General features: G+C 64.0%; 46 protein-coding genes (2 of these 46 running past the window's edge). 21 read left to right on the top strand and 25 right to left on the bottom strand.

What is annotated here, in order from left to right; all coding sequences use genetic code 11:
• Positions 1 to 431, top strand: partial view of a methionine ABC transporter permease gene (locus tag NKI17_RS04835; protein WP_352782501.1) — the 3' portion only. The gene continues 226 nt to the left of window position 1, outside the view; the window shows 431 of its 657 coding nt (coding positions 227-657); its start codon lies beyond the left edge, outside the window; its stop codon occupies positions 429 to 431.
• A gap of 45 nt (positions 432 to 476) precedes the next feature.
• On the opposite strand, the gene NKI17_RS04830 is transcribed toward NKI17_RS04835, so the two are convergent.
• The 3 genes from NKI17_RS04830 to NKI17_RS04820 are packed head-to-tail and all read right to left on the bottom strand — an operon-like array spanning position 477 to position 4,619.
• Complete coding sequence (locus tag NKI17_RS04830; protein WP_352617851.1) at positions 477 to 851, bottom strand: hypothetical protein; 375 nt, start codon at positions 849 to 851, stop codon at positions 477 to 479.
• Positions 848 to 2,533 carry a hydantoinase B/oxoprolinase family protein gene (locus tag NKI17_RS04825; RefSeq protein ID WP_352905467.1) on the bottom strand — a complete coding sequence of 562 codons (1,686 nt, stop codon included), beginning with the start codon at positions 2,531 to 2,533 and terminating at the stop codon, positions 848 to 850. Before NKI17_RS04825 ends, NKI17_RS04830 begins: the two co-directional genes overlap by 4 nt.
• A 1-nt stretch (position 2,534) precedes the next feature.
• Positions 2,535 to 4,619 carry a hydantoinase/oxoprolinase family protein gene (locus NKI17_RS04820; protein WP_352905465.1) on the bottom strand — a complete coding sequence of 695 codons (2,085 nt, stop codon included), beginning with the start codon at positions 4,617 to 4,619 and terminating at the stop codon, positions 2,535 to 2,537.
• Positions 4,620 to 4,837: 218 nt separating this feature from the next.
• On the opposite strand from NKI17_RS04820, the gene NKI17_RS04815 reads away from it, so the two are divergent.
• From NKI17_RS04815 to NKI17_RS04795, 5 genes are all read left to right on the top strand, one after another.
• On the top strand, positions 4,838 to 5,665 hold the full coding sequence (locus tag NKI17_RS04815) for a ferredoxin--NADP reductase (RefSeq protein WP_352905464.1): 828 nt from the start codon (positions 4,838 to 4,840) through the stop codon (positions 5,663 to 5,665).
• A gap of 162 nt (positions 5,666 to 5,827) precedes the next feature.
• Complete coding sequence (gene deoC, locus NKI17_RS04810) at positions 5,828 to 6,877, top strand: deoxyribose-phosphate aldolase (RefSeq protein WP_352905463.1); 1,050 nt, start codon at positions 5,828 to 5,830, stop codon at positions 6,875 to 6,877.
• Between the two features lie 13 nt (positions 6,878 to 6,890).
• On the top strand, positions 6,891 to 9,263 hold the full coding sequence (locus tag NKI17_RS04805; protein WP_352905462.1) for an aldehyde dehydrogenase family protein: 2,373 nt from the start codon (positions 6,891 to 6,893) through the stop codon (positions 9,261 to 9,263).
• A 176-nt stretch (positions 9,264 to 9,439) separates the two neighbouring features.
• Positions 9,440 to 10,171 (top strand): SDR family oxidoreductase, encoded by a 732-nt coding sequence (locus NKI17_RS04800; RefSeq protein WP_254815741.1) that lies wholly within the window; start codon positions 9,440 to 9,442, stop codon positions 10,169 to 10,171.
• Between the two features lie 165 nt (positions 10,172 to 10,336).
• The gene (locus NKI17_RS04795) at positions 10,337 to 11,182 is read left to right on the top strand and encodes a fumarylacetoacetate hydrolase family protein (RefSeq protein ID WP_352905461.1); all 846 of its coding nucleotides are present in this window, start codon (positions 10,337 to 10,339) and stop codon (positions 11,180 to 11,182) included.
• 207 nt (positions 11,183 to 11,389) lie between these two features.
• Here the strand turns inward: NKI17_RS04795 and NKI17_RS04790 are convergent, their stop codons facing one another.
• The 6 genes from NKI17_RS04790 to NKI17_RS04765 all read right to left on the bottom strand — a co-directional run bounded on the left by NKI17_RS04790 (position 11,390) and on the right by NKI17_RS04765 (position 17,695).
• On the bottom strand, positions 11,390 to 12,388 hold the full coding sequence (locus tag NKI17_RS04790; RefSeq protein ID WP_352846757.1) for an ABC transporter ATP-binding protein: 999 nt from the start codon (positions 12,386 to 12,388) through the stop codon (positions 11,390 to 11,392).
• Between the two features lie 15 nt (positions 12,389 to 12,403).
• Positions 12,404 to 13,465 (bottom strand): Gfo/Idh/MocA family protein, encoded by a 1,062-nt coding sequence (locus tag NKI17_RS04785; protein ID WP_352571530.1) that lies wholly within the window; start codon positions 13,463 to 13,465, stop codon positions 12,404 to 12,406.
• On the bottom strand, positions 13,462 to 14,301 hold the full coding sequence (locus NKI17_RS04780; RefSeq protein WP_023679838.1) for a carbohydrate ABC transporter permease: 840 nt from the start codon (positions 14,299 to 14,301) through the stop codon (positions 13,462 to 13,464). Before NKI17_RS04780 ends, NKI17_RS04785 begins: the two co-directional genes overlap by 4 nt.
• A gap of 8 nt (positions 14,302 to 14,309) precedes the next feature.
• Entirely contained in the window at positions 14,310 to 15,233 is a 924-nt protein-coding gene (locus tag NKI17_RS04775) for a carbohydrate ABC transporter permease (RefSeq protein ID WP_352575248.1), read from the bottom strand.
• A 240-nt stretch (positions 15,234 to 15,473) separates the two neighbouring features.
• Positions 15,474 to 16,733 carry an ABC transporter substrate-binding protein gene (locus tag NKI17_RS04770; RefSeq protein WP_352571532.1) on the bottom strand — a complete coding sequence of 420 codons (1,260 nt, stop codon included), beginning with the start codon at positions 16,731 to 16,733 and terminating at the stop codon, positions 15,474 to 15,476.
• A gap of 2 nt (positions 16,734 to 16,735) precedes the next feature.
• Positions 16,736 to 17,695, bottom strand: coding sequence for an N-acetylmuramic acid 6-phosphate etherase (locus NKI17_RS04765; RefSeq protein ID WP_352828363.1), 960 nt, complete (start codon positions 17,693 to 17,695; stop codon positions 16,736 to 16,738).
• Positions 17,696 to 17,894: 199 nt separating this feature from the next.
• Here NKI17_RS04765 and NKI17_RS04760 point away from each other — a divergent pair, with 199 nt between their 5' ends.
• Genes NKI17_RS04760 through nagA form a run of 4 tightly spaced genes read left to right on the top strand, consistent with a single transcriptional unit; the run spans position 17,895 to position 21,749 of the window.
• Complete coding sequence (locus tag NKI17_RS04760; RefSeq protein ID WP_352571534.1) at positions 17,895 to 18,776, top strand: glucosamine kinase nucleotide-binding domain-containing protein; 882 nt, start codon at positions 17,895 to 17,897, stop codon at positions 18,774 to 18,776.
• Entirely contained in the window at positions 18,773 to 19,555 is a 783-nt protein-coding gene (locus tag NKI17_RS04755) for a GntR family transcriptional regulator (protein ID WP_023679844.1), read from the top strand. The genes NKI17_RS04760 and NKI17_RS04755 overlap by 4 nt, the downstream gene beginning before the upstream one ends.
• Positions 19,552 to 20,583, top strand: coding sequence for an SIS domain-containing protein (locus tag NKI17_RS04750; RefSeq protein ID WP_036239401.1), 1,032 nt, complete (start codon positions 19,552 to 19,554; stop codon positions 20,581 to 20,583). Before NKI17_RS04755 ends, NKI17_RS04750 begins: the two co-directional genes overlap by 4 nt.
• Positions 20,580 to 21,749 (top strand): N-acetylglucosamine-6-phosphate deacetylase, encoded by a 1,170-nt coding sequence (nagA, locus tag NKI17_RS04745; RefSeq protein WP_352571535.1) that lies wholly within the window; start codon positions 20,580 to 20,582, stop codon positions 21,747 to 21,749. The genes NKI17_RS04750 and nagA overlap by 4 nt, the downstream gene beginning before the upstream one ends.
• Positions 21,750 to 21,751: 2 nt before the next feature.
• On the opposite strand, the gene NKI17_RS04740 is transcribed toward nagA, so the two are convergent.
• The 5 genes from NKI17_RS04740 to NKI17_RS04720 form a co-directional block, all read right to left on the bottom strand.
• Entirely contained in the window at positions 21,752 to 23,275 is a 1,524-nt protein-coding gene (locus NKI17_RS04740; RefSeq protein WP_352571536.1) for a malonate--CoA ligase, read from the bottom strand.
• Between the two features lie 40 nt (positions 23,276 to 23,315).
• A complete protein-coding gene (rpe, locus tag NKI17_RS04735) occupies positions 23,316 to 23,993 on the bottom strand; it encodes a ribulose-phosphate 3-epimerase (RefSeq protein ID WP_352636276.1) in 678 nt (225 codons plus the stop codon).
• 189 nt (positions 23,994 to 24,182) lie between these two features.
• Entirely contained in the window at positions 24,183 to 26,138 is a 1,956-nt protein-coding gene (locus tag NKI17_RS04730) for a hypothetical protein (RefSeq protein WP_352846767.1), read from the bottom strand.
• 170 nt (positions 26,139 to 26,308) lie between these two features.
• Positions 26,309 to 30,097, bottom strand: a complete 3,789-nt coding sequence (locus tag NKI17_RS04725; RefSeq protein WP_352905460.1) for a DUF7929 domain-containing protein — start codon at positions 30,095 to 30,097, stop codon at positions 26,309 to 26,311.
• A gap of 10 nt (positions 30,098 to 30,107) precedes the next feature.
• Positions 30,108 to 32,069, bottom strand: a complete 1,962-nt coding sequence (locus tag NKI17_RS04720; protein WP_023679850.1) for a hypothetical protein — start codon at positions 32,067 to 32,069, stop codon at positions 30,108 to 30,110.
• Between the two features lie 571 nt (positions 32,070 to 32,640).
• On the opposite strand from NKI17_RS04720, the gene dnaK reads away from it, so the two are divergent.
• The 6 genes from dnaK (at position 32,641) to NKI17_RS04690 (ending at position 38,308) form a co-directional block, all read left to right on the top strand.
• Positions 32,641 to 34,557: a molecular chaperone DnaK gene (gene dnaK / locus NKI17_RS04715; RefSeq protein ID WP_023679851.1), complete on the top strand. Its 1,917-nt coding sequence runs from the start codon at positions 32,641 to 32,643 to the stop codon at positions 34,555 to 34,557.
• Positions 34,558 to 34,770: 213 nt separating this feature from the next.
• Positions 34,771 to 35,901 (top strand): molecular chaperone DnaJ, encoded by a 1,131-nt coding sequence (dnaJ, locus tag NKI17_RS04710; RefSeq protein ID WP_023679852.1) that lies wholly within the window; start codon positions 34,771 to 34,773, stop codon positions 35,899 to 35,901.
• Between the two features lie 117 nt (positions 35,902 to 36,018).
• Complete coding sequence (gene pmtA, locus NKI17_RS04705) at positions 36,019 to 36,624, top strand: phospholipid N-methyltransferase PmtA (RefSeq protein ID WP_023679853.1); 606 nt, start codon at positions 36,019 to 36,021, stop codon at positions 36,622 to 36,624.
• A gap of 60 nt (positions 36,625 to 36,684) precedes the next feature.
• Positions 36,685 to 37,281: an NADPH-dependent FMN reductase gene (locus NKI17_RS04700; RefSeq protein WP_352571544.1), complete on the top strand. Its 597-nt coding sequence runs from the start codon at positions 36,685 to 36,687 to the stop codon at positions 37,279 to 37,281.
• Positions 37,278 to 37,991: an orotidine-5'-phosphate decarboxylase gene (pyrF, locus tag NKI17_RS04695; RefSeq protein ID WP_023679855.1), complete on the top strand. Its 714-nt coding sequence runs from the start codon at positions 37,278 to 37,280 to the stop codon at positions 37,989 to 37,991. Before NKI17_RS04700 ends, pyrF begins: the two co-directional genes overlap by 4 nt.
• A 29-nt stretch (positions 37,992 to 38,020) precedes the next feature.
• Entirely contained in the window at positions 38,021 to 38,308 is a 288-nt protein-coding gene (locus NKI17_RS04690; protein WP_023679856.1) for a DUF1330 domain-containing protein, read from the top strand.
• Here NKI17_RS04690 and NKI17_RS04685 read toward each other — a convergent pair.
• The 6 genes from NKI17_RS04685 to NKI17_RS04660 all read right to left on the bottom strand — a co-directional run bounded on the left by NKI17_RS04685 (position 38,305) and on the right by NKI17_RS04660 (position 44,799).
• Positions 38,305 to 39,363 carry a D-alanine--D-alanine ligase family protein gene (locus tag NKI17_RS04685; protein ID WP_352620806.1) on the bottom strand — a complete coding sequence of 353 codons (1,059 nt, stop codon included), beginning with the start codon at positions 39,361 to 39,363 and terminating at the stop codon, positions 38,305 to 38,307. The two genes, NKI17_RS04690 and NKI17_RS04685, sit on opposite strands and share 4 nt — an antisense overlap.
• 267 nt (positions 39,364 to 39,630) lie before the next feature.
• Positions 39,631 to 40,512 (bottom strand): SMP-30/gluconolactonase/LRE family protein, encoded by an 882-nt coding sequence (locus NKI17_RS04680; RefSeq protein ID WP_352620807.1) that lies wholly within the window; start codon positions 40,510 to 40,512, stop codon positions 39,631 to 39,633.
• Entirely contained in the window at positions 40,512 to 41,150 is a 639-nt protein-coding gene (locus tag NKI17_RS04675; RefSeq protein WP_023679860.1) for a 2-dehydro-3-deoxy-6-phosphogalactonate aldolase, read from the bottom strand. Before NKI17_RS04675 ends, NKI17_RS04680 begins: the two co-directional genes overlap by 1 nt.
• Complete coding sequence (locus NKI17_RS04670) at positions 41,147 to 42,097, bottom strand: 2-dehydro-3-deoxygalactonokinase (RefSeq protein ID WP_031212749.1); 951 nt, start codon at positions 42,095 to 42,097, stop codon at positions 41,147 to 41,149. The genes NKI17_RS04675 and NKI17_RS04670 overlap by 4 nt, the downstream gene beginning before the upstream one ends.
• Complete coding sequence (locus NKI17_RS04665) at positions 42,097 to 42,864, bottom strand: SDR family NAD(P)-dependent oxidoreductase (RefSeq protein WP_023679862.1); 768 nt, start codon at positions 42,862 to 42,864, stop codon at positions 42,097 to 42,099. Before NKI17_RS04665 ends, NKI17_RS04670 begins: the two co-directional genes overlap by 1 nt.
• 132 nt (positions 42,865 to 42,996) lie before the next feature.
• Complete coding sequence (locus NKI17_RS04660; RefSeq protein ID WP_352905459.1) at positions 42,997 to 44,799, bottom strand: GtrA family protein; 1,803 nt, start codon at positions 44,797 to 44,799, stop codon at positions 42,997 to 42,999.
• 130 nt (positions 44,800 to 44,929) lie between these two features.
• On the opposite strand from NKI17_RS04660, the gene NKI17_RS04655 reads away from it, so the two are divergent.
• The 4 genes from NKI17_RS04655 to NKI17_RS04640 all read left to right on the top strand — a co-directional run bounded on the left by NKI17_RS04655 (position 44,930) and on the right by NKI17_RS04640 (position 49,177).
• Entirely contained in the window at positions 44,930 to 45,937 is a 1,008-nt protein-coding gene (locus NKI17_RS04655; RefSeq protein WP_031212751.1) for a glycosyltransferase, read from the top strand.
• Between the two features lie 7 nt (positions 45,938 to 45,944).
• Positions 45,945 to 46,319, top strand: a complete 375-nt coding sequence (locus NKI17_RS04650) for a GtrA family protein (RefSeq protein ID WP_023679865.1) — start codon at positions 45,945 to 45,947, stop codon at positions 46,317 to 46,319.
• A 218-nt stretch (positions 46,320 to 46,537) separates the two neighbouring features.
• Positions 46,538 to 47,479, top strand: a complete 942-nt coding sequence (gene gshB, locus NKI17_RS04645; protein ID WP_023679866.1) for a glutathione synthase — start codon at positions 46,538 to 46,540, stop codon at positions 47,477 to 47,479.
• 168 nt (positions 47,480 to 47,647) lie between these two features.
• Positions 47,648 to 49,177 (top strand): YifB family Mg chelatase-like AAA ATPase, encoded by a 1,530-nt coding sequence (locus NKI17_RS04640; protein ID WP_352571552.1) that lies wholly within the window; start codon positions 47,648 to 47,650, stop codon positions 49,175 to 49,177.
• 243 nt (positions 49,178 to 49,420) lie between these two features.
• Here NKI17_RS04640 and NKI17_RS04635 read toward each other — a convergent pair whose 3' ends face one another.
• The 5 genes from NKI17_RS04635 to NKI17_RS04615 form a co-directional block, all read right to left on the bottom strand.
• Entirely contained in the window at positions 49,421 to 51,592 is a 2,172-nt protein-coding gene (locus tag NKI17_RS04635) for a malate synthase G (RefSeq protein ID WP_352905457.1), read from the bottom strand.
• Between the two features lie 322 nt (positions 51,593 to 51,914).
• Positions 51,915 to 53,942, bottom strand: a complete 2,028-nt coding sequence (locus NKI17_RS04630) for a hydantoinase/oxoprolinase N-terminal domain-containing protein (protein WP_352905455.1) — start codon at positions 53,940 to 53,942, stop codon at positions 51,915 to 51,917.
• Positions 53,943 to 54,184: 242 nt separating this feature from the next.
• Positions 54,185 to 54,808 carry a CDGSH iron-sulfur domain-containing protein gene (locus tag NKI17_RS04625; protein ID WP_352905453.1) on the bottom strand — a complete coding sequence of 208 codons (624 nt, stop codon included), beginning with the start codon at positions 54,806 to 54,808 and terminating at the stop codon, positions 54,185 to 54,187.
• Between the two features lie 431 nt (positions 54,809 to 55,239).
• The gene (locus NKI17_RS04620) at positions 55,240 to 55,614 is read right to left on the bottom strand and encodes a hypothetical protein (protein WP_352905451.1); all 375 of its coding nucleotides are present in this window, start codon (positions 55,612 to 55,614) and stop codon (positions 55,240 to 55,242) included.
• A gap of 279 nt (positions 55,615 to 55,893) precedes the next feature.
• Positions 55,894 to 56,406, bottom strand: a complete 513-nt coding sequence (locus NKI17_RS04615) for a hypothetical protein (protein WP_352905449.1) — start codon at positions 56,404 to 56,406, stop codon at positions 55,894 to 55,896.
• Positions 56,407 to 56,663: 257 nt separating this feature from the next.
• Here NKI17_RS04615 and NKI17_RS04610 point away from each other — a divergent pair, with 257 nt between their 5' ends.
• A protein-coding gene (locus NKI17_RS04610) for an ATP-binding protein (RefSeq protein ID WP_352905447.1) crosses the window boundary here: on the top strand, positions 56,664 to 57,671 show its 5' portion. Its footprint extends 885 nt past the window's final position; the window shows 1,008 of its 1,893 coding nt (coding positions 1-1,008); its start codon is at positions 56,664 to 56,666; the stop codon falls past the right edge of the window.

The raw sequence follows: 57,671 nt of genomic DNA, 5'->3' as shown, positions 1-57,671 counted from the left end.
TCCCGGTGACGCGGCTGATCGTCGGCACCTCGATCGGCACCTGGGCAGCGATTGTGCCGCTGTCGATCGCGGCGACGCCCTACTATGCCCGGATCGCCGAAGTGTCGCTGCGCGAGGTCGACCACGGGCTGATCGAGGCAGCACGCGCCATGGGCGGCAACCGCTGGACGATCATTCGAGAGGTGCTGGTGCCGGAAGCGTTGCCCGGCATCGTCGCCGGCTTCACGGTGACGCTGGTGACGCTGATCGGCGCCTCGGCGATGGCCGGCGCCATCGGCGCCGGCGGGCTCGGCGACCTCGCCATCCGCTACGGCTACCAGCGCTTCGAGACGTCCGTTATGATCGCCGTTGTCATTGTGCTGATCATCCTGGTCTGCGGCATCCAGTGGGCCGGCGACCGGCTGGTCGCGAGGCTGGACCACAGGGCATAGCGGTGCGCAGCGGTCTGGGCGATATGCCAGCACCCGGTAAAACCCTCACAGCCGGTCCGGCTTCTCCACCGCGCTCAGCGCCGCCAAGCCTTGTAGCGGCGGCTCTCCGGCCTGCAGATATCGTTGGATCAGTTGCTCATCCTCTGCGCCTTTATAGGCTAACGGAATACCTCTGATTTGAGCGGGCATGTCCCAATCAAGCGGCCGATCCTCCGGCGCGAACCACTTGCATCGCCGAACCTCCACCCAATGCCGGCGAATTGACAAACAATTGCCGAGGCCGTCGTCTTCGTAGCCGAACTCCACTCCACAGCACGAACATATGATGTAGCTGGGTTCTTTGCCGTTCTCGCCCCATGGCAGATCGGGAGATTGATCGAGGCCGCAGACACGGCATTTGAATTTCTCTTGTGGATTCATTTGATCCCGAACAGGTCCCTGGCTTGCTCGGCGGTATAGTACCCTAGCCTGACGTCCCGATCGACCAATTCCGGATCCCGCTGCAACGGATCGCCGTAGCCGCCGCCGCCCGGCGTGCTAACGCGCACGCGGTCGCCTGCCTTCAGCGCGATGTCCTGTTCCTTGGAGAGGTGCGGCGGCACATGTTCCTTGCCGTCGCGGAACACGGTGACCGTGTTGACCGCGCCGTCCTTGCCGCCGAGCGCGCCTTGCGGGCCGAAGCGGCCGTGATCCATGACGAAAGAGGCGCGGGCGTCGCCGCGCAGGATCTCGACCTCATAGGCGAGGCCAAAACCGCCGCGATGCTTGCCGGCGCCGCCCGAGCCTTCGCGCAGGGCGTAGTGGCGGTAGAGCACCGGGAAGGCCTGCTCCATGATTTCGACCGGTGGCGACTTGGAAATGCCGATGGTCGAGCAGCCATTGGTCAGGCCGTCGTGACCGGCATTGCCGCCATAGCCGCCGCCGGAGATCTGGTACATGACATAATCGCGGCCGCGGGCCGGATCGTTGCCGCCGAGCGCGAAATTGCCGCTGGAGCCGGCCGGAGCCGCCGTCACCTTGTCCGGCAGCGCCTGCACCATCGCAGCGAACACCGCCTCGGCAATGCGCTGCGAAACCTCGGCCGCGCAGCCCGATACCGGGCGCGGATATTTGGCGTCGAGGAAGGTGCCTTCCGGCCGCTTGACGATCAGCGGCTCGAAGGCGCCGGCGCTGATCGGCACGTCGGGGAAAATGTGCCGCATGGCGAGATAGACCGAGGACAAGGTCGTCGCCAGCACGCTGTTCATCGGCCCGGCGCAGGGCTTTGATGAGCCCGAGAAGTCGAAGCTGAGCGTGTCGCCCTGTTTTTCGACCGCCAGCGCGATAGTCAGCGGCTCGTTGACCACGCCGTCGGAATCAACAAAAGCCTGCGACCGGTAAATGCCGTCGGGAATGGCTGATATGTTCGCGCGCATCTGTTCAGCGGCGCGGCGGCGCAGTTCGGCGATCGCATCGACGACCGTTTCATCTCCGTAACGATCCAGGATTCCGTTCAGTCGGTCCTGACCGATCAGCAGTGCCGCCGCTTGCGCCCGAATGTCCCCAATGCGCTGGTCGGCGACACGGATGTTGGAGCAGATGATGGCGTAGATCTCAGGGTCGAGCACGCCCTTCTTGAACAATTTCACCGGCGGCAGTCGCAAGCCTTCCTGCTCCACCGCCGTTGCCGAGGCGGAGAAGCCGCCCGGCACCGAACCGCCAATGTCGGGCCAATGGCCGGTGTTCGAAAGCCAGCAGAATATCCTGCCGTCGCGGTAGACCGGCATGGCGAAGCGCACATCCATCAGGTGGGTGCCGCCGAGATAGGGATCATTGACGATGTAGATATCGCCCGGCTCGGGCGGCAGGCAGTGTCCGTCGGCGATCATCTCGATCACGGTTTTGGTCGAATACTGCATGACGCCGACGAACACCGGCAGGCCCTGGCTGCCTTGCGCGATCAGCGAACCATCGAGCGCCGAATAGATGCCATCCGAACGGTCGTTGGCCTCGGCGATGACAGGCGAGAACGCGGCGCGCGAAAACGTCAGGTCCATTTCGTCGCAGACTTGCTGTAGCGCCGCCTGGATGACCGAAAGGGTGATGGCGTCGAGTTTTTCCATCTCAGGCCTCACCGATATCGATGATGATGTTGCCGTCGGCATCCGATCGCGCCCGGTCGCCGGGCTCCAGCACGGTGGTGGCGTCCATCTGTTCGAGGATCGCCGGACCTTCGATTGTTGCGTCGAGCGGCAACTTCTCTCTGCTGTAGACCGGCGTGTCGTACCAGCGCCCGCCATACCAGACAGGCCGGATTTCGCGCCGCGCCTCTTCTAGCGTTTTGGCGCGCCCAGCCGGGTCGATCAGCCGGGACAGATCGATTGCCGGCCGCACGCCGGTGACCGAGGTGTTGAGGTTGACCAGATTGGCGCGGATTTCCGGCAACTGGACCTTGAAGCGGGCGAAATAGGCCTTCTCGAACAGTTGCTGCAGTCCCTCGCGTGTCACCGCAGACGACGGCAGCGGCACGTTGATGATATGCGTCTGGCCGACGAACTGCATGTCGGCGGAATGCGTGACGCGGATCATTTCCGGCTTCACCGCCTCCTTGCCGATCAGCTCCTCGCCTTCGTTTCGGTGCCGTTCCAATGTCTCATGGAGTTGGGTTTCGTCGAGACTGGGCACCGACTGGTTGACCGTGTTGACGAAATCATGGCGCAGATCGGCGACGACGCAGCCGAGAGCATTGGTGATGCCCGGCCGCGCCGGCACCAGCACTTTCGGCAGGCCTAGTTCGCGCGCCAATGCCGTCGCATGCAGCGGCCCGGCGCCGCCGAAGGCGAACAGCGCGAAATCGCGCGGGTCGTGGCCGCGCGACACCGAGACCATGCGGATGGCGCCGGCCATCTTCACGTTGCCGAGCCGCAGCACTGCACCCGCCGCCTCGACGCCGGACAAGCCTGTGGCGCGGCCGATCCTGTCCTCGAATATGCCGGTGACCCGTTCGACGGTGACCGGGTTTTCCACCGCGAGCAGCTTCTTCGGCGCCAGCCTGCCGAGCACCAGATTGGCGTCGGTGATGGTCGGCTCCAAGCCGCCGCGTCCGTAGCATATCGGGCCGGGATTGGCGCCGGCGCTTTCCGGGCCGATCTGGATCAGGCCTGCCGCATCGACGTGGGCGATTGAGCCGCCGCCGGCGCCGACCGTATGCACCGCCACCATCGGCACGTGGATCGGCATCGCATACTCGATCTCGATCTCGTTCGACACCGCCGGCTCGGCGTTGCGGATCAGCGCCACGTCGGTCGAGGTGCCGCCCATGTCATAGGTGACCAGGTTTTCGAAGCCGGCGCGTTTTCCCGTATAGGCGGCAGCAATGACGCCGGAAGCGGGGCCGGACATGACAGTTTTGGCCGACTCACGTGTGACAAAGCGGGCCGAGATCATGCCGCCATTGCCGTTCATGATCAGGAAGTCGCGGGCGTAGCCTTTTGACGCCAGCTCCTTGCGCAGCCGCTCGACATAGCGTTCGAGGATCGGTTGCACCGAAGCGTTGACCGAAGCGGTCACGCCGCGCTCGAATTCGCGCGCCTCCGAAAGCAGCGCATGGCCTGTCGTGATGTAGCCGTTCGGCCAAAGCTCGGCCGCGATCTCGGCGGCACGCCGCTCATGCGCCGGGTTGGCGTAGGAATGCAGGAAATGAATGACGAGGGATTCGCAGCCGGCTTCGATCAGTTGTGAAATCGCTGCCCGCATCTCGGCCTCGTCGAGCGGTATGCGCACCGCGCCCGAGGCCTCGACCCGCTCCGACACTTCGAGCCGCAGATTGCGCGGAATGATCGGGACGAAGGTGCCTGTCATGCCATAGGCCTGCGGCCGTGTCCGCCGGCCAAGCTCGATGACGTCGCGAAAGCCGCGCGTGGTGATCATGCCGGTCTTGGCCAGCCGGCGCTCCAGGACCGCGTTGGTGGTGGTCGTCGTGCCGTGCACGATGAGGTCGATGCCGTCGACCGGAAATCCGGTGGCGCCAAGTGCCGAAACGACGCCGAACGCCTGGTTGTCGACCGTCGTCGGGGTCTTGGCGATGTGCACCCGGCCACCGTCACGGCCGTCGATCAGAAGCAGGTCGGTAAAGGTGCCGCCGACATCGATGCCGGCGACGACGCCGCTAGTCGAATCCAGCGCTTGCGCCGAAAAATTCTGTCCCATTGTCGAAACCCGAAATGCCCGAACTGCCTACATGCCTCAGTTTGGAAAGCTGTTTTACGGCGGCGTCTTGACGCAAATATCGTTTGTATACTAATAAATTCCGGACACAAGAGCTTACCGCTTCGGAGTGTGCAAACGGCACGCTGGAACCTGACCGGTTCGGGCGCGCAGGTGAAGATTTGGCGCGGGCGCTGAGCTGGCCCGGAAGGTTAGGTTTGATGAACACCACATCCGCGTTCAACACTGCCGGAGCCCGGCCGTTGCAGTTCCCGATACCGGCCAATGTCTATGCCGAAACCGTCGTCTCGGTGAAGCATTATACCGACCGGCTGTTTTCGTTCCGCATCACCCGGCCGCAATCGCTGCGCTTCCGTTCCGGCGAGTTCGTCATGATCGGCCTGCCCAATGCCGAGAAGCCGGTGTTCCGCGCCTATTCGATGGCCAGCCCTGCCTGGGACGACGAACTCGAATTCTTCTCGATCAAAGTGCCGGACGGCCCGCTCACTTCGGAGCTGCAGAAGATCCAGATCGGCGACACCGTCATCATGCGGCAGAAGTCGACCGGCACGCTGGTGGTCGACGCGCTGACGCCGGCCAAGCGCCTGTTCATGATCTCGACAGGTACCGGCATCGCGCCCTTCGCCAGCCTGCTGCGCGATCCCGACACTTATGAGAAGTTCGAGCAGGTGGTCCTGACCCATACCTGCCGCGACAATGCCGAACTCACCTACGGCCAGGAGCTGGTGGCAGCACTTGAGAACGACCCGCTGATCGGCGAACTGACCGGTGGCCGCGTCACGCTCTACAATTCAACGACGCGTGAGACCTCCGAGCGCATGGGCCGCATCACCGCGCTGATCGGCTCGGGCAAATTCTACAGCGATCTCGGCATCGACAAGCTCAATCCCGAGACCGACCGCATCATGATCTGCGGCTCGATGCATATGCTCAAGGACGTCAAGGAACTGGCCGAAAGCCTCGGCTTCCAGGAAGGCTCGCTGCACCATCCGGCAAGCTTCGTCGTCGAGCGCGCCTTCGTCGGCTGAGACGCGCAGTTCAGCGTCCACTGGTTCGAGACCCTGATTTTGATCAGGCGGTCAAAAATCGGCTGCCTTGACTGTCTTTTTCCGCTATGACCGCTTGAAGGACTCGTGAAGCGCTGCTTCACGGTCTATCTTCGGCATAAGTCGCTGAACAAGGGGCAGGAGATGAGCAGCACAATCCGCGAAACCGACGTCGGCACATCGAAGGTCACGCCGCTGCCGGCGCGCGCCGCCGCCAATGCGCCGATGCCGCAAGCCCATGGTATTGCTCGCAATCCCGGCATGAGGCTCGATCTCGGCTTCATGGAATCGATGCGCGGCGTCAACCGCTCGGCGCTGGAACGCCGCGTCGCCAGCCTGACCAAAAGACGCTCGATCAAGGCCGATAACCAGGCCGCCTGGCTGCTGCGCGCCGTCGCCTGCATGGACCTGACGACGCTGAACTCGAACGACACGGAAGAGCGCGTGCGCCGGCTTTGTGCCAAGGCGGTCAACCCGTTCCGTCGCGACATTGCCGAGGGGCTCGGCATTACTGGTGAAAAGATCCGCCCGGCGGCGGTCTGCGTCTATCAGCCCTTCGTCGCCACCGCCGTCGAAGCGCTGCGCGGCAGCGGCGTCCATGTCGCCGCCGTTTCCACGGCTTTCCCGCATGGCCTTGCACCGCTTTCGACACGTCTGCAGGAGATCGAAGCATCGGTAAGGGACGGCGCCGACGAGATCGACGTCGTCATCCCGCGCGGCCTGGTATTCGGGGCGAAATGGCAGGAGCTCTATAACGAGATTGTCTCGATGCGCGCCGCTTGCGGCGAGGCGCATCTGAAGGTGATCCTCGGTACCGGCGACCTCGCCACGCTGCGCAACGTCATGCTCGCCTCGATGGTGGCGATGATGGCGGGTGCAGATTTCATCAAGACCTCGACCGGCAAGGAAAGCGTCAACGCGACGCTGCCGGTCGGCCTTGCCATGGTGCGCGCTATCCGCGCCTATTTCGAGGAAACCGGCTATCTCATCGGCTTCAAGCCGGCCGGTGGCATCTCCACGGCAAAAGCCTCGCTCGATTGGCTGGTGCTGATGAAAGAAGAACTGGGCCGGCCGTGGCTGGAGCCGGAGCTGTTCCGCTTCGGAGCATCGAGTCTTTTGACCGATATAGAGCGCCAGCTCGAGCATCATCTGACCGGCCACTACTCGGCCAATCATCGCCACGCGATGGCGTGATTCGGAGCGCTTCATGAACATTCTCGAACGCTATCACGCCATGGAATACGGCCCGGCGCCGGAGGCGCGCAACGAGGCCGATGCGTGGCTTGCCGCGCGGGATTTCGGTAAAGCGCTGTTTATCGGAGGCGACTGGAAGGCAGCCAGCGGAGGCAAAACCTTCGACACCAGCGATCCGTCCTCGAGAAAGCTGCTGGCCAAGGTGTCGGATGCCGGTGCCGCCGATATCGACGCGGCGGTTTCGGCCGCCACAAAAGCGCTGCCGAAATGGAGCGCCAGCACCGGTTATCAACGCGCCAAAGTGCTCTACGCCATCGGCCGCGCCATGCAGCGCCACCAACGGCTGTTCGCGGTATTGGAATCGATCGACAACGGCAAGCCGATCCGCGAAAGCCGCGACATCGACGTGCCGCTGGCCATCCGCCATTTCATCCATCATGCCGGCTGGGCGCAGGCGCTGGACAGGGATTTTCCAGGCCATAAGGGGGTCGGCGTCGTCGGCCAGATCATCCCGTGGAACTTCCCGCTCTTGATGCTGGCCTGGAAGATCGCGCCGGCGCTCGCCGCGGGCTGCACCGTGGTGCTGAAGCCAGCGGAATTCACGCCGCTCACCGCGATCCTGTTTGCCGAGATCTGCGGACGCGCCGGCGTGCCGAAGGGCGTCGTCAACATCGTCCAGGGCGGGCCGGAGGCGGGTGGGGCAATCGTCAATCATCCCGGGATCCAGAAGATTGCCTTCACCGGTTCGTCCGAGGTCGGCAAGATCATCCGCAAGGCCACTGCCGGCTCGGGCAAGAAACTGTCGCTGGAGCTTGGCGGCAAATCGGCATTCGTCGTTTTCGAGGATGCCGACCTCGACAGCGCCGTCGAGGGTCTGGTCGACGGCATCTGGTTCAACCAGGGCCAGGTGTGCTGTGCCGGCTCGCGCCTTCTGGTGCAGGAAGGCATCGCCGACGCCTTCATCGCCAAGGTCAAGACGCGGATGAGCCGGCTGCGCGTCGGCAGCCCGCTCGACAAGAACACCGATATCGGCCCGCTGGTCGATTTGACCCAGCTCGATCGCGTCAAGGGCCTGATCGCCGAGGGCGCCAAGCAGGGCGCAATCTGCTGGCAGCCGGACTCGGCGCTGCCCTCCTCGGGCTATTACCATCTGCCAACGCTGGCGACCGGTGTTTCGCCGGCTAACATCTTGGCACAGGAAGAGGTGTTCGGGCCGGTGCTCGCCACTATGACCTTCCGCAACACCGAGGAAGCGATCGAGCTCGCCAACAACACACGCTATGGCCTGGCCGCTTCGGTGTGGAGCGAGAACATCAATCTTGCCCTGCACGTCGCGCCGCAATTGAAGGCCGGCGTCGTCTGGGTCAACGGCACCAATATGTTCGACGCCTCCTGCGGCTTCGGCGGCTACCGCGAGAGCGGCTTTGGCCGCGAAGGCGGGCGCGAAGGCATGTTCGAATATCTCTCGGCAAAACTGCCGCTCGGCCCGATCATCAAACCGGCAACGTCTTCGGCCCAACCTGTCGAGCAGGCGGAAGGTGGCGCCATCGACCGCACGGCAAAGCTGTTCATCGGCGGCAAGCAGGTCCGGCCGGACGGCAATTATTCCTTCGCCATCGCCACCGCCAAGGGCAAGCTTGCCGGTGAGGTCGGTCTCGGCAACCGCAAGGATATCCGTGACGCCGTCGCGGCCGCGCGCGCCTGCAAGGCCTGGCCGGAAGCGACCGCCTACAACCGCAGCCAGGTGCTCTATTACCTGGCCGAAAACCTTTCCGGCCGCGCCGACGAGTTTGCTGTGCGCCTCACCCAACTTGCCGGCGCGACCGCCAAGGCGGCGCGTGACGAGGTCGAACTGTCGATCGAGCGCCTGTTCCTCTATGCCGGGCTTGCAGACAAGTTCGAGGGCCGCATCCACCAGCCGCCGGCCCGCGCCGTCACGCTGGCGCTGCACGAACCGGTCGGCGTCGTCGGTATCGTCGCGTCGGACAACGCACCTCTGCTCGGCCTGATCTCGCTGGCTGCGCCGGCGCTCGCCATGGGCAACACCGTGGTCGCCGTGCCGTCCGAAAAATACCCGCTGCTTGCCACCGACCTCTACCAGGTCATCGAATATTCCGACGTTCCGGCAGGCGCCATCAATATCGTCACCGGCCGTAGCGCCGAGCTTGCCGGCGTATTGGCCAAGCATGACGATGTCGACGGGCTCTGGGTGTTCGCCGATGCCGAGACTTGCGCCAAGGCCGAGGCCGAGTCCATCGGCAATCTCAAACGCGTCTGGACCGGCAACGGCCACAGCCTCGACTGGGCGTCGAACGAAGCAGCCGGCGATGCCTTGCTGCGCCGTGCGATCGAGGTCAAGAACGTCTGGGTGCCCTACGGCGACTGAGTGTCCCGGAGGGACGTCCGGGCTTGACGGGTCAACAAATGTTCTTTACCGAGAAAAAACATTTGGCTGGCAGGCGAATATCGAAACAGGCGGGATGGTAGTGCCCGGCTGGCACATTGCGCCCCGGCCTTGCGCCGGTAAAAGCCGAACGACCACAGACGGGCGAGGAGAAAAGCATGGCGGATCTGACAGGCAAAATCGTTGTCGTCACGGCGGCGGCGCAAGGCATCGGCCGGGCGAGCGCGCTGGCGTTCGCCAAGGCCGGCGCCGTCGTCCATGCCACCGACATTAACGAGGTGGTGCTCGCCGACCTCGGCAAGACGCCCGGTATCAAGACCCGCAAGCTCGACGTGCTGAACGACGAGGCGGTGAACGCCGCTTTTGCCGAGATCGGCGCCGTCGACGTGCTGTTCAATTGCGCCGGCTTCGTCCATTCCGGCTCGATCCTCGAGATGAAGGACGGCGATCTCGACTTTGCCTATGATCTCAATGTCCGCTCGATGATCCGCACCATCCGCGCCGTGCTGCCCGGCATGCTGGAGCGCGGCGACGGCTCGATCATCAACATGGCGTCGCTGGCCAGTTCGACCAAGGGCGTGCCGAACCGCTTCGTTTACGGGCTGACCAAGGCAGCCGTCATCGGCCTGACCAAATCGGTCGCCGCCGACTATGTCGGCAAGGGCATACGCTGCAATGCGATCTGTCCGGGCACGGTCGAAAGCCCGTCGCTGCAGGACCGCATGCATGCGCAGGGCGACTACGAAGCAGCTCGCGCCGCCTTCATCGCCCGCCAGCCGATGGGCCGGCTCGGCACGCCCGAGGAAATCGCCGATCTCGCCGTCTATCTGGCCGGCGCCACCTATACGTCGGGGCAGGCTTATAATATCGACGGTGGCTGGTCGATCTAAGAGGCCATTTGAAAACCCTACTCCGCCGGGCGCCTGACGCGGCTTTCTGCGCTTCCGGTGCTCACGTACTTTAAGTACGCTCCGCTCCGGTTCTCGAAACCCACGCCATTCGCCGCAGCGGAGCGAGTTTGCAAACGGCCTCTGGTCGCAACTGGGAGAAACTGCATGAAACTGCTGCGCTATGGCGAGGCGGGGAGCGAACGCCCCGGCCTGCTCGATGCCGATGGAACGATCCGCGACCTCTCCGCCCGTGTCACCGACATTGCCGGCAAGGCACTTGACCCGGCATCGCTCGAGACATTGTCGAAGCTCGACCCGAAGACGCTGCCGGCGGTTTCCGGCAAGCCGCGGATCGGCGCCTGCGTCGCCGGCACCGGCAAATTCATCTGCATCGGTCTCAACTATTCCGACCACGCCGCCGAAACCGGTGCTACCGTGCCGCCGGAGCCGATCATCTTCATGAAGGCAAGCTCGGCTATTGTCGGGCCGAATGACGACGTGCTGATCCCGCGCGGCTCGGTGAAGACCGACTGGGAGGTCGAGCTCGGCGTGGTGATCGGCAAGACTGCAAAGTATGTCACCGAGGCCGAGGCGCTGGATTATGTCGCCGGCTATTGCGTCGCGCACGACGTCTCCGAGCGCGCCTTCCAGGCCGAGCGCCAGGGCCAGTGGACCAAGGGCAAGAGCTGCGACACGTTCGGGCCGATCGGCCCGTGGCTGGTGACCAAGGACGAGGTCAAGGACCCGCAGAACATCCCGATGTGGCTGACGGTCAACGGCAAGACGATGCAGAACGGCTCGACTAAGACCATGGTCTTCGGCGTCGCTTATCTCGTCTCCTATCTCAGCCAGTTCATGTCGCTGCACCCGGGCGACATCATCTCGACCGGCACGCCGCCCGGCGTCGGCCTCGGCATGAAGCCGCCGGTCTTCCTGAAGCCCGGCGACGTGGTCGAGCTCGGTATCGAAGGGCTGGGCATCCAGAAGCAGACGTTCAGGGCGGATGCGTAGGCGCTCTTCCTTCTCCCCTTGTGGGAGAAGGTGGATCGGCGCGCAGCGCCGAGACGCATGAGGGGTGCTGGAAGAAACGCGACGAGAAAACATCGAAGGATTTCCGTCGCTTACGCCTTCAGCGTAGCGATCCGTCCAACACCCCTCATCCGACCGAGCTTCGCTCGGCCACCTTCTCCCACAAGGGAGAAGGGGAGTCGGCACCAGCTATTTCAGCACCTTCCCGTCGGCTCCAAACCGGTATGTCTTCGCCGGATCCGGCGTCGCGTAGAGCGTGGCACCAGGTTCGGCGTTATAGACGCCAAAAATGCGCACTGTGATCAAGCCGGCCTTCTCGCAGTCGAGATAGAGGTTGGTGTCGGCGCCAAGGTGCTCGGCATGGACGACCGTGCCTTTCCAGGCGCCGGATTTGGGATCGACGGTCAGATGTTCGGGACGGACGCCGATGGTCTTTGCCGTTTCGCCAAGCCTGGCGCCGTCGACGAAGTTCATCTTCGGTGAGCCGATGAAGCCGGCGACGAATTCATTTGCCGGCGAATTGTAAAGCTCCATCGGTCCGCCGATCTGCTCGATCCTGCCCGCATTAAGGACCACGATCTTGTCGGCCAGCGTCATCGCCTCGACCTGGTCGTGGGTGACATAGATCATCGTGGCCTTCAGCCGGCGATGCAATTGCGCGATCTCCAGCCTGGTGTTGACGCGCAGTGCGGCGTCGAGGTTCGACAGCGGCTCGTCGAACAGAAACAGCTTGGGCTCACGCACCACGGCGCGGCCGATGGCGACGCGCTGGCGCTGGCCGCCGGAGAGCTCGGCCGGCCGCCTCGAGAGGTAGGGCTCCAGCGACAGCATCGAGGAGGCGATGCCGATGCGGCGGTCGATCTCGGCCGCCGGTGTGCCCGCCTGCTTGAGGCCGAGGGCCATATTGTTCTTCACCGTCAGATGTGGATAGAGCGCATAGGTCTGGAACACCATGGCGATGCCGCGCTTGGCCGGCGGGGTGGCGGAGACGTCCGCCCCGTCGATGACCACGCGGCCCGAGGTCGAGTCCTCCAGCCCGGCGATGACCCTCAGCAGCGTCGACTTTCCGCAGCCGGATGGACCGACGAAGACGACGAACTCGCCATCGGTCACCTCGAGGTTGATGCCCTTCAGCACCTCGACCGGCCCGAAGGCCTTTTTTACGTTCTCGATGTTCAGCGAGCCCACGGCTTCGTCCCTGTTCTAGAGTTTGACGGCGAGGCCGCTGCGCACGCTCTCGTCTGCGGCAAGGCAGACCGCGAGCGACTTCACCGCGTCGTCCATGTGACGGGTCAAGTCCAGATCCTCGCGGACCGCCTTCAGCACAAACGCCTGTTCCAGGTCGCAGAGGTCCTGATGGCCGGGCTCACCTTGCATCGACAGCATCTCGTCCGGTTTGGCGAATTTGCCGTCGGCTCCGGTCGCCGCACTGTGCAGGCGGATGGTCGAGGTCTTGGTGTGGGTGTCGATGTCGTCGGACCTGACACCCTCCTTCATGACGATCGACACGCAGCCATTGGGCGAGATCACGTCTTTCACGAAGAAAGCCGTCTCCGAAATCATCGGCCCCCAGCCGGCCTCGTACCAGCCGACCGAACCGTCGTCGAACAGCACCTGCAGATGACCGTAATTGTACATCGACGGCGCGATCTCGTCGCTCAGCCGTAGCCCCATGCCGCGCACCTCGACTGGTCTGGCGTCGGTGATCTGCAGCATCACGTCGAGATAATGCACGCCGCAATCGACGATCGGCGACGTCGTCTGCATCAGCTGCTTGTGCGTCTCCCAGGTATGTCCGGAGGATTGCTGGTTGAGATTCATGCGGAACACGTAAGGGCCGCCGAGCTTGCGCGCCTCGGCGATCAGCCTGATCCAGGACGGGTGGTGGCGCAGGATATAGCCGATCACCAGTTTCTTGCCGTTGGCCTTGGCTGCTGCGACGACGCGTTCTGCATCGGCGACCGTCGTTGCCAGCGGCTTTTCGACGAAGACGTGGCAGCCGGCCTCGAATGCCTTGACCGCATAATCGGCATGGCTGTCGGAATAGGTGGCGATGCAGGCGACATCGGGCTTTTCTTCGCGTAGCGCCTCGTCGAAGGAACGCCGGATGGCGTAGGTCGAAAGCCCTTCCGGCAGCGGCACATCGGAGCGGTTGACCAGCGCGGCGATCTGGAATCCCGGATTGGTGTGATAGGCCAGCGCATGGCTGCGGCCCATATTGCCGAGGCCGGCGACGACGACGCGAAGAGGTTGTTGCGAACTCACTTGACCGCCCCCGAAGTGATGCCGCGGATCAGCTGCCGCGAGAAGATGACGTAGAGGATCAGTACCGGCATGATTGCCAGCGACAGCGCCGCCAGGATGGCGTTCCAGTTGGTGACGAACTGGCCGAGAAACAGCTGGGCGCCGAGCGTCACCGTCTTGGTCTCCTCCGACGGCGCCAGGATCAGCGGGAACCATAGATCGTTCCAGATCGGGATCATGGTGAAGACCGCGACCGTCGCCATCGATGGTCGCACCAGCGGCAGCACCAGGCGAAAGAAGATGGTGTATTCCGAGAGACCGTCGATGCGCCCGGCGTTCTTCAGATCGTCGGAGACCTGCTTCATGAATTCCGAGAGGATGAAGACGGCAAGCGGCAGGCCTTGCGCCGTATAGACCAGGATCAGCGCCGTCAGCGTGTTGACTAGCCCGCTCGCCACCATCAATTGCAGGATGGCGACGGTGGCAAGGCGGATCGGGATCATGATGCCGAGCGCCAGATAGAGCCCCATCAGCGAATTGCCGCGGAAGCGGTATTCCGACAGCGAGAAAGCCGCCATGGCGCCGAACAAAAGCACGAAGAACAGCGAGGCGACGGTGACGACAAGGCTGTTCTGGAAATAGTGGATGAAATCGCCCTGGCCGATCACCGTCGTGTAGCCGATTAGATCGAAGGTTTTCGGCGTCGGCGGCGCCAGCGGCGCACCGAAGATGGCGGCGCGCGACTTGAATGAGTTGACGATGACGATGATTACCGGAAACAGCGCGATCGCCGTGTAGGTCAGAAGGATCGCATGCGCGCCAATGGTGCGGGGCAGCGAGCGGGTTGCCGTGCTCATGTGGCGCCTCAGAACTGGTAGCGACGCAGGCGCGTCTGCACGAGGAACAGGTAGACGCAGACGCCGCCCAGGATGATCAGGAACATCATCGTGGCGATTGCCGCGCCCATGTTGGGATCACCGATCTGCAACTGGAAGCCGAAGAAGGCACGGTAGAGGAAGGTGCCGAGGATATCGGTTGAATAGTTCGGCCCGGCCAGCGCCCCTTGCGCGGTGTAGATCAGGTCGAACGCGTTGAAATTACCGACGAAGGTCAGGATCGAGATGATGCCTATCGACGGCAGGATCAGCGGCAGCTTGATCTTCCAGAACTGCGACATGCCGGTGATGCCGTCGCATTCAGCCGCCTCGATCACCTCTTCGGGGATGGATAAGAGCGCCGCATAGATCAGCATCATCGGGATGCCGACGAACTGCCAGACCGAGATCAGGCTGAGTGTGGTCAGCGCGTACTGCTCCTTGCCCAACCAGGGCGTGAACAGGCTCTTGAGGCCGACCAGATCGAGCAGATGCGGCGCCACGCCCCACAGCGGCGACAGGATCAGCTTCCAGGCGAAGCCGACAATGACGAAGGACAGGATTGTCGGCACGAAGATCGCCGTTCGGTAGAAGGCGGAGAATCTCAGCCGCGGGCTCGACAGCAGCGCCGCCAAAAGGACGCCGATCGGATTCTGCACCAGCATGTGGATGATGAAGAACCAGACATTGTTCCGGAGAGCATTCCAGAAGCCCACCGACCAGTTAGGATCGCCGAACAGCGTGCGGAAGTTTGCCAGTCCCACGAAGACTTGGGATTGGTCTATGTTGCGGAACAAGGAGAGCTGCAGCGTGCCGGCCAGCGGCAGGATCATGATCGCCGTATAGACCAGCACTGCCGGCGCCAGAAAGACGCCGATGTGCCAGCGGAACGGTCTTTTCGGTGTTGCGGCCATGAGTTCGGTCCCGCCGATCAGGTTCTTGCAATTGCCGTCAAAGGGCGCGGCGCCTCCCTCCCCTCGAGGGGAGGGTGCCTCGCAAAGCGAGGCGGGTGGAGTCGGCAGAGGCAGCGCGCTATCGTCGTTCGACCGTGCTTTCCAGCAGCGATCAAGCCGCAGCCTGCCTCGACCGACCCCCTCTGTCGCCTTCGGCGACATCTCCCCCCTCGAGGGGGGAGACAACGCTTCGCCGCACTCTTACTTCGCCGGCTTGTACCAGCTGTCGAGGCCGTCCTGCAGCTTCTTGGCGGCAGCTTCCGGCGTGTCGGTGCCGTTGATGACGTTGGCCGATTCAACCCATGTCTCGTTTTCGAGGTTCGGCGTACCGCGGCCCAGGATCTGGTAAGTCGAGCGGATCGTCGACTTGCACTTGTCGCGCCAGGAGACGAATTCCTGCGCCAGCGGGTCTTCCATCTTCACCGGCGTGTTGTTCAGGCTGAAGAAGCCCGGCAGCGCGTTGGCATAGATGGTGGCAAAATCAGGCGAGGCGACCCAGGACAGGAAGGTCTTGGCCGCATCCGCGTTCTTCGAGGCCGCATTGAGGCCCATGCCGATGTCGGTGTGGTCGGAGATGTAGCAGGTGTCGCCGGCCTTCTGCACCGGCGGCGGGAAGGCGCCCATCTTGAACTGCGCCTGCGTGTTGAACAGGCCGATCTCCCACGAGCCGGCCGGGTAGATGGCGGCGCGGCCGAGCGTGAACAGGTTCTGGCTGTCCGGATAGGTCTGCGCCTCGAAGCCGTCGCCGAGATAGTCCTTCCACTTGGCCAGTTCCTTGAAGGGCTCGACCCACTGAGGGTCGGTCAGCTTCTGCTCGCCCTTGATCAGTGCGGCGCGGCCTTCCTCGCCCTTCCAGTAGTTCGGGCCGATGTTCTGGTAGCCCATGGTGGCGGCTTCCCAGAGGTCCTTGGTGCCCATCGCCATCGGAATGTAGGTGCCGTCGGCCTTGATCTTGTCGAGCGCGGCGTAGAATTCCTCATTCGTGGTCGGCACCTTGATGCCGAGCTTGTCGAAGGCGTCCTTGTTGTAGATGAAGCCATGGATGACCGAGGCCATCGGCACGCAGAATGTCGCCTTGCCGTCGTCGGTCTGCCAGGCCGACTTGGCCACCGGGGAGAAGTTCTCCATGCCCGGCAGCGCCGACAGATCGGCGAGGTTGCCCTTCTTGAAGAGTTCCAGCGACTTGTCGAACGGGCGGCAGGTGATCAGGTCGCCGGCCGAGCCGGCGGCGAGCTTGGCGCCGAGGGCGGCGTCATATTCGGTTGGCGCCGACGGCGCGAACACCACCTTGATGCCCGGGTTCTTGGCTTCGAAGGCCGGGATCAGCTTGTCCTTCCAGATGGCAAGGTCGTCGCCGCGCCAGCTTTCGATGTTGAGCGTTACGTCGTCGGCATAAGCCACCCCGGCGGAGCCGAGAACGCTGGTGCCGAGAAGAAGTGCCGTCAGTAGCTTCGTTGTCATGCTCAGTCTCCCTGTTGACCTTTTTCAGGTTCGGTTTTGATGAGAACAGAGGCATTGCGCCCCTTGCTCCCCTCGATCGCGGAAAGCGCCGGCCGCAGTTTGTGGCCGGTCCCTTCCAATATCTTCTCGGCTGCATCGGCGCTGGCGGCGCCGGCGGCGAGCAGAATAGCGGTCTTGACGACGCCGCCGCTCCTTTCGAGCAGGCGGGCCGCCTCGTCCTTGTCGCGCCCGCTGACGGCGGCAACGATGCGTGCGGCGCGGTCGCGCAGCTTGATGTTGTCGGCCATGAGGTTGACCATGTAGCCGTCATGGACATGGCCGAGATGAATGGCGGCGAGCGTCGACAGCATGTTGAGCGCGATCTTCTGGGCGGTGCCTGCGCCCATGCGCGTTGAGCCGGCAATCAGCTCCGGCGGCGTTTCGAGCAGGATGGCGATGTCGGCCAGCCGCAGCAGCGGCGCATCCCTGTTGTTGGCGATGGCAATGGTCGCCGCACCGCGGCGCCTGGCGTCCTCGATCGCCCCGACTGCATAAGGTGTCGAGCCGCTGGCCGAGACGGCGATCAGGCAGTCGCCCTTGCCGATGCGGGCGGCAGCAACTGCTGCCGAAGCTTCCTCGGTGTCGTCCTCCGGCCCGCCGGCCAGTGTCTTGAAGGCCTCGTCGCCGCCGGCGATCAGGATGGCGATGCGGTCGCGTTGGATGCCGAAAGTGCCCGGCAGCTCAAGCGCATCGGCCAGTGCCATCAGGCCCGAACTGCCGGCAGCCGCATAGGCGAGCTTGCCGCCGCTTTTCAGTCTGCTTGCGATGATTTCGGCTGCCGCGGCAATGGCAGGAATGGCGCCGTGCACAGCCTTGGCGGCCTCGATCTGTGCGTTGGCCAACGAGGAAAGGACGGCTTCCGGGGCCTGGATATCCAGTTCCTCGGCATTCTGGTGAAGCGCTTCGGTGCGCGTTTCGGCCATCCGCTTTCCTCCAATCGAGAAAACCATACCAAAAAAATACCACTTGTCCACACGCATTAATGAAATCCTTGCGGCGGTGCAGGCTTGCGAACGCAATTGGCTGATTTTCCAACAAACTACGCCTTAACTTTTTTGAAACGGAAATTAATCCTTGGCTATTGGTATTTTATTGGTATTATCCACCCGGAGGAGAAATCGCGTGAAATTCGTGCTCGGCATCGACGGCGGCGGCACCAGCTGCAGGGCGGCCCTTGCAACGGCCGACGGCAGCGTCCTCGGCCGCGCCAAAAGCGGTGCCGCCAACATCCGAACCGATCTCACCGGCGCCAGGACGAACATCGTCGACGCAGCGCAGCAGGCCTTTGTCGCCGCGGGCAGGGATCCCGCACTGATCCCGCAAACTCCGGCCGTTCTCGGTCTTGCCGGCGCCAATGTCGGCACCTACCGGCAGCAGCTCGAAGCGATCCTGCCGTTCCGCATCAGCCGCGTCGAGACCGATGCCGAGATCGCGCTGGAAGGCGCGGTTGGCTCAGGCGAGGGCGCCATGGCCATACTCGGCACCGGCACCGCTTATATGGCGCGCAGACGAGGCAAGTCGCGCGCCATCGGTGGCTGGGGTTTTCAGGTCGGCGACCAGGGCAGCGGCGCCCGCATCGGCCGCGACCTGCTCGAGCAGACGCTGCTCGCCTATGACGGCATCCGCCAGGGATCGCCGCTGACGCAGACCATGCTCGCCATTTTCCGCAACAATCCCGAGGATGTGGTCGAATTCACCACCAATGCCAAGCCCGGCGATTTCGGCGGCTTCGCGCCCAAGGTGTTCGAACATGCCGAAAAAGGCGACGCCGTCGCTATCTGGATCCTCGACAAGGCGGTCGCCGATGTCGAGGCAGCGCTTGGCGTGCTCGACCTCGGCGGCGACGATCCGCTCTGCCTGCTCGGCGGGCTGGCGCCGCTTTATGCGCCGCGCCTGTCGGCCCGCTACCGGGCGCTGCTGAAACCGCCGCTCGATGACGCGCTGGGCGGCGCGGTGCAGATGGCGGTTCGGATTTTCGCAAACACGGCGGAGGCAGCTCGATGAGCGAGGCCGCCGACCAGATATTCGCGGCGCTGAAACAATCGTCGCAGAGTGGCGCGCCGCTCTATCTGCAGCTCAGGAAGAGCATCGAGGATGCGGTCAAACGCGGGCTGATCGGACCTGGCGATGCGCTGCCTTCCGAGCGCGACATCGCCAGCAAGGCCGACATTTCGCGCGTCACCGTGCGCAAGGCGGTGCAGGACCTGGTCAAAGGCGGCATCCTCGTCCAGCGCCATGGTTCCGGCACCTTCGTTGCGCCGCGCATGGAGCGCGTCGAGCAGTCGCTGTCGATGCTGACCTCGTTTACCGAAGACATGGCGCGGCGCGGCATGGCGGTGCGTTCGGCTTGGCTCGACCGCGGCCTCTATCCGCCGTCGCCCGACGAGATGATGGTGCTCGGCCTGGCGTCGAACGAATTGGTTGCGCGCGTGGCGCGCCTTCGTATCGCCAACGACACGCCGCTGGCGATCGAGCGCGCCTCGCTATCGACAAGCGTGCTGCCCGATCCGGCGGCGATTGGTTCGTCGCTCTACGCCGCGTTGGAAAAGACCGGCAACAGGCCGGTGCGGGCGGTGCAGCGCATTTCCGCCACCAACCTCGGCGATGGCGACGCACATCTGCTGGAAGTACCGCCGGGCATTGCCGGCCTGCACATCGAGCGTATCTCCTATCTGGCGAGCGGCAAGGTGATCGAGTTTACCCGCTCCATCTACAGGGGCGACGCCTATGATTTTGTCGCCGAACTCCGGCTGAGCGGGCCGGGCGAAGAGGGCCGGCCATGACCGCGACAACGACCCATATGCGGCGCGAGATCGAGGAGATCCCGGAGGCCACCGCCCGTCTGCTCGATGGCTCGGCCGCGGTGCTGACGGAAGCTGGACGCGGCATTCGCGAGCGCGACCCGAATTTCGTCGTCACCGTGGCGCGCGGCTCGTCCGACCATGCCGCAACCTTCATGAAATATGCCGTGGAGTTGACCGCCGGGCTGGCGGTTGCATCGGTCGGCCCGTCGATCGCCTCGATCTATGGCGCCAAGCTGAAGCTGGGCGGCTCGGCCTGCCTGGCGATCTCGCAGTCCGGCAAGAGCCCGGACATCGTTGCAATGGCGCAAGCGGCGAGGACCGGCGGTTCGCTGACCGTCGCCATCACCAACACCGCCGATTCGCCGCTGGCGCGGGCTTCGGACTACGCGATCGACATCCTGGCCGGACCGGAGCGCAGCGTCGCGGCGACGAAGACCTTCGTCAATTCAGCCGTCGCAGGACTCGCCTTGATGGCGCATTGCACCGGCGACGAGAAACTCCTGGTGGCGCTCGCGCGCTTGCCGGAGCATTTTCGCAAGGCGATCGCCTGCGACTGGATGGCGCTGGCTGGGGCACTCGAGACGCCGAAATCGCTGTTCATTCTCGGCCGCGGCCCGTCGGCGGCGATCGCCAACGAGGCGGCGCTGAAATTCAAGGAAACCTGCGCCATGCATGCGGAAGCCTATAGTGCCGCCGAGGTCATGCACGGCCCGCTGGCGCTGGTCGGTCCCGGTTTCCCGGTGCTGGCTCTGGCTGCTCGCGATGCGTCCGAGCCATCGGTGGCCGATGCCGCCGACAGCCTGGCCGGCAAGGGCGCTGCCGTCTTTGTGACGTCGAACAAGGCAAAGAGCGCTCAGCGCCTGCCGCATGTCGCAACCGGTCATCCGCTGACCGACCCGCTGACGCTGATCGTGTCGTTCTATGGTTTCGTCGAGGCTTTTGCCCGCCATCGCGGCCTCGACCCCGACACGCCGCCCAATCTGCGCAAAGTAACGGAAACCCTATGAGCGACCGTTTTGCCCTGACTGGCGCCCGGATTTTCGATGGCGACGACTGGCACGACAATGCGGCGCTCGTGTGCGACGGCCTCGTCGAGGCCATTGTTGCCGCCGGCGCCATTCCATCCAATGTTGCGCGTATCGAGACCGGCGGCGGCATGCTGGCGCCTGGCTTCGTCGATCTGCAGGTCAATGGCGGCGGCGGCGTCATGCTCAACGACCATCCGGACGTCGCCTCGATCGAGACCATCTGCCGGGCGCACGCACCCTTCGGCACGGCGGCGCTGTTGCCGACGCTGATCACCGACACGTCCGAGATCACCGCCGCGGCGGTTGCGGCCGGAGCCGAGGCGGCACGGAGGAAGGTGCCGGGGTTCCTGGGCCTGCACCTCGAAGGGCCGCATCTGTCGATCGCCCGCAAGGGCGCACATGACCCGGCTTTGATCCGGCCGATGCTAGACTCCGACCAGACGATGCTGATCGCCGCACGGAAAAACCTGCCCGTGCTGCTGACGACGGTGGCGCCCGAATCCGTCGAGCCCAGCCAGGTGTCGGCGCTTAGCAAGGCCGGGATTGTCGTCAGCATCGGCCATTCCGATACCGGCTATGCCACGGCTCGCGCCTTTGCCGAGGCCGGCGCAACCGTGGTCACCCATCTGTTCAATGCGATGAGCCAGATCGGCAATCGCGAGCCAGGGCTAGCGGGCGCCGCAATCGATACCGGCACATTCTATGCCGGGATCATCGCCGACGGTATCCATGTCGATCCGGCCACCATGGCCATCGCCTTGCGCGCCAAGCAGGGGCCGGGCAAGATACTGCTCGTTACCGATGCCATGGCGACGATCGGCACCGACATGACCTCGTTCACGCTGAACGGCCGCACCATCCACCGCAAGGATGGGAGGCTGACACTTGCCGACGGCACGCTGGCGGGCGCGGATCTCGACATGATTTCCGCGGTGCGCTTCATGCACCGCGTCGTCGGTCTCGACCTCGATGAAACCTTGCGCATGGCCTCCCTCTATCCGGCGCAGGCGATCGGCCAGTCGCACCGGCTCGGGCGCTTCGCCAACGGTACCGCGGCCAACATCGTTTCGCTGTCGGACGATCTGGACATTAAAAGCGTCTGGATCGATGGTGCCAAGGTTTTTGCAGGCAGCCCTGCTCGTTAGGGTTAGCCGGCTTTGGACGTATAGAGGTCCTTGTAGGCTTCGCGCAGCAGGTTCTTCTGCACCTTGCCCATCGTGTTGCGCGGCAGTTCGTCGACGAAGATCACCCGTTTCGGATGCTTGTACCTGGCGAGGCGCCCGGCGATGGCCTCGACGATCCCTGCGGCGCTGATGGTCGAGCCCGGCGCCCTCACCACGACAGCGGTGACGCCTTCGCCGAAATCCGGATGGGCAACGCCGATGACAGCGCTTTCGGCGACGCCAGGCAGCGCGTCGATCTCGCTCTCGACTTCCTTTGGATAGATATTGTAGCCGCCGGAAATGATCAGGTCCTTGCCGCGGCCAACGATGTGGACATAGCCGTCGGCATCGATCAGCCCGAGATCGCCGGTGATGAAGAAACCGTCGTCACGGAATTCGGCCCTTGTCTTTTCCGGCATGCGCCAGTAGCCGCAAAAGACGTTCGGGCCCTTGACCTCGATCATGCCGACCTCGCCCCGGGCAAGTGTTTCGCCGCCATCGGGATCGGCGATGCGCAGGGAGACGCCGGGCAAGGGGAAGCCAACCGTGCCGGCTCGCCGCTCTTCCTCGTATGGATTCGACGTGTTCATGTTGGTCTCGGTCATGCCGTAGCGCTCGAGGATGGCGTGGCCGGTGCGCTCTCGCCAGGCTCTGTGCGTCTCGGCCAACAGCGGCGCCGAGCCGGAAATGAACAGGCGGATGTTTTTCGCCGCTTGCCGGTTCAAACCGTCCTGCTGCAGCAGGCGGACGTAGAATGTCGGCACGCCCATCAGCACGGTGGCGCGCGGCAGCAGCGAGACGATGCGGGCCGGGTCGAATTTGGTTTCGAACAGCATCGAGGCGCCGGCCATCAGGACGACATTGGTGGCGACGAAAAGGCCATGCGTGTGGAAAACCGGCAGCGCGTGAATCAGCACGTCTGCGGCAGTGAAGCGCCAGAGGTCGACCAGCACCCGCGCATTCGAGGCGAGGTTTTCGTGGCTGAGCATGGCGCCTTTCGAACGGCCGGTGGTGCCGGAGGTGTAGAGGATCGCAGCAAGGTCGTCCGGTCCGCGCGCCACGTCGTGGAAGTCCACGGCCGCCTCAGAGGCGCGATCGGTCAACGAACCCTCGCCCTTGCTGCCGAGTGTCGCGACCGCAGCGCCCGAGGCCTGCGCCAAAGCGCCGATCTCGGTCACTCGCGCCGGGTCGCAGACGATCAGTCGCGGCTCGGCATCCCTGAAGAAATAGTCGAGCTCGGTCAGCGTATAGGCGGTGTTGAGCGGCAGGAAGATCGCGCCGGCACGCAGACAGGCGAGATAGAGGAAAATGGCCTCCGGGCTCTTCTCGACCTGAACGGCGACGCAGTCGCCGGCTTCGACGCCCAGCTGCGACACCACATGTGCCAGTTGAGCGGAGCGCGCCAGCATTTCGCCATAGCTGATCGAGCGCCCGTCCTCTGCCTCCATCAAAAGGCGTCCGGGCGTGGGCATCCGGGCACGGAAAGCATCGAACAGATGGTTGCTCACAAGTCCCCCCGAGCGGCTGTCTCCGGCCGAACGGCGGCGGTCAGCCGGCCGCCTTGTCCGCCGCTGCCCTGATTGCCTCGATGTTTGCCCGATAGGCTGCGACGCTGCCGCCCTTGAAAATGGCCGCACCGGCGACCAGCACGCTGGCGCCGGCGGCGGTGACCAGGGGCGCAGTTTCCGGCGAAATGCCGCCGTCGATCTCGATCCGGATCGGCCTGTCACCGATCAGCGCCTTCACCCGCTTCACCTTGTCTACGATCGCCGGAATGAAGGCCTGGCCGCCGAAGCCCGGATTAACCGTCATGATCAGGATAAGATCGAGCCGGTCGAGCACGTATTCGATCATCGTCTCCGGTGTCGCCGGGTTGAGCGACACACCGGCCTTCTTGCCAAGGTTTTTGATCGTCTGCAGCGAGCGGTCGAGATGCGGCCCGGCTTCGGCGTGCACCGTGATGCCGTCGCACCCGGCCTCGGCGAAGGCGGCCAGATAGGGGTCGGCGGGGGCGATCATCAGATGGCAGTCGAAGAAGGCCTTGGTGCGGTTGCGGATCGCCTTGATCACCGGCGGCCCGAAGGTGATGTTGGGGACGAAATGCCCGTCCATGACGTCGAGATGGATCCAGTCGGCGCCGGCGGCCGCCACCGCCTCGACCTCGTCGCCGAGCTTCGAGAAATCGGAAGCCAGCACCGATGGCGCGATCAGGGTTTTTTGAGCCATGTCCGCTTCCCGTTGTTGAGCCCCATCGGCGTAATCATCTCGGCGCCGCTTGTCGACAGGAATCCGGCGTCAATACCGCATCCGCGCAGAAGGGGAGAAGCGGTGCGAGCCACTTCTCTCCTGTGCAGACCTTTCCTCCAGTGCAAGGACTTTCCAGGGCAAGGACTTTCCAGGGCAAGGCCTTGGATTTCAGTTCGGATGAAGCCGCGGCCTGGCCGTCCGTGGCAGGAAGAGCTTGCCGTTGCCTTGTTTCACCTTCTGCAGATCGGGCTTCTTCAGCGGCGGCTTGGGCACACAATGTCCACGCACCAGTTTTTCGGTTGCACGGCAGGCGGTGACGATCACCGGGTTCTTGACGCATGCCTTGCCGACCAAATGATAGCCGCGCTTGCAGTCGATGACGACCGGCGGCTTGCGCACGCATCTTCCGTCGATGCGCAGCTCATTGCGGTTGCACCTGTCGGCGATCACCGGATTCCTTACGCATTCTAGTCCGATCTGATGGTAGCCGGGCAGGCAGTGGATGCTGATGCCAATGCACTTGCCATTGACGAGCTTTTCGGTGCTGCGGCACGCGCCCACGAGCGGCCTGTCGATGCATTTGCCGTGGATCAGCTTCTGGCTTGGCAGACATTTACGGCCGGGATCGACGACGACCGGAGGCAGCTTGGGCTGATCGGAATCCGGACGGGTGGTCGAGACGAGATCGTTGGCCTTCGGATCGAAGGTGCGCTTTATGCAGGTGAAATCCTCCGTATCCGTATCGACGGTCGCGATTGAACCGTTCTGCTTGATTTCCTGCAGGGTGCATTGGATCGAGCGCGTCCTGACGATGCTGAGATCGTGCGCGGCGCTCGCCTTGAACACACCGCCATTGTTGAAGGCCGCAGTCGTGCCGGTAAAGAAGGCACCATTCGAGCAACTGATGCGGTAGTGAAACGCGCCCGGCGCATCGCGCTCGACTTCGAACGCCACCTGCCCCTTGCGCGGGCAGAGTTTCTTGAGGCCGGCGCTGTCGGACACGGTGACCTCGCCCTGCCAGTCCGAATGAACCGGCGGGTTGACGGGGTTGTCCTGCGGTGAATCGGTGAAGCCGCCGCCGCCGGAACTCGTGCAATGGACGGTGATGTCCTTCCAGCCGTCGAAGGGCTCGAACGGGCCGTTGCCGACAATCTCGGCCTTGTATTGGAAATAGGCGGTGGCGCCGACATCCTCCCATTTTTCATAAAGCGCGAAATAGCCGTTCTTCGCTGCATCGTACGAAGCCCATGCCTGCTGCACCTCGGAGGTGATCGGCCCACCGTCCTTCTGGCGCCAGATGCGCATCGTAACCGGCCCGGCCTGGTTGGCTTGCGCCCGGCTGGTGACCCTGAGCGAAGGGCAAACAGTGCCAGGCGCGGAGCCTGGCTGATTGGACTGGTATGTCGTCAAGAACAGCTTGACGTCATTCACGTCGAACTCGCCGAAATCGGTGGCGATGTCCTGGACCTTTGGTTTGACGACCGCATCGCAGACGATTTGAACGTCGAACGAGCCATGCTCGGCATAGTGCGATCCGTACAGCGGATGCGGCCAGCTGCCGCCCTGTACTTCGCTGACCGCATTGTCCATGTCGAGAGCGGTGTCGGTGGCTGCCGAGAAACTGGCGTGGAATGTGTGCGTGAATGAATAGGATTTGGTCGGGCCGTCGGCCTGGAGGTGCTGGTTGCACTTGGCGGCGATCTCATCGCCATCGGGTACGACGGCGATGCCGGTATTCGACGACAGCGGGATGATGGAGGGATCAAAGGAGAAATTTTCCTGGTGGTCGTAGTCGCGACCAAGCGGCGAGGCACTCCAGATCGGCGGGAACGCCTGGCACTGGCCTGGTCCGCAGACACCAAGCGATACGGCGACATCCTGCACATAACCCGGCCACCAGAGATCGAGCTTCATGTGGCCCCAGAACTGGACGTTGCCGCTTTTCAGCGTGTCCCATTTCTGCTTGTCGCTCGAGCCGACATGGATTGTCGTGTTGGCGCTTTCCGTATGGAATGACATCGATTTTATGTTCGCCTGCTTGGCGAAGGCCGGCGTGCCTGCAAGCGAGGCTGCGATCAATGCAGTGGTCGCCACAGTTCGGAAAAGACGTTTGGCTGAAGGCATTTCCCTCTCCTGATGGGTTGATGGGGTCCTTCAGGAGTTTGTCGCTGCTGACTGCCGTAAGGTTCATGCAAGCCGCCGAAATACGGCGCCGCCAAAGAAAAAACCCGCCGGATCGCTCCGGCGGGTTTGGGTGACGCGAACCATCACCGTTTGAAGTTCCGCGCGCGATCCTATTGCTCGAGCTGCGGCTTGCGCCTTGGCACGACCTGCTGAAGAACCTTTGGATTCAGCAGCAGGCTCGGTTTGCGGATCGGCTGGCACTGGCCATTGATCGGCCGCGCGCCCGGTGCGCATTCCAACCGTGGTTTGCGGCAGGCGCCGTCGCGCAGCTCTGTCCCACGCGGGCAGACGCAAACGCCACGCTTGTTGTGGATCTGACCAGGTATCGGGCACTCCACCACAACAGGCTTCTTGCGCCTGCAGGCATTGCCCTGCACTTCCGTGCCCCGCGGGCAGACGCAATCGCCGTTGGCGTCGTGGATCTGCCCGCGGATGGTGCACTGCTCCGGCTTCGGCTGGATTGGCCGGCAGGCACTATCCCTGACTTCCGTGCCCCGCGGGCAGACGCAATCGCCAGCGGCATTGTGGATCTGACCACGAATGGTGCACTGCTCCGGCTTCGGCTGGATTGGCCGGCAGGCATTGCCCCTGACTTCCGTACCCCGCGGGCAGACGCAATCGCCAGCGGCGTCGTGGATCTGGCCACGGATGGTGCACTGCTCGGGCCTTGGCTGGATTGGCCGGCAGGCATTGCCTCTGACTTCGGTGCCCCGCGGGCAGACGCAATCGCCGGCAGCGTCGTGGATCTGGCCACGGATGGTGCACTGCTCGGGCTTCGGCTCTTTCCCCACGCAAGCGCCGTTCTCCAGCTCGGTTCCGCGCGGACAGACGCAGCGTCCGTCTTCGGTGCGGATCTGGCCTTTGAGCAGAACGCAAGGTTTTGGCTTCGGCACGATGACCGTGCCGCCCCCGGACGAGCATTGGCCATTGCGGAAGGTCGTGCCGGGCGGGCAGACGCAGTTGCCGGCGTCGTTCATGACGAAGCCTTGCGAGCATTCCTTCTTCACCTCATTCCTGATGGTGAAGGGATGGCAGGCATAGGCCTTGCCACGATCACCCTGCACGTCGGCCGCACCGCGGGACAACACGTCGCCACCGCCTTGCACCGGCGTGTTCGGAGACAGCACGCCGACGCAGTTCTGACCATTGACCGTGCCCTGCAGATTTGCCAGGCGACCGTCGTCGGGAAGCACCACGGTCACGTTGTGAACGTGGCTTTCCCCCGAGCCGATCGTCAAATTGGCAATGCAGGAGGCAGGCAAGGTTGCCGGCTCCGGCGAGCAGCCGAAGGGCGGATCGATCGAGGTGATCGCAACGCCCTCCAGCCGGCCGAGGCCTTCGACGCCGATGGCATCGCCGATGCGAACCGGGCCAGAGAAGGCGCTCGCCCCATCGTTCGTGATGGTGATCTCGAACGAGCAGGGCTGGCCGGGCTTGCACTCGGCATCACCGGTCTTCTCGACGCGGATGGTCGAGGCGCCGCCGCCCTTGGCGCAGGCCTGGCCGATCGGATAGACGATGTCGTCTCCCGGAGCCGGGCCGTAGGAGCCGCGTGCGCAGTTCTCGAATTCGCCGTTCGCGGCAACCGTCAGGTCGAAATGGCGGCTGGTTCCAGGCGTCATAACAGCGCCAGGAATCTGGCAGGACAGTGTGTTGGCCGGAAGCGGTCCGCAAGCCCATTCCGCGCCGTCTGGGGTGACGGTCTGGATCTGGACCGGCGCTCCGCCGGCTATCAGCGTCGCGGCATCGTTGACCCGTACCGGACCGGTCGGGGCAATGGTGCCGAGGCTGATGACGGTAATGCGGCAGGAAACGACCGCAGCACCGGCCAGCGAGGCATTGCATACCTTGGTGATGCGCAGGGCCGGCTGGCCGCCATTCGGATGACGGATGCGTTCCTTGGCGCAGGCCCTGTTGTTGGTGATGTCGTTCTCACCGGGAATAGCCTTCACCTCGGCGCAGTTCTCGACACTGTCGGGCCGGTAGTTGGCCGGCATCACCGCCCTGACGAAGATCGGCGTCGAGGCGCCAGGCAACAGCACGATGCCGGCGGTGTCGCAGCGGAACTGGCCGGGGCCGTTCGGTCCGCATGTCCATGGCGGCGTCGGGCCGAAGGTCGAGGATGCCGGCGCGCCGCCCGGATAGGTATCGACGACCGTCAGCGGCCCATTATAGGGGACGCTGCCATTGTTGATTATGTCGACCACGAAGGTGCAGACGCCATCGGCCGAACAGAATTCGGTGCGGGCGCGCTTCTTCAGGATCAGGTCGACCTTCTTCTCCACCGGCGGCCGGCAGTCGCGGTCACGATCGCCACGCCGGCAGACCGGGATCGATGCACAGCCGCGATCGTTTTGCTGGCTGCCGAAAAGCGGCTTGCCGCTGGCGCCGTAATTGTAAGTGGCGCAGTTGCGCAAGACGCTGCCTCGCCAGCCTGCGGCCGGCTTGAAGCCGAGCTTGAGGTCGACAGAGGCACCCGGATTGAGCGTGGTCACCAGATGAGTGCAAATCATCGGGGTGGTTCCAGGCGCGCAGACCCAAGGCGGGTTCGGCCCTGAATCGAGGGTGGAGCCGGCCGGCAGGGTGACTTCGTCGAGCACGATCTTGCCGTGGTAGGGTGCATCGCCGACATTGGTGACCCTGATGGTGAAGTCGCAGCCGCCGCCCATCGTGCAACGTTGCACGTCGGCGCGCTTTTCGACTTTCAGATCCGGTTCCTTGTCCTTCGGCGGGCAGCGCTGATCACGTGGGATGACGATATCGATGGTCTGCGTACAGCACCGGCCCCAGCCCTCCCTCGGGCCGGCATAGGTTTCGATACCGGTGACGATGATGTGGATGACGTCGCCGGGTGAAGCGCCGACGATCTTCCAATTGAGCACACCGCCGCCGGCCGGCACCAATTGCGTGTCGGGAATGATGGTGATGCCGGGTGTCGTCGTCGAAAGCTGCACCCATTTGCCGGCCATCTCTGGGCCGACCGGCATGTGGTAGATGAAGGCGCCGCCGCCGGGCAAGCAATCGACCGTGCCGCGCTCCACCTTGAAGCATTCCTTGCCGGGAGGTGGAGGCGGCGGGTTGCACCTGGTGACGTCGATCTTGATCGACGTCTTTGCACCCGTGAGATAATTGCCGTCGTCCGGCTTGCCCGGATCCTGCGACGGGATTTCGATGCCGGCGCCGCGTTCGCGGCTCACCTTAACCGCGCCCTGGTTGTGAACGATCGTCGGCGACGGAAACGCCGCATGGTCGATCTTGGCGGTGATCTGGAACGTGATGACGCGCTGGTTCGCAGCGCCGATGCCGTCGAGATCGCTGGCGGAAATCCGGAAATCGGACACCGTCGCGGTATCGTCCGGGCCAGCCGAACTGCTGATCGCAGCGCCGGGCAGCGGTCCGCCGGACGCATCGGTGCCGTCGCCGGTCACATGCACGCCGACGATGCGCAGGCCGTGCGGGAGCTGGTCCCTGAAATCGAGCCTGACCTTTTTCAGCATGGCGGCGAGGTCCGGGCTGGCAAAACCCTGCGGATTGCCGCGCAAGCCAAAGCTCAGCGAGTATACGACATAGTCGCAGCCTCTCTGGGTGCCTTTCTTGGTGAAGAAGGGCACGATCCGGCCCGGCTCCGGATTGACGGTGCGAGGATTGTCGAAATCGAGCCTGGGATCTGGAACGGCAGTGTAGATGCCCGCATCGGCAGGCTTGGTCTTGGCCGGAGCAAGGTCTTCAGCGAAGCCTTGCAGCGGACTCAGCATGGCGACCGCGATACCGGCCGCCATCAGCCAGCGCACGCCGCGCCTGGCGAGTGACAGGGGTTTCATGATGGTCTCCATGACGGATGATTGTTTGCCGGTTGATGGGCTGCTTGTCGCAGGCGGGAAAAATGCGAGATTGCTCATCTTCCCCTCCTCACGGTTCGCAGCTGACGGCTGGGGTTCTGAGCCGCAAGGTCATCTTGCAGCAAGGGTAGTAGCCACCCTTGTCGCTATCGGACTGCCTGTAGAAGCAGAGCCCGACATCGACCGTATCGCCAGGGTAATGGCCGGTGATGCCGATCGTGTATGGCGCGCCGGGCGCATGCGACAGAGGTGAAGTCACCCCAACGCCAGGCGTCCTGGACAGAGCCTTGATCGAATCGCCGCCAAAGCCGGCATGGTCATGGAGATAGAGATCGGCCTCGAGGCCGGGGGGCGTGCAGAAATACCTGACATCCTCGACATCAAGGCAAGGAGGCAGATTGCCGGGGGGCGGAAAGTCCGGCGGATAGAACGGTGGCAGATAGCCGCCCGGCACCTGCTCGTAATAGCCGGCACGGCCTTCGCAGGGGCGCCAGACCTCGACGTCGCCGACATGGCCTTCGACTTCCGGGTCTTCGAAATAATTGTCGAAGTCGACGAACCACGCGCCGAAAGGCGGCATGTTGGCCGGCTTGACCAGTGCCGTCGGCGTGATTTGCACGCCGTGCACGGCGAGCGGCCCGCCGGCTGCGAGTTGTTCGGCAAGCTCCGGGTTGTCGCGCAACTTGTCGCCGGTATCGACCAGCGTGTCGGTGCAGACGCCGGTATCGAGATTGCCTTCGGCATCGTAGCCATATTGCAGGTCGAGGCCGCCGGCCGACTGTCGGTTGTCTTGCGGGAAGCCGACCGCATATTCCTGCGGCACTTCCACCCAGGCCGATTCCGTCGCCGGATCGTCCGGATTTTCGCGCCAGTAGCGGATGACCTCACCCTTGCCGGAATCGGCGAACTGGCTGTAGTCGTAGCGGTTCTCCACCGGGCCGCGCTGGGCCAGGTACATGAAGCCCTCGTTGTCGAAGGCGATGTCGGTGACCGCGTAATCCTTGTCGGCCTTGACCGTCAGTTCCCAGCGCGGGTCGCCGGCGAAACTGCCGTCGCCGGCAACGCCCACCGACCAGATCTCCGCCTTATCACCGACCGAATAATAGAGCCGGCCGCCACGATAGGCGACCGACCAGACGCGGCGCTCGTCCTGCGTGTAGCCCCAGCTGTCGGGGTCCTCGCTGTCGAAGGCAGCACCCTGGATGTCAATCACCGAGCCGTCGTCGGCAAGGGCGGCAAGCCCGTGCGCCGGGCGGCCGGCTATGCCGTGGTCGAACGTGTCGAGCAGCGCGCCATTGGCGTCGATGCGGTGGATGAGGCCGGTGTCGAGATCGCTGGCGAAGAACTGGCGGTGGATATTGTCGAAAGTGACGTCGCCGATGCCGGGACCGCTATTGGCGTCGATATCGGCGAATTTCGAGACGGCGCCGGTGATGCCGTCGATCTTCCAGATCGTTCCGGAGCCGCCGCCGTTTTCGGTGCCGAACTGGCCGTCCATGAAGACCGCGTCAGCCGTGCCGCGGCGCTGCCGCTCCGGCCGGCCGTCGGCGTCGCCGTCTGGCGTGACTATGCGGATGCCGTGCAGCGACGTGGCGCCGGCATAGAGGTTTGGAATGGCCGATGGAACGCCGTCGCGCACGCCGTCGTCGTAGGTGATGCCGAACACCTGGCCGATTTGCCCGGCCGTGACCTCGAACGGTGGCGGGGTGAAGACCAATTGGCCAGACGCCGGCCCGCCCAGCCTTGAGACGTCGAAGATGCGCAAGGTCGCGCGCGCCGTGTCGATGAAGGTTTCGTCGACGGGATCGACGCCCGGCGGCAGGCCTTCCTCGAAATTGGGAATGATGGTGCCGGAGAATCCGGTCACTGCCATTGAGCCGGGATAGATGATCTGGGTTTCCTGAGCCTGGGCCGAGCCACCGAGCCAGAGCCCAGCGGCGAGCGCCAAGATCGACAATCCGCTGGCAGCCTGGATGGCGCGGCGCAAACGGCCGGCACGAGAGCGCACGAACGCGCCGTGGTCGCAAGACATGGATCTCCCCCCACAGGTCATGGGAGAAGCATCCGGTCCCGGCGCGCAAATCAGGGCAAGGCGCGGCGTTCCGGCACGTTCATCCCTGATCGAATTGTCTGCTTTCCTCAACGTCACGATACGCCTGCGTCCGCGCAGGGTCAACGGAACCAGCGAAAAGCCCAGCGCATCGACCCGGTCCCGAAGGCGATGGTCGCGCTGAGTTCCTGCTGTTCCCGGAGACCATGGAGCCTCTGGATCTGTGGTCATGGGGCTTTCCTTTCCGGGGCCGCACCACGCGGCACCTGAGCGTCAGTCGCGGGGCGAGGCGGAAAGGTTCATGGGCCGGGGGCCGGGCCGGCTGGATCACCGCCGGAAAATACGGGCCTGCCGGTCCCGAATCCGATCAACCGCGATGAAAGGTGAACGCCTTGCGCAGAATGCTTGCGCGCCACGCAGCCTGTTCTTATATACGCGCCAAGCCGTCCAGCGCCGAATGCCGGTTGCCGGAGCGGAATTTCTTGTGAACAGGGGCTTTCGTCGGAACGCCTGTACGGGTCCTGAGAGCCTGCTTAGCGGAGAGATTAGAGAAATGGCAAAAGTAATCGGTATCGATCTGGGAACAACCAATTCCTGTGTCGCCATCATGGACGGCAAGGAATCCAAGGTCATCGAGAATGCGGAAGGCGCGCGCACGACCCCTTCCATCGTCGCCATCAACAGCGACGGCGAGCGCCTCGTCGGCCAGCCGGCAAAGCGCCAGGCGGTTACCAATCCTGAGAACACCATTTTCGCGGTCAAGCGCCTGATCGGCCGCCGCTACGACGATCCGGTGACGGAGAAGGACAAGAAGCTTGTCCCCTACAAGATCGTCAAGGGCGACAATGGCGACGCCTGGGTCGAGGCCGGCGGCAAGAAGCAGTCGCCTAGCCAGATCTCGGCGATGATCCTGCAGAAGATGAAGGAAACGGCGGAGGCCTATCTCGGCGAGAAGGTCGAGAAGGCGGTCATCACCGTTCCGGCCTATTTCAACGACGCCCAGCGCCAGGCGACCAAGGATGCCGGCAAGATCGCCGGCCTCGAAGTGCTGCGCATCATCAACGAGCCGACGGCGGCCGCGCTTGCCTATGGACTGGACAAGAAGGAAGGCAAGACGATTGCCGTCTATGACCTTGGCGGCGGCACGTTCGATATTTCGGTGCTCGAAATCGGCGACGGCGTGTTCGAGGTGAAGTCGACCAATGGCGACACCTTCCTCGGCGGCGAGGATTTCGACATGCGTCTGGTCGAATATCTGGCAGCCGAGTTCAAGAAGGAACAGGGCATCGACCTGCGGAACGACAAGCTCGCCCTTCAGCGCCTCAAGGAAGCGGCTGAAAAGGCCAAGATTGAGCTGTCGTCCACCACGCAGACCGAGATCAACCTGCCCTTCATCACCGCCGATGCCACCGGCCCCAAGCACCTGACGCTGAAGCTGACGCGGGCGAAGTTCGAGAGCCTGGTCGAGGATCTCGTCCAGCGCACGATCGATCCTTGCAAGGCGGCGCTCAAGGATGCCGGCCTGAAGGCCGGCGAAATCGACGAAGTCGTCCTGGTCGGCGGCATGACCCGTATGCCCAAGATCCAGGAGATCGTGAAGCAGTTCTTCGGCAAGGAGCCGCACAAGGGCGTCAACCCGGATGAAGTCGTCGCGTTGGGCGCCGCTATCCAGGCCGGCGTGCTGCAGGGCGACGTCAAGGACGTGCTGCTGCTCGACGTGACGCCGTTGTCGCTCGGCATCGAGACGCTGGGCGGCGTGTTCACTCGGCTGATCGAACGCAACACGACGATTCCGACAAAGAAGAGCCAGGTGTTCTCCACGGCCGAGGATTCGCAGTCGGCGGTGACCATCCGCGTCTTCCAGGGCGAGCGTGAAATGGCCGCCGACAACAAGGCGCTCGGCCAGTTCGATCTGGTCGGCATCCCGCCTGCGCCGCGCGGCGTGCCGCAGATCGAGGTCACCTTCGACATCGACGCCAACGGCATCGTCAACGTCTCGGCCAAGGACAAGGGCACCGGCAAGGAGCACCAGATCCGCATCCAGGCGTCCGGCGGCCTTTCGGACGCCGACATCGAGAAGATGGTCAAGGACGCCGAGGCCAATGCCGAAGCCGACAAGAAGCGGCGCGCGCTGGTCGAGGCCCGCAACCAGGCCGAGGCGCTGGTGCATTCCTCGGAGAAATCTCTGAAGGAATACGGCGAGAAGGTTTCCGAGGCCGACCGCACGGCGATTGCCGATGCGATCGCGGCGCTGAAGACCGCTGCCGAAGGCGACGATGTGACCGAGATCGAGGCCAAGACGCAGACGCTCGCCGAAGTCTCGATGAAGCTCGGCCAGGCCATGTACGAGGCTTCGCAGAAGGAAGCCGCCGAGGCCGACGCCAAGGCTGATGCCGCCAAGGACAGTGACGTCGTCGATGCCGACTTCGAGGAAATCGACGAAGACGACGAGAAGAAGAAGTCGGCCTGAACCGCCTGACGGTACAGGTAAGGGAAAAAGCCCGGCGCACAGCCGGGCTTTTTTGCAACCCTTTGCCGGAAAAACGCTGAGCTGCCCGAAAAAATGCGGACAAAGCCTCGTAGACACTGGCATCGCGGCTCCATCACACCTAAATCGGAACAGCGTGCCGGCAAACGACGCAACGATGCTTCAAGACGTTGACTATCCGGACTGCGGGAAAACATGAAAGCTGATTTTTACGAAACGCTAGGCGTGCAAAAGGGCGCCGACGAGAAGGAGCTCAAGAGCGCTTTTCGCAAGCTCGCCATGCAGTTCCATCCCGACCGCAACCCAGGCGACCATGCCTGCGAGCACAAGTTCAAGGAAATCAACGAAGCCTATGAGACACTGAAGGACCCGCAGAAGCGCGCCGCCTATGATCGCTTCGGCCACGCCGCCTTCGAGCACGGCGGTATGAATGGCGGGGCGCAAGGCTTTGGCGCCGGCGGTTTCGCCGACATTTTCGAAGACATTTTCGGCGACATGATGGGCGGGCGCCAGCGCCGCTCGTCCGGCGGCCGCGAGCGCGGCGCCGACCTGCGCTACAATATGGAAATTACGCTGGAAGAGGCATTTTCCGGCAAGACCGCGCAGATTCGGGTGCCAGCCTCGATCTCCTGCTCGGAATGCTCGGGCAGCGGCGCCAAGCCTGGCACCCAGCCCGTCACCTGCTCGATGTGCAACGGCCACGGCAAGGTGCGCGCCACGCAAGGCTTCTTCTCGATCGAGCGCACCTGCCCGCAATGCCAGGGGCGCGGCCAGACCATCAAGGATCCGTGCCCGAAATGCGCCGGCCAGGGCCGTGTCACCGAGGAGCGCTCGCTGTCGGTAAACATCCCTGCCGGCATCGAGGATGGCACCCGCATCCGGCTGGCCAATGAGGGCGAGGCCGGCCTGCGCGGCGGCCCGTCGGGCGATCTCTACATCTTCCTCGCGGTCAAGCCGCACGAATTCTTCCAGCGCGACGGGGCCGATCTTTATTGCAAGGTGCCGATCTCGATGACGACGGCAGCGCTTGGCGGCTCGTTCGAGGTGACGACACTGGACGGTACCCAGACGAAGGTGAAGGTGCCGGAAGGCACCCAGAACGGTCGCCAGTTCCGCCTCAAGGGCAAGGGCATGCCGGTGCTGCGCCAGCCCAATATCGGCGACCTCTACATCCAGACCGTGGTTGAGACGCCGCAGAACCTTTCGCGCCGTCAGCGCGAATTGCTGGAGGAATTCGAGCAGCTTTCCTCAAAGGACAATTCGCCTCAGTCGAGCGGATTTTTCGCCCGCATGAAAGACTTTTTCGAAACGTTCGGCGAGCACTGAAGCTGATCCCTGGAAAACGCTTCCCGAGCGTCATCAACACCTTATCCGGGGATTCGACTTGTCTTGCACCTCGTAACTGTTAAGTAGCATGCGAGGGAGCGTTGAGGAGGACTTTCGATGACGCGTAGTCCCGGACTGCGAAAGACGCTGGCGGAAAAGTTCGACGACGAGCTGAAGTTCTTCAAGGGCTGGATCGACAAGCCGAAGGCGGTCGGTTCGATCGTCCCGACCAGTTCCATCACCGCAGGCAAGATGGCCTCGATCGTCGATCCGACATCCGGCCTGCCGGTGCTCGAGGTCGGGCCCGGTACAGGCGTCATCACACGCGCCATCCTCGCCCAGGGCATAAAGCCTGAGAACCTCTACGCGGTCGAATATTCCACTGATTTCGTGCGCCATCTGCGCCAGCTTTATCCAGGCGTCAACGTCATCGAGGGCGACGCCTTCAATCTCGACGCGACGCTTGGCGACAAGCGCGACCTGATCTTCGATTCTGTGATATCGGGCGTGCCGCTGCTCAATTTCCCTGTCGCCCAGCGCATCGCCTATGTCGAGAGCCTGCTCGACCGTATCCCGGCGGGCCGGCCGATCGTGCAGCTGACTTACGGGCCGCTGTCGCCGATCCCGCCGGGCCGCGGCGACTATACGGTCGAGCATTTCCATTTCGTCATCCGCAACATTCCGCCGACGCAGCTTTGGATCTACCGACGCGGGGCCGCATGAATTGAAGCGTTGGGTTTGAATAGCACTTGTCTTATACCCATCGGGTGACAAGGCAGACCCATGGCTGTGATCCCGAAAATTCTCGTCGTCGCCGGTTCGTTGCGCAGCGGCGCCTATAGCGGCAGGACCGCCGACGTGGCACAGAAGGAACTTGCCATGCAGGGCGCCGAGGTGACCCGCATCTCGCTCGCCGACTATCCGCTGCCGATCCTCGACCAGGATTTGGAAAAGGACGAAGGCATTCCCGAAAACGCCGTCAAGCTCGGCCGGATGATCGCCGCCCATGACGGGCTGCTGATCGCGACGCCCGAATATAACGGCTCCATTCCACCGCTGCTCAAGAACAGCATCGATTGGGTGAGCCAGCTGCGCAAGGATGGCGGCCGGACGTTCAGGCCGCTTGCCGGCAAGGTCGCCGGCCTCTGCTCGTCTTCCAACGGACCCTTCGGCGGGATACGCTGCATCAACCATCTGCGCGCCGTTCTGGTACGCTGCCGGATGGAGGTGGTGACACCGGAGTGTTCGGTGCCGGAGGGCGGCTACGCCTTCGACGACGAGGGCAACTTCCGGGACGAAAGACTACGCCAATCGATGGAGCACCTATGCCGAACGCTGATCGAAACCTCGCGCATGCTGTCGACGCGGATCGAGGCATGATCCCGGACGCCGCGCATGCCGACACGATGCAGGAACGGCTGATCGTCGGCCTCGACCTGCCGACGCTGAAGGAAGCCGAGAAAGCGGTGCGCGAGCTCGACGGGATCGTCTCCTTCTACAAGATCGGTTACCAGCTCGCCTTTGCCGGCGGGCTCGATTTCGCCCGCGAGCTGGCCAGCGGCGGCACTAGGATCTTTCTCGACATGAAGCTCCTCGACATCGATAACACCGTTGCCAAGGGGGTCGACAACATCGCCAGGATGGGCATGAGCATGCTGACCATCCATGCCTATCCGAAGACGATGAAGGCGGCGGTCGAGGCCGCGAGGGGCAGCGACCTTTGCCTGCTCGGGGTCACCGTGCTGACCTCGATGGACGAGCAGGACGTGATCGACGCCGGCTATGAGTATGATCCGCATACACTGGTGCTGAGGCGCTCCGAGCAGGCGCTGCATGCCGGCATGGGCGGCATCGTCTGCTCGGCCGAGGAAGCTGAGGCGGTGCGCCGCATCGTCGGCCCCGACCTGGCGGTCGTGACGCCGGGAATCCGGCCGAAGGGCAGCGACCATGGCGACCAGAAGCGGGTGGTGACGCCGGCGCAGGCGATCCGTAACGGCTCCAGCCATCTCGTCGTCGGCCGGCCGATCGTCGGTGCGGCCGACAGGCGGGCGGCGGCGGAAGCCATCCTTGACGAAATGCGCTCCGCGTAACATCCCCAAAACCATTTCGGAGAAATGCCATGCCCAAGGGATACTGGATCGCTCGCGTCGACGTGCGCGATGCGGAAGGCTACAAGGACTATGTCGCAGCTGCCAAACCGGCCTTCGACCGCTTCGGCGCCAAGTTCCTGGCGCGCGGCGGCGCGCATGAGAAGGCCGAGGGGCCGGGCCGCGACCGCAACGTGATCATCGAGTTTCCGTCGCTTGCGGCGGCGCATGACTGCTACCACTCTCCCGAATACCAGCGCGCCGTCGCGATCCGCCAGAAGGTGGCCGAGGGCGAAATCGTGCTGGTCGAGGGGATTTAGGCGAGAAGCCGGTTCGCCGCTGCCTCCGCCATCGTATCGGCGAGGCTCAAGCCCCATTGCTGGCGACAGTAATCGCGGAAATCGAAGCAGGGCAGGCCGGGGCAGACCTCGAACTCGATGAGGTGGACGCTGTCGTCGGCTTCGACCCGGAAATCGATGGAAAACACATCCCGCAGGCCAAGCCCGACCATCAGGCTTTCGGCGATGTTGCGGATCCTTGCATCAGCCAGAGGCTGGCTGCCGGCGACCGGCAGCAGCAACGGCTCGGCGTAATTTCCCGTGGCTTTGGCCGCTTCGCCGGTATTGCCGTAAAGCGCCAGGCTGTCCTGCATGGTCTGGAAATCGCCGCCTGAATCGACAAAGGCGATGCCCAGCGCCTCGACGCCGGTATCCGGCCTCAATCCGAGAAAACTGGCGCGCGCGTTGCGGCCGGCGACATAGGGCTGGACGACGACATCGTCGCGATAGGCGGCGAAGACGCGCCGGCTAAGCTCCAGCGCATGGCCGAGATCGTGGCAGCGCGAATCGGGCCAGATACCGATCTTGGCGCCGAGCCGGTTCGGCTTGACGAACCAGCCGGCGGGCGAAGCCGGCGGCGCGACCAGCCAGGCGCCGTCACGGGCAAGGCCCGCCTGCGGCACCGGCAAGCCGAACGCGCCGAGCACGGCGCCTGAACGGAACTTGTCCTGGCAGAGCGCGAAAAGCGCATCGTCGGCGCCGATCGCCTCCAGGCCGTTCAGCCGTGCCAGAGCTGGTGCCGCGCCGCCGCGGAAATAGGCGATGCCGTCGGTCAGCGTCCAGACTAGCGTGGTCTTCGGGTCCTCGCCGGCGAGAACGCTTGCGGCGTCGTCGAGCGCCACCGGCGCAAACGACGGGCCGCGCTTCTGGCAAGCGGCGGCAAGTGCGTCGAATTCAGCAGCGATATCGGTCGATTGCGCCAGATAGGAGGCAATTTCGGCGGCACGCTCCGGCACGTGGTTATCGGCAACCAGCCGATCGAAGCAAGCCTTTTCTGGCTCGTAGACAAGGATCAGCTTCGGCTTGCGGCTTGACATGATCGAACGATTTCCCGGCAGCACGATTGCTAAAGCAATTCCAGGAAAAGTGTGAAACGGTTTTCCGTCCGGAATTGCGTCAAAACAAAGAGATAGAGCGGTTCAGCGTTCCCGCGAAACGATGAACCGTTCTAGCATCGCACGGCGAATGCATTCGGCTTTCGCGGAACCGACGTCAGCCGGACGCCTGCACGACAGCAACGGCGCCATCTTCCTGTTTGACCATGATCTTTTCCGAAAACCGGTTCCCACTTTTCGGGATCATGGTCAGCCAATCAGCACACGCGGCTCGAAGCGACCATTGACTGGAATGTCGAGCATAAATGTCATGCCGGCTTGCGGGTCGAGCAGGCGCTGCTTCTCGCTCTTGCCCGACCAGGCGGAGGTGACCGCCAGCCGGTCGGCATTCCTGCCGACGAAAGCCGGACAGGAAGGCTGCGTCGCCGGCATCGCCACCGAACGGACGAGCTTGCCGTCGGGTCCATAGGCTTCGACGACGCTGCCGCCCCAGCAGGCGTTCCACAATATGCCGTCACGGTCGAGCACCGAACCATCGATATAGCCCTTGGCCGAACGGTGGTCGACGAAGACCTTCGGTTCGCCAACCGGCAGGCCGGTCGCCGGATCGCAGCCGACGCGCATCAACAGCCCGGTGCTGGTGTCGGTGTAATAGGCGATCGTCCCATCCTCGGAAAAGCAGATCGAATTGGGCACCGTGACGTCGGCATAGAGCCGGCGCAGCTCGCACTTGAAGAACCAGTAGATCGAACCGGCGGCCTTCTCCTCGCCCTTGCCCATGGTGCCGACCCAGAGGGCGCCGCAAGGGTGAACGCGTGAATCGTTCGAGCGGGTGACCGTATTGTCGGCCTCGATCGGCGTGTGCAGCGTCAGCTTGCCGGTCGCGACGTCGCGGACATGCAGACCGGTCTCGGTGGCGATCAGCTGGCGTTGGTCGTCGATGATGCAGATGGCGCTGGCCATCTGACCGAGCTCGTGGATTTTGACGGCACCGCCCGACAGGCGCTGTTCGAGGAGCTGGCCGTTGACGATGTCGAACCAGTAGAGCGTGTCGGTGGCAGGGTCATAGCTTGGTCCCTCCCCGAGTTGGCAGACATGGTCGGAAAAAACCGAAACAATGGTCTCGCTCATCATGCCACTCCAAACGCCGCGTCCCAGGCCTGAACTGCGGCTTTCGCTCGCGCTGCCACTTCGTCGACGCTCATGCCCGGCTTGAACAGGCTGGAGCCAAGACCGAAGACGCTGACGCCGGCTGCCTTGTAGCCGGCAAAATCCTTATCCGAAACGCCGCCGACCGCGCCGACCAGCACACTGGCCGGCAGCACCGCGCGCATCGCCGAAATGCCCGCCGCGCCAAGCACGCTCGCCGGGAAGAATTTCAGTGCCGAGGCGCCGAGCCGGATTGCTTGAAATGCCTCGGTCGGCGTGAACACGCCGGGCATCGTCACCATGCCGTAGTGCATGGCACGGCCCATGACCTCGGCATCGATATTGGGGCTGACCAGCAGCCGCCCGCCGGCCTTGTGCAGGCCGTCGACATCGGCGGCGCTGAGCACCGTGCCGGCACCGACCAAGGCTGTTGGAGGAAGCGCTCCGACAATGCTGGCGATGGAGGCGTAAGGATCGGGCGAGTTGAGCGGCACCTCGATCGCTTCGATACCGGCGCCGAAGATCGCCTGGCCGATCGCCACCGCCTCGCTTGGCTTGAGGCCACGCAGGATGGCGACCAGACCCCGCTCGAGCTTTGGAAAAGGTGCGGTCTCTGTCATGCGGCAACTCCATTTCCGGCGATCATGCCATTTTCGCGCGCGGCTTCGGCAAGACCGGCACGCACCGCCTCGTCGGCGTCGACCACCCTGACCGCGAGCCCGGCAAGGCCGAGCGCGTCGGCATAGAGCGTGCCAAGTGCGCCCGACGCGATCAGCACGACGGGCACGGCACTCGCCCCATAACGGCGATTTGCCGAAGCGATCTCGCCGCCGATCAGCAGGCCGGACAGGCACGCGGCGGCATCCTCGGGCTTCAGATCCTGCAGCAGGCTGGCGGCGCGGATCGAGAACAGTCTTGAACCGATGTCACCGCCTTCGGCCAACGCCTTCAGGCACCACTCCCGGAAAAATGGATTTTCGGCGGCAACCGGCTTCGGCGGCTCGCCCAGCGAATGGCGCAGGATCGAGTGCGCGGCCAGCACCGAAAACAGCTCGCCGGTCGGCCAGGTGCCGAAACCGGCAACGGCACCGTCCTCGACCAGCACCCATTTCGAATGCGTGCCAGGCATGCAGACGACATGGCGTCCCTTTGCCGGCAAACCGGCGCCGGCAAGCTGCGTCTCCTCGCCGCGCATGACATCCGGGGCGTCGGCCAGACGCTGGGCAAGGCCGGGCACGATGCGGATGTCGCGGCGCTGGCCGGGGATGCGGGCAGCGCCGGCGAGAATAGCGCCGATCGGCGCCGGCACGCTGACATAGGGCGCCTCCAGCCAGCCCTGGCGCGAACCGGCCATGCCGCAAATGATGACCGGCAGCGCCTCGGCTGCGCCCAGTGCAGCCAGATGCCCTTCAAGAATGGACGAAAATCCTTTAGCCTGGGCGGTGATCAGCCCGTCATCGCCGCGCCGCTCGGCGAGAACCTTGCCGGCGCCGTCGAGCAGCCAGACCCTCATACGGGTGGTGCCCCAGTCGACGGCCGCGACGGAAGCTGCCTTGCTCGATGAGATCACAGGAACCCCCCATCGACGATCAGCATCTGCGCGGTCAGCATGCGTGAGGCATCCGACGCCAGGAACAGCACGGTGCCGACAATGTCTTCCGGCTGCATCACCTCTTTGATGCACTGTTTGGCGACATGAGCGGCGAGCGCTTCTTCGGTGACCCAGAGCTTTCTCTGCCGCTCGGTGATCACCCAGCCGGGCGCGATCGCGTTGACACGGATGCCATCGACGCCGAGCTTGCCGGCAAGACCCTTGGTGAGACCGACGATGCCGGCCTTGGCGGCGGTGTAGGCCGGCATATCGGGATGGTTGATGAGAAACGACGTCGAGGTGAAGTTGATGATCGAGCCGCCGCCGGCCCGCTTCATGCCCGGCGCCACCGCCTGTGCGCTGAAGAAATGCGGGCGCAGGTTGATGGCATGGTTGTTGTCCCAGAACTCCACCGTGACGTCTTCGACGGCATGACGGTCATCCTGAGCGGCATTGTTGACCAGCACGGTCACGTTGCCATGCGCCTCGGCGGCTTTGGCGATTGATACCCGCAATGCCTCGATGTCGCGTATGTCGGTCTTGAGATAGAACGGCCGCCGGCCGAGCTCCTTGTCTAACCGATCGGCCAGCGCCAGGCTCGGACGGTCGGCGATATCGATGAAGGCGACCTTTGCCCCCTGGCGGACAAAACCTTCGGTCAAGGCAGCACCAATGCCGGAGCCGCCGCCGGTGATCAGCACCGAAGCGCCTTCGAGGTCGGCAAAGCGTGCCGATGGCATCATGAAATTCTCTCCCGGTCCAATGATCGCGGTCGGCCGGCGCGCATCCTATCCAGCCATGTCGGGCGGGCAAGGGCGAAAGAGTGGATTGTCAGGACTTATGTCCGACAAAAGGCCGCACGGGCCGCCGATCGATCAGTTGCCCAGCCGGACGCGGTACAATTCGACGGCGGCTCCGCTGGTCCCGGCCACCGGCTCAAGCCATTCCGGCACGCTGCCGCGCATCAGCCCGGCAAGAAAGCCTGCCGGCGCCTCGGCTGCGAGGAGCTTGCTTTCGGCGCTGCCGGGGCACAGCGCGACGAGGCCGACGTGATGATCCGCCAGGATGGTCCTGGCATCGGCATCGGACCCAAGGAAGGCATCGAGCGCCAGCAGGTTGCCGGCGACGTTGCGATGATAGGGCCCGGCGAAGACGTGATGTCCGGAATAGGCCAGGATCGGCGATCCGAGATTGGAAATTGCCAGTATGGTGGTGCCTGGCAGGCGGCCAAGCGCCGCAAAGGAGGCCATGCGCTGGCAAGCGACATCGGCGCCGTCGCCATTATCGGCGGCGGTACTGCTGTCCTCGAAGGCGACCGAGGTTGCCGCGGCAGCCCCAGTCCAGACGGCATTCACCGAAACCAGCCAGACGGCGGCCATGCGCAGCGCCACGCTGCGCGACGGGCTGACCTCGGCCCGTTGACGCCATTTGGCAATCCAGGCGGCAAGCGGGACGACAGCGAAGGCGATCGAGAATGTCGAACCGCGCACCTGCCAAGCACTGACGATGAAGGCCACGACAAGCAGCGCGCCGACAAGGCTGTCCTGCCGCCGCCAGCCGCCACGGCCAAGGCGAAGCGCCATCAGCACGAGCGCAATGAGCGGCGTGGCATAGCGCGCCACCACCCCGGCCGGATCTTCAGCGAGCAGCTTGAACAGCGATTGCGCCTCGTCGATGTGATCAAGCCATAGCTCCTTGAGGCGCGGATCGAGGTTGGCGTAGGGCGCTGCCAGGCATTGTGGGAACAACAAGACGACGACAGCGCCCAATAGCAGGGCAAGCAGGCCAAGTGAGGCGATGCGCCGTTGGCGCGTGCGGCCGGCCGGCTCGATCGACGCTATCGCCGCAAGGCCGGTTCCGGCAATCGCCGCGACGACGAACTGCACGGTCGAAAAGGCGTCGCATTGCGCCTGACCCCAGGCAGACGGCGCAATGGTGGCGACAAAGACGAGAGCGGACACGCCGGCAAAGCCGAGGCCGAAATCCCTGGCGATCAGCCTCTCGCCATTGGCGCCGAGGGCGAACAGCATGGCGACAGAGGCGCCGATGGTGGCCACATAAGGGGCGGTCTCCATACCGACGGCCAGCATCAATCCGGCGCACAGGCCGGAGAGCAATGCCGCCGGCCTGCGCATTGGCGCTTCAAGCAATAGGCTCAGGCTGGCCATGCTCAGCATCAGCTGGATATTGTGGTGATCGAGCGCGCCAGGCGAAAAAATGCCAATGAAATACAGTGCGGCAGCGCCGACCACGACAGCGGGCAGCACGGCGCTGTCACCGGCAAAGCTGCGTGCGGCGCGGGCGGTGAAAAACACGGTCAGGCAGAAGAGCAGCGTCGGCCACAGCACTTGCGCAACATTCTCGGCAAAGGCCGCGCTGCCGGTCAGGGCCGATACGGCGATGATGATGGCGGCGATCGGCGCATCGACCAGCCGCGACCAATGCATGACGAAACCGCCTTCCAGGCCCATCCTGTACTGGTGCAGATCGAACCAGCCCTGGCTGGCCAGCATGTCGCGAACTTCGACAAGGCGCAGCAGATTGTCGTTGTCGCCGCCGGCATTGGTCAATTCCGGGAAGCCGGCAAGGGCATTGACGGCAAGTGCCGGCAACGTGGCAAGCAGCGCCAGCGCGATATCGGACCTCCAAATGGAGGCGCCATCGTCGGCTGTGCTCATATCAGGACCTTTGGAAGGAATACGGTGCGGTTTAAACCTAGCCTTAACAGCTTCAATAAATAGTAAAGCCGCCCGAGCGAGGCCGGCGCTTGAGCGGTCAGGGGCCTCACAGGGCATCCGGAGACGAAAAATGCCACAAGAAGTGCGCCATGAGCCGAGCATCGCCGTGCTCCTGCCTTGCTACAATGAGGAGCTGACGATCGGCGAAGTGGTGCGGCGCTTTCGCGAAACGCTGCCTGCCGCCGCGATCTATGTCTACGACAACAATTCGCGCGATCTGACGGCGCTCCGAGCCCGCGCCGCCGGCGCCATCGTGGTGCGCGAGCCGCGCCAGGGCAAAGGCAATGTCGTGCGCCGCATGTTCGCCGACATCGAGGCCGACATCTACCTGATGGCCGACGGCGACGGCACCTATGCGCCGGAGGACGCGCCGCAACTGATCAACACGCTGCTGACCGAGCGCTCCGACATGGTGGTGGGCACCAGGCGCGGCGTCGCCAACGACGCCGGCAGGACAGGCCACGCCTTCGGCAACCGCATCTTCAACAGCCTCTACAAACGTTTGTTCGGCTCGGACTTTACCGATATCTTCTCGGGTTACCGCGCCTTCACCAGGCGCTTCGTCAAGAGTTTTCCCGCCGTTTCCGGCGGTTTCGAGATCGAGACCGAAATGTCGGTGCACGCCTCGCAGCTCAAATTGCCGGTCAGCGAGATCGGACTCGACTATGGCCGCCGGCCGGAAGGCTCCTCGTCGAAGCTGTCGACCTTTCGCGACGGCGCGAAGATCCTGTGGATGTTCGCCATGCTGATGAAGGAGACGCAGCCGCTGCGTTTCTTCGGCGCTTTTTCGGTGTTCTTCCTGGCATCAAGCCTGTTTCTGATGGCGCCGGTGCTGATCGAGTTCGCCGAAACCGGGCTTGTGCCGCGCATGCCGACCTGGGTTCTGTCGGTCGGCCTGCTGCTGCTGTCGATGCTGGCGGCGGTGACCGGGGTGATCCTCGATTCGGTGTCGCGCGGCCGCGCCGAGCAGAAGCGCATCTTCTATCTGTCGATGCCTTCCGGTCGCGTCGAACGTGAACGTGCAAGCGCGCTCGCGACTTTGAAGGCCGGACCGCGCAAGACCCCGCGCGCGGCCTAGAGCCTAAATGGGACGCCTCGCCCGCTTCATTGTCGCCGGCGGCATCGGCTTCGTCGCCGACGCGGGTGCGCTTTGGCTGGTGCTGGCGGCAACGCCGCTTGGCCCCTTGGCAGCCCGCATCATTTCGATCGGTTTTGCGCTGTCCGCCACCTGGCTGATCAACCGCCACCTGACCTTCTCGCCTTCCAGCCGGGGCATCGCGCATGAGGGCGCCCGCTACGGCGGCGTCGGCATTGCCACCAGCGTCGTCAATTATCTCGTCTATTGCGTCATGTTGTTCGCACTGCCGATGGTGTCGCCGCTCATAGCCCTTGCGGTCGCCTCGCTGGTCGCCATGGCGCTGTCCTTCCTCGGCTATTCCAAGCTGGTGTTCGACCGCTGAAGGCACATCGCGTTGGGATCTGCGCCAAGCGAAGCGCAGCCTCATCATGACCTTGGCCGATTGGCAGAGGCCGCCGATTTCCTTATATCGCTGTCGTCGATGCATCGGCCCGAAAAATCGGAATCGATTTTCGGAAAGCACGATGCATGGATTCAAGAAATGTTGGAGCGTACTTTGTGCGTCCAAGTGGATCGCTCCAAGTGCGCCGGAGAGCTGCCATGCCCCTGAAAGTCGCCGTCCAGATGGACCACATCTCCACCGTGTCGGTAGCCGGCGACACGTCGTTTGCACTGTCGCTGGAGGCGCAGCGGCGCGGCCACCAATTGTTCCACTACACGCCCGACCGGCTGTCGCTGCGCGATGGCAAGGTGTTTGCCCGTATCGAGGCGATGCAGGTCCGCGACGAGAAGGGCAATCATTATTCGCTGGGCGAAGAAGTCCGCACCGATCTTTCGGAGATGGACGTCATCCTTTTGCGGCAGGATCCGCCCTTCGACATGAACTACATCACCACCACGCATATTCTCGAGCGCATCCATCCGAAGACGCTGGTGGTCAACGACCCGGCCTGGGTGCGCAACAGCCCGGAAAAGATCTTCGTCACCGAATTTCCCGACCTGATGCCGGACACGCTGATCACCAAGGACCCTCTCGAGGTCGCAGCCTTCCGCAAGGAGTTCGGCGATATCATCGTCAAACCGCTCTACGGCAATGGCGGCGCCGGCATCTTCCACCTGCACGAGGCCGACCGCAACCTCGCCTCGCTGCTCGAAATGTTCGACCAGTTGTTCCGCGAACCCTACATCGTGCAGCGCTACCTCAAGGAGGTGCGGGCTGGCGACAAGCGCATCATCCTGGTTGACGGCGAGCCTGTCGGCGCCATCAACCGGGTACCGGCCGAGCATGATTCCCGCTCCAACATGCATGTCGGCGGCCGCGCCGAAAAGACCGAGCTGACGGCGCGCGAACGCGAGATCTGTGCCCGCATCGGCCCCGCGCTGAAGGAGCGCGGCTTCATCCTTGTCGGCATCGACGTCATCGGCGACTACATGACCGAGATCAACGTGACCTCACCGACCGGCATACGCGAAGTGCAGCGCTTCGGCGGCGCCGACATCGCCAGCCTATTTTGGGATGCCGTCGAGGAGAAGCGCAACTAGCGTACATTGCTTCTGGAAGCGGCCGCGTTCCGGACCATTGCAGCCGTGGCGCTCAGCTGTTCCCCAAATGTTCTTGCCTTCGCCGGAAATCTGTGGTTGTCTCCGGTGACGCCGTTCGCGGCATGATCGCAAAGGCTTGGGGCAAAAGCCTGCATCCGGGGTGAAGACATGGTGGCGCGGGTTCGCACGGTTGCTTTCCAGGGCATCGAGGCCGTGCCGGTCGACGTGCAGGTGATGATCGCGCCGGGCAAGGTCAACATGCACATCGTCGGGCTGGCCGACAAGGCTGTAGCCGAAAGCCGCGAGCGGGTGCAGGCAGCGCTGCATGCATCCGGCCTGTCGATGCCGTCGAAGAAGGTCACCGTCAATCTGGCACCCGCTGACCTGCCCAAGGAAGGCAGCCATTACGATCTGCCGATCGCGCTCGGGCTGATGGCGGCGCTCGGCGCCATTCCGGGCGACATGCTGGCCGGCTATGTCGTGCTTGGCGAATTGTCGCTCGACGGCACCATCGCGGCGGTGGCCGGCGCGCTGCCGGCGGCGATCGGCGCCAATGCCGAAGGCAAGGGCTTGATCTGCCCGTTCGCCTGCGGGCCGGAAGCGGCCTGGGCCGGCAAGGATTTCGACATATTGGCGCCGCGCAGCCTGATCGCCATCGCCAATCATTTTCGCGGCACGCAGGTTCTGTCGCGGCCGGAAGCCGGCATCCATGCCTCGGCGCGCGACCTGCCCGACCTTGCCGACATCAAGGGCCAGGAGACCGCCAAGCGGGCGCTGGAGGTGGCGGCGGCCGGCGGCCACAATCTTCTGATGGTCGGACCGCCGGGGTCGGGAAAGTCGATGCTGGCGCAGCGGCTGCCGTCGATCCTGCCGCCGCTGGCGCCCAGGGAATTGCTCGAAGTCTCGATGATCGCCTCGGTGGCCGGCGAACTCGGCGAAGGAAAACTCACCGACCGGCGGCCGTTCCGCGCGCCACATCATTCGGCCTCGATGGCGGCGATGGTCGGCGGCGGTCTGCGCGTGCGGCCGGGCGAGGCCTCGCTTGCCCATCACGGCGTGCTGTTCCTCGACGAGTTCCCCGAATTCTCGCCGCAGGCGCTCGATGCACTGCGCCAGCCGCTCGAGACCGGCGACTGCATGATCGCGCGCGCCAATCATCGCGTCACCTATCCGGCACGTATCCAGCTGGTCGCGGCGATGAACCCGTGCCGCTGCGGCATGGCCGGCGAGCCCGGCTATCGCTGCCTGCGCGGCGACCGCTGCCGCACCGACTACCAGGCGCGCATTTCCGGCCCGCTGCTCGACCGTATCGACCTCAGGATCGAGGTGCCGGCGGTCTCGGCCAGCGATTTGATCCGGCCGGACCGGGCAGAGAAAAGTGCCGCGGTGGCGCTGCGCGTCGCCCGCGCCCGTACGATCCAGCGCGAGCGCTTCGAGCGGCTCGGCGCGACCGCCACCACCAACGCCCATTGCTCGCCCTCCGTCATCGAGGCGATCGCCATGCCCGATGCCGCCGGCCTGTCGTTGCTCAGAGATGCCAGCGAAAAACTCGGCTTTTCCGCGCGCGCCTATCACCGCGTCTTGAAGGTGGCGCGGACGCTGGCCGACCTCGAGGCAAGCGAAACAGTCGGCCGCATCCATCTGGCCGAAGCGATTTCCTACCGCATGAGCTCGGAACGGATGGCACAAGCGGCGTAGGCTTCCTTCCCCTCGAGGGGAGGGTGGCCGCGAAGCGGCCGGGTGGGGTCGCCGGCGACGTGCTCGGCCTTTAACGTCTGCACGATATGCGCAGATCAAGATGGCACCGAGTATTGGTCGCCAAGACAATCCCGTTCTTGTCGCTGGAATGGGAGTCGGCGCACTTCTTGCAGGACCCCTCCCGGCCCTTCGGGCCACCCTCCCCTCAAGGGGGAGGGGGACCCCGACTCCCATGCCTTCGCTTCAGGTGCCCTGCTTCGCCTTCAGCTCCAGCCGCCGCGCGTGCAGCACTGGCTCGGTGTAGCCGTTGGGCTGGATGCGGCCTTTGAAGACGAGGTCGCAGGCGGCGAGGAAGGCGATGGACTTGTCGAAATCCGGCGCCATCGGCCGGTAGAGCGGATCGCCTTCGTTCTGGCGGTCGACGATCGCCGCCATGCGTTTCATCGTCTCCATGACCTGCTCGGGCGTGCAGACGCCGTGATGCAGCCAGTTGGCGATGTGCTGCGAGGAGATGCGCAGCGTGGCGCGGTCCTCCATCAGGCCGACGTCGTTTATGTCCGGCACTTTCGAACAGCCGACGCCCTGGTCGATCCAGCGCACGACATAGCCCAGAATGCCTTGCGCGTTGTTGTCGAGTTCCTTCTGGATGTCCGCCTGAGACCAGTTCGGCCGCACCGCGACCGGCACCGACAGGATGTCGTCGAGTTTTGCCTTGGGCCGGCTCTTCAGTGCCGCCTGCACGGCATGGACGTCGACCTTGTGGTAGTGCGTGGCGTGCAGGGTTGCCGCCGTCGGCGACGGCACCCAGGCGGTGTTGGCGCCGGCCTTGGGATGCGCGATTTTCTCGGCCAGCATCGCCGCCATCAGGTCGGGCATCGCCCACATGCCCTTGCCTATCTGGGCGTGGCCGGCCAACCCACATTCCAGCCCGATGTCGACGTTCCAGGCTTCGTAGGCGGCAATCCAGGCGGCCTGCTTCATGTCGCCCTTGCGGATCATCGGGCCGGCTTCCATCGAGGTGTGGATCTCGTCGCCGGTGCGATCGAGGAAGCCGGTGTTGATGAAGACGACGCGTTCTTTCGCGGCGCGGATCGCCTCCTTGAGGTTGACGGTGGTGCGCCGCTCCTCGTCCATGATGCCCATCTTGAGGGTGTTTTTGGGCACGCCGAGCAGCGCCTCGACACGGTCGAAAATCTCGACGGCGAAGGCAACTTCGTCGGGCCCGTGCATCTTGGGCTTTACGATGTACATCGAGCCGGCGCGAGAATTGGTGCGGCGCCCGTTCACGCCGATGTCATGCAGCGCGATCAGCGCCGTCAGCGCCGCATCCATGATGCCTTCCGGCACCTCGTTGCCGTCGCGGTCTGATATCGCCGGATTGGTCATAAGGTGGCCGACATTCCTGACCAGCATCAGCGAGCGGCCGGGCAAGGTCAGCGTGCCGCCATCCGGCGCGGTGTAAGTACGGTCGGGGTTGAGCCTTCGGACAAAGCTCTTGCCGGCCTTGGTGATCTCTTCCGCCAAGTCGCCCTTCATCAGGCCGAGCCAGTTGCGGTAGACCAGCACCTTGTCCTGCGCATCCACCGCGGCGACCGAATCCTCGCAGTCCTGGATGGTGGTCAGCGCCGATTCCAGCACGACATCGGCAATGCCGGCCGGATCGGTGCGGCCGATCTGGTTGTTGTGGTCGACAACGATTTCGATGTGCAGGCCGTTCTTGGTGAGCAGCACGGCTTCGGGGTCGGCGGCATCGCCGCGATAGCCGGCAAACTGTCTGAGGTCGGCAAGCGTGGTGGCGCCGGCACCCTCGCCGAGCCGCAACATGCCGTTGGCGACCGAAAGCCCGTTGACGCCGGCCCATTTGCCTGTGGTGAGCGGCACCGCCTCGTCGAAGAAGCTTTTCACCCAGGCGACGACCTTGGCGCCGCGCGCCGGATTGAATTTGTTGCCTCGCTCGGCGCCGGCCGTCTCCGGGATAGCGTCGGTTCCGTAGAGCGCATCGTACAGCGAGCCCCAGCGCGCATTGGCGGCGTTCAGCGCATAACGCGCGTTCATCACCGGCACCACCAGCTGCGGCCCGGCGACCGAAGCGATTTCCGGGTCGACATTTTCGGTCGTCACGCTGAAGGCCGGCCCCTCGGGCAGGAGATAGCCGATCTCGCGCAGGAAGCTCGTGTAGGCCTCCATGTCGACGGGCGCGCCATTGTCGCGATACCAGCGGTCGAGCTTGTCCTGCATGGCATCGCGCTTTTCGAGCAGCGCCCGGTTTTTTGGCGAGAGATCATGGACGATGGCCGAAAAACCGTTCCAGAATGCCTCCGCCTCGATGCCGGTGCCCGGCATCGCTTCGTTCACGACAAAATCATGAAGCTCGCGGGCAATCCGCAATCCGGCGATCTCGACGCGATCAGTCATCAGGGCTTCTCCAGACGAAAGGCTAGGCCGGGCCTTTGGCATGTCACGGTGGCAGGGTCAATTCAGCTCAGGGAGAAGGTAGGGCAAATCGCTTCGGGTTTCTAATTCGCCACACCGGAACTTGGTATTGCCGCTGGAGCTGCCAATCTCCCCTCTCGTGGGGGAGATGCCCGGCAGGGCAGAGGGGGGCGCGAAGGATCGCAGACCTTGTCACTCGCGAACAAGCCTGAGGGCGCAACTGCGAAGGACTGATACGTCGGCGGGACAGCGCCCCCCTCTGTCCTGCCGGACATCTCCCCACAAGGGGGGAGATTGGCTGAACCTACACCGCAATCCTTGGCCGTCCCGACGCCACCGCCACGACATGCGCCTCGATGAACATGCGCTGGCCCTCTACGGTGGAGACTCGGAACTCGCTGGCGATTTCGATCTCGGCACTGTCGGTGCCGGCGTCCTTAGCCCGCCCGGCGGCAATCGCCCGCACATCTTTCTCCGCCGCGGCGATTGCCGCCGCCTCGTCGTTGAAATCGCGCACGCTTTCACCGGAGGCGACGCGGAACAGCCCTTCCTTGGGCTGGCTGACGCGCGCCTCGGCCGAGACCCGCACCTGGCCGACGACGGCGCCGAGCGCGTTGGCGACATCGGTATCCTCAGGCACCATGCATTCATTGCCGACCAGCTCGGCCAGGCCGGCATAGTGCAGCGGCGCCGAGGCGCCGAGGCCGATGACCGGACGGTCGAGCGCGACGCTGAGGCGGGCGATGCCGGGATGCGCGTCGACGGCGCGCTGGACCAGGGCATGGGCGACGGTCGCCGCGCCATCCAGCCCGTCCTCGGCAAAGGCGGTCTCGAGGATGACTTCCGCCGACAGGCGGGTCAGCGCGGTCAGCACCCGTTCCGAGATCGCCTCCGGCGAGGCGGCGATGAACTGGCCGCGGCCGTCGCGCTTGCGCGCGAACAACTCGGCGCCGAGACGCGCCGCGGCCGCATCCCAATTGGCCTGCCTGCCCAGCACATGCGCGGCGTCCGACGGCGTGAAGCCGGCGACATGCACCAGCCCGCGCGACACCAGCCGGTTCAAGGTGGCGTTCTGGGCGTTCGAGGTCAGCAATCTGTCGAGAGCCTGCGGCACGGCACCAATCAGCTCGTAAAGCTTGGCTTCGGCACCGGTCAGTCCGGCCGCCAGCCGCTCCGGCACGCCGGTGCGCACCGCCAGCCGGCCATCCATGCGGCCGGGGTTGGGCGCGCGCAGCTGGCGTTCGAGCTCCGCGGTGACGGCCTCGCCATGCATCATGCCGGCCAGCGCCAGCGGCACCAGGCGGCGCGGGCCGAGCAGGATTCTCGGATTGAGCGCGCCGTCCTCCAGCGCCACTTCGGAATCGCCGCCGAGGCCAAAAGTGCGCATCGCGACGGCCTCGACCATGGTGCGGAAACCGCCGACGGTGGCGCCTTCCGGATCGAGCCGCGGCCGGCCCTTGTCGAGCACGGCGACGTCGGTGGTGGTGCCGCCGATATCGGAGACCACGGCATCGTCGAGGCCGGTCATGTGGCGGGCGCCGACAAGGCTGGCGGCGGGGCCGGACAGGATGGTCTCGATCGGCCGCTGGCGGGCAAAGGCGGCCGAGACCAGAGCGCCGTCGCCGCGCACCACCATCAGCGGGGCGGCGATGTTGCGCGCGGCCAAAAAGCCTTCGGTTGCCGCGACCAGCCGGTCGATCATCGAGATCAGCCTGGCGTTGAGCAATGTCGTCAGCGCCCGGCGCGGGCCGCCGAGCTTGGCCGACAGTTCGTGGCTGGCGGTGACCGGCAGGCCGGTCCTGTCGCGGATCAGGTTCCGCGCGCTTAGCTCATGCGCCGGGTTGCGGGTGGCGAAATAGGCGCAGACGGCAAAGCCGGACACCGACTTTTCCAGTTCCGGCAAAGCTGCCTCCAGCCCGGAAAGATCGAGCTTTGCCGCATTGCCATGGACATCGTGGCCGCCGGGGCAGAACACCACCGGGTCGGTGCCGAGCGCCGCCTTCAGCCCGTCGCGGGCAAGGTCGCCCTCGGCAAAGCCGATCATCACCAGCGCTACGCGCCCGCCCTGGCCCTCGACCAGCGCATTGGTGGCTAGCGTCGTCGACATCGACACCAGTTTGATCGCTGCCGGGTCGGTGCCGGCCTTTTGCAGCACCGCATCGACTGCGCCCGATATGCCGACCGCCAGGTCGTGGCGGGTGGTCAGCGCCTTGGCCTTGGCCAGCACTTTTCCGCCGGGGCCGCCGGCTTCCGACCACAGCACCGCGTCGGTATAGGTGCCGCCGGTGTCGATGCCGAGGAACAGGGGTGGCGATTTGATCTTGGCGGTCATATTTGGGTCCGGAGAATTGCTGCCCCGCCCTTAGCCGATATGAACGGGCCGATAAAGGCACGAGCGCTGGGCCAAGGCAGCGTAATCTCCCCCCTCGAGGGGGAGATGGCCGGCAGGCCAGAGGGGGTCGTCTCGCGTGGAGCCCCGGCATTCTCTGGCCGCGATGGCATTGGCGTCAGGACGTACCGACCCCCTCTGTCGCCTTCGGCGACATCTCCCCCTCAAGGGGGGAGATCGCTAGGCTACCCGACAAACCCCACGCGCTTATGCGACCCGTCACAAAACGGCTTGTTGGCGGAATGGCCGCAGCGGCAGAGGAAGGCGCGTTGCGTACGGTCGACCGTGTGGCCGGTGCCGGTGACGATTTCGACATTGCCTTCGAGCTTGAGCGGGCCGTTGGTCGTCGGTGTGACGGTCAGCGGGCCATTCCGCACCTCCAGCGCCGGCGCGTCCTTCAGCGCCGGCTCGCCGGTGGCGGTGAAGCCCGATTTGGTGTGGCTGCCATCGCAGAACGGCTTGTTTTCCGAGGCGCCGCAGCGGCACAGCGTGGCGCGGTAAAACGTTTCGCCGCCCAACACGATCTCGGCATGGACGGCAAGCGGGCCGTTTTCGCGGATGCGCACAATGTTGACCACCGGCGGCTGTTCCTGCGGCCCGCCATCCTTGCGGATATAGGTGATGGCGCCGGACGGGCAGGCTTCGGCGAGCGCCACGATCTTCTCGACGCTGGCCGCCTCGGGGTGGATCCACTGGCCGGGCGCGTTGGGCACGAAAACATGCGGATCGCCAAGCACGCAGTTGCGCGAATGGATGCAACGTTTTCCCGAAAAGCCGATGTCGATGTTCTCGCCTTCGACCACTGCCATTGGGTGGGTCTCCTGTCGGACTACGCTATGGCGACAGTCAGGACGACGTCAAGGCAGCATTCTCACCCTCGTGAGGGCCGACCTCGGGCGCGGCGGTAAGGGAATTCGCATTTCTTGCTCGCAGCACCACATTTTGTTCTTGCTTTGTGCCGGCAGCTATGCTACTAATTTGGGTATGGTGCTAATTGGCTCCAACGACCCGCCTGCCGAGGCGGGTTTTTTGTTTCAGCTTTGAAATTCCGGCGTTGCCGGCCTGCACTCGCGGGACGGCCCTCTCCCCCCTCGCGGGGGAGATGGCCGCGCAGCGGCCAGAGGGGGTCGGCACGACCGGACTCGGCCTACTGCTGCAGAACAGGTTGGCGCTCTATGCGCGGCGACCCCCTCTGTCGCCTTTGGCGACATCTCCCCCTCAAGGGGGGAGATCTGCCACGTCACGGAACCAGATCGATTTCCTCGGTCTCGCCGCCACTGCAGGTGTAGCAGCAATCGTCGCACTTTTCCGTATTGCCGGGGCCGACGCCCCAATAGGTGTTCTCGTCGCCATCGACCCAGGCGCCGTAGCAGATCGATTCGCCGTCACTGCAGGACAGCGGGATCGCCTTGGTCTCGCCGTCGTTGAGATAATAATCCTGATTGTTGCCCGGCCAGACATGATCGCGGTTCTGGCTGTAGAGCTCGACGCGCATGGCGTTCGGATGGCTGTTCTTGATCTCGAAGGTGACATCGCCGGCATGCGCGACGGGCGCAAACAGCGTGACAATGAACAGCGACGCGGCGACGCGGCGCGCGAAAGCGTAGGACGACATGATGATTTCCCCCCGGAATGAAGCGGCCTGCCCGGCCGCGAGCGAGAACATGGCATGGCGGCGGGATGGGTGGAAGGGGGTGCGCCATTTGCACATCGCGAAAGCGCAGCGTTGCCAAGGAAGACCCCTCTCCGGTTTGCTTCGCAAACCACCTCTCCCCACTTCGTGGGGCGAGGAAATGCCAATCGCCGAAGCCTCACAAGACCTGGGTTCCTCGCCCCCACGAAGTGGGGGAGAGGTGGCCGCGAAGCGGCCGGAGAGGGGGCGGTCCGACTGGCCTCACCGGCGGGGCTTCAGCAGCGTCCAGATCCAGCCGATGAATGTGAGCACCAGGAAGGGATATCCGGCAGCGGGCAGCGGCTCCGAGGTCGGCAGTAACGGCGCCCCCCAGAGGATCAGGCCCGCCGACGCAACAAACAGCAAGGCGGCCACGACAGCCGTGAGCCGCATCCACAGCGCGAAGGTTTTCGGCGCGCTGACCATGACCAGCGCCGCCGCCCAAAGCGAGATACCGCCGACATAGGAGGGCACGCTGGCCTCAAGCCCCGCCGCATTGCCGGAGAGCAGCAGGCTTTCGCCGGCGAGAAAGGTCAGAAATCCGGCCGCCACCCAGTCATTGCCCTGCCGCTGATATTTCATCGTCAGCAGCGCGGTCGCCACTACGAGCGCCACGCCGTCGATCGTCCAGAGCGTTTCGCGAAGGGGCGCGCTCTCGACGAAGGTGCCGGCGAGTCCGAAAGCGCCGCCGATGGCGAGGCCGATCGCGGCGATGGTATCCACAGTGGAGCGCATTGAGATCTCCCCCCAAAGCCACCTAAGGATACTTCAGGGCGGGGCGTTCTCAAAGGGCGGCCTCAAGGGCCGGCGCGTATCTGACGGTTATCAAGCCGGCGGCGCGATCAACTCGAGGTTAGCCAACGCCGGCCGCTTGGCATCAGACAGGCGGGGAAGATGCTCAATGCTAAAGAACCTGCGCGGTTGCATGAACTTCTCTCCATTAAATTCAGCAAGTATGGTTAGGTGCTCTCTTGGCAATCTGAAGGCTCATCGTGAACCAAGTTAATCAAGTTAATATTGCGTCCGTTTCAGACGTCGCTGATGCTATGCGGCGTGACTACCAACCTCAATCTGGGTCAAAGGCTCTTGGGCGCACCATTCTTCTCGTTGGTGCCGGATGTTCCAGAAGTGCGGGCATCCCACTTGCAGGAGAAATTGCCCAAGAGTTGGCTATTCGTCTAGCCGACAGTTATGGTATTGAACGCGCGAACATAGCAGATCCTGCGGAGGCTCTTCGGTATTTAGTCACCTCCGGAAAGTTTGAAAGCGACCTCTTTCAAGGTGTCAATGGCGACGCCACCGATTGGCCATCGGTGTACGATTACATCTTCTCAAAACACTACAAAACCCCAAAGGAAATAAGGGGAGTTTTTTCCCAACTATTCGACCGAATAGATCGCCGCATAAATTGGACTCACCTATGCATTGGAGAGCTAGTTAGATTAGGTTATGTCTCCACCATACTGACGACGAATTTTGATCAACTGGTCCTTGACGGACTTTCTCGTAGTGGGCGTCTTCCAGTCGTTGCTGACGGCTTGGACTCTTTATATCGGATAAGCGGCGATTCCAACTATCCGCAGCTCATTCAAATTCATGGATCTCGCCACACTTACTATCTCCGAAATTCGCAAACCGATACGGATGAACTTGCCAATAATCATGCGGCTCGCCACGCGATCGATGAACTTTTTCGCACCGCAAGCGTGTTCATTGCCATCGGATATGGCGGACGTGAGCGAGGATTGATGCAATTACTCATCGAGGCGGGGCGCCGATGGCCAGATACCCAGATCTTTTGGATATCCTATTCGGATCGACTAGCCGCCACGGACAAATACGTTGCCGAGCTCCTCGCTACTAGTCGGTATGCCTCCGTCGTGCCAAACCAGGACGCGGACGATTTCTTTAGAAAACTTCTTGAAGAATTAAAAGTGTACGTCCCGAGAGCAATTGCTGACCCTCTGTACCCGGTCAAAGACCTGAAGGAGAACTTAGTC

The organism is Mesorhizobium sp. M0816 (assembly GCF_040320005.1).
Taxonomy (GTDB): Bacteria; Pseudomonadota; Alphaproteobacteria; order Rhizobiales; family Rhizobiaceae; genus Mesorhizobium.
This window is presented reverse-complemented; position numbering and strand designations above follow the sequence as displayed.

What these genes read in the sequence shown, in the direction of transcription:
- NKI17_RS04830 (WP_352617851.1), bottom strand. Translation starts at nt 851, where the DNA reads ATGAATCCACAAGAGAAATTCAAATGCCGTGTCTGCGGCCTCGATCAA.
- NKI17_RS04825 (WP_352905467.1), bottom strand. Translation starts at nt 2,533, where the DNA reads ATGGAAAAACTCGACGCCATCACCCTTTCGGTCATCCAGGCGGCGCTA.
- NKI17_RS04820 (WP_352905465.1), bottom strand. Translation starts at nt 4,619, where the DNA reads ATGGGACAGAATTTTTCGGCGCAAGCGCTGGATTCGACTAGCGGCGTC.
- NKI17_RS04815 (WP_352905464.1), top strand. Translation starts at nt 4,838, where the DNA reads ATGAACACCACATCCGCGTTCAACACTGCCGGAGCCCGGCCGTTGCAG.
- deoC (WP_352905463.1), top strand. Translation starts at nt 5,828, where the DNA reads ATGAGCAGCACAATCCGCGAAACCGACGTCGGCACATCGAAGGTCACG.
- NKI17_RS04805 (WP_352905462.1), top strand. Translation starts at nt 6,891, where the DNA reads ATGAACATTCTCGAACGCTATCACGCCATGGAATACGGCCCGGCGCCG.
- NKI17_RS04800 (WP_254815741.1), top strand. Translation starts at nt 9,440, where the DNA reads ATGGCGGATCTGACAGGCAAAATCGTTGTCGTCACGGCGGCGGCGCAA.
- NKI17_RS04795 (WP_352905461.1), top strand. Translation starts at nt 10,337, where the DNA reads ATGAAACTGCTGCGCTATGGCGAGGCGGGGAGCGAACGCCCCGGCCTG.
- NKI17_RS04780 (WP_023679838.1), bottom strand. Translation starts at nt 14,301, where the DNA reads ATGAGCACGGCAACCCGCTCGCTGCCCCGCACCATTGGCGCGCATGCG.
- NKI17_RS04775 (WP_352575248.1), bottom strand. Translation starts at nt 15,233, where the DNA reads ATGGCCGCAACACCGAAAAGACCGTTCCGCTGGCACATCGGCGTCTTT.
- NKI17_RS04770 (WP_352571532.1), bottom strand. Translation starts at nt 16,733, where the DNA reads ATGACAACGAAGCTACTGACGGCACTTCTTCTCGGCACCAGCGTTCTC.
- NKI17_RS04765 (WP_352828363.1), bottom strand. Translation starts at nt 17,695, where the DNA reads ATGGCCGAAACGCGCACCGAAGCGCTTCACCAGAATGCCGAGGAACTG.
- NKI17_RS04755 (WP_023679844.1), top strand. Translation starts at nt 18,773, where the DNA reads ATGAGCGAGGCCGCCGACCAGATATTCGCGGCGCTGAAACAATCGTCG.
- NKI17_RS04750 (WP_036239401.1), top strand. Translation starts at nt 19,552, where the DNA reads ATGACCGCGACAACGACCCATATGCGGCGCGAGATCGAGGAGATCCCG.
- nagA (WP_352571535.1), top strand. Translation starts at nt 20,580, where the DNA reads ATGAGCGACCGTTTTGCCCTGACTGGCGCCCGGATTTTCGATGGCGAC.
- rpe (WP_352636276.1), bottom strand. Translation starts at nt 23,993, where the DNA reads ATGGCTCAAAAAACCCTGATCGCGCCATCGGTGCTGGCTTCCGATTTC.
- NKI17_RS04730 (WP_352846767.1), bottom strand. Translation starts at nt 26,138, where the DNA reads ATGCCTTCAGCCAAACGTCTTTTCCGAACTGTGGCGACCACTGCATTG.
- NKI17_RS04725 (WP_352905460.1), bottom strand. Translation starts at nt 30,097, where the DNA reads ATGAGCAATCTCGCATTTTTCCCGCCTGCGACAAGCAGCCCATCAACC.
- NKI17_RS04720 (WP_023679850.1), bottom strand. Translation starts at nt 32,069, where the DNA reads ATGTCTTGCGACCACGGCGCGTTCGTGCGCTCTCGTGCCGGCCGTTTG.
- dnaK (WP_023679851.1), top strand. Translation starts at nt 32,641, where the DNA reads ATGGCAAAAGTAATCGGTATCGATCTGGGAACAACCAATTCCTGTGTC.
- dnaJ (WP_023679852.1), top strand. Translation starts at nt 34,771, where the DNA reads ATGAAAGCTGATTTTTACGAAACGCTAGGCGTGCAAAAGGGCGCCGAC.
- pmtA (WP_023679853.1), top strand. Translation starts at nt 36,019, where the DNA reads ATGACGCGTAGTCCCGGACTGCGAAAGACGCTGGCGGAAAAGTTCGAC.
- NKI17_RS04700 (WP_352571544.1), top strand. Translation starts at nt 36,685, where the DNA reads ATGGCTGTGATCCCGAAAATTCTCGTCGTCGCCGGTTCGTTGCGCAGC.
- pyrF (WP_023679855.1), top strand. Translation starts at nt 37,278, where the DNA reads ATGATCCCGGACGCCGCGCATGCCGACACGATGCAGGAACGGCTGATC.
- NKI17_RS04690 (WP_023679856.1), top strand. Translation starts at nt 38,021, where the DNA reads ATGCCCAAGGGATACTGGATCGCTCGCGTCGACGTGCGCGATGCGGAA.
- NKI17_RS04685 (WP_352620806.1), bottom strand. Translation starts at nt 39,363, where the DNA reads ATGTCAAGCCGCAAGCCGAAGCTGATCCTTGTCTACGAGCCAGAAAAG.
- NKI17_RS04680 (WP_352620807.1), bottom strand. Translation starts at nt 40,512, where the DNA reads ATGAGCGAGACCATTGTTTCGGTTTTTTCCGACCATGTCTGCCAACTC.
- NKI17_RS04675 (WP_023679860.1), bottom strand. Translation starts at nt 41,150, where the DNA reads ATGACAGAGACCGCACCTTTTCCAAAGCTCGAGCGGGGTCTGGTCGCC.
- NKI17_RS04665 (WP_023679862.1), bottom strand. Translation starts at nt 42,864, where the DNA reads ATGATGCCATCGGCACGCTTTGCCGACCTCGAAGGCGCTTCGGTGCTG.
- NKI17_RS04660 (WP_352905459.1), bottom strand. Translation starts at nt 44,799, where the DNA reads ATGAGCACAGCCGACGATGGCGCCTCCATTTGGAGGTCCGATATCGCG.
- NKI17_RS04655 (WP_031212751.1), top strand. Translation starts at nt 44,930, where the DNA reads ATGCCACAAGAAGTGCGCCATGAGCCGAGCATCGCCGTGCTCCTGCCT.
- NKI17_RS04650 (WP_023679865.1), top strand. Translation starts at nt 45,945, where the DNA reads ATGGGACGCCTCGCCCGCTTCATTGTCGCCGGCGGCATCGGCTTCGTC.
- gshB (WP_023679866.1), top strand. Translation starts at nt 46,538, where the DNA reads ATGCCCCTGAAAGTCGCCGTCCAGATGGACCACATCTCCACCGTGTCG.
- NKI17_RS04640 (WP_352571552.1), top strand. Translation starts at nt 47,648, where the DNA reads ATGGTGGCGCGGGTTCGCACGGTTGCTTTCCAGGGCATCGAGGCCGTG.
- NKI17_RS04635 (WP_352905457.1), bottom strand. Translation starts at nt 51,592, where the DNA reads ATGACTGATCGCGTCGAGATCGCCGGATTGCGGATTGCCCGCGAGCTT.
- NKI17_RS04630 (WP_352905455.1), bottom strand. Translation starts at nt 53,942, where the DNA reads ATGACCGCCAAGATCAAATCGCCACCCCTGTTCCTCGGCATCGACACC.
- NKI17_RS04625 (WP_352905453.1), bottom strand. Translation starts at nt 54,808, where the DNA reads ATGGCAGTGGTCGAAGGCGAGAACATCGACATCGGCTTTTCGGGAAAA.
- NKI17_RS04620 (WP_352905451.1), bottom strand. Translation starts at nt 55,614, where the DNA reads ATGTCGTCCTACGCTTTCGCGCGCCGCGTCGCCGCGTCGCTGTTCATT.
- NKI17_RS04615 (WP_352905449.1), bottom strand. Translation starts at nt 56,406, where the DNA reads ATGCGCTCCACTGTGGATACCATCGCCGCGATCGGCCTCGCCATCGGC.